This is a genomic window from Bacillus sp. FJAT-26390 (assembly GCF_001682865.1).
Classification (GTDB): domain Bacteria; phylum Bacillota; class Bacilli; order Paenibacillales; family Paenibacillaceae; genus Pristimantibacillus.
Window position 1 is genome coordinate 115,343 of the sequence record NZ_MAQX01000032.1, and the last position, 57,671, is coordinate 173,013.

General features: G+C 46.9%; 55 protein-coding genes, 2 pseudogenes and 2 riboswitches (2 of these 59 running past the window's edge). Of the genes and pseudogenes, 12 read left to right on the top strand and 45 right to left on the bottom strand.

The genetic code is table 11. The annotated features are described in order from the left end of the window. From purB to A7975_RS21440, 4 genes are all read right to left on the bottom strand, one after another. A protein-coding gene (purB, locus tag A7975_RS21425) for an adenylosuccinate lyase (protein WP_053372688.1) crosses the window boundary here: on the bottom strand, positions 1 to 1,020 show its 5' portion. 276 nt of this gene lie to the left of the window's left edge; only the first 1,020 of its 1,296 coding nucleotides appear in the window; it begins with the start codon at positions 1,018 to 1,020; its stop codon lies off the left edge, out of view. A 7-nt stretch (positions 1,021 to 1,027) separates the two neighbouring features. After that, entirely contained in the window at positions 1,028 to 2,203 is a 1,176-nt protein-coding gene (purK, locus tag A7975_RS21430; protein ID WP_065386486.1) for a 5-(carboxyamino)imidazole ribonucleotide synthase, read from the bottom strand. Beyond that, entirely contained in the window at positions 2,200 to 2,685 is a 486-nt protein-coding gene (gene purE, locus A7975_RS21435; protein ID WP_053377464.1) for a 5-(carboxyamino)imidazole ribonucleotide mutase, read from the bottom strand. The genes purK and purE overlap by 4 nt, the downstream gene beginning before the upstream one ends. A 350-nt stretch (positions 2,686 to 3,035) precedes the next feature. Further along, a riboswitch (purine riboswitch) is annotated at positions 3,036 to 3,135 on the bottom strand. Between the two features lie 119 nt (positions 3,136 to 3,254). After that, positions 3,255 to 3,506 carry a hypothetical protein gene (locus tag A7975_RS21440; RefSeq protein ID WP_065386487.1) on the bottom strand — a complete coding sequence of 84 codons (252 nt, stop codon included), beginning with the start codon at positions 3,504 to 3,506 and terminating at the stop codon, positions 3,255 to 3,257. A gap of 251 nt (positions 3,507 to 3,757) precedes the next feature. On the opposite strand from A7975_RS21440, the gene A7975_RS21445 reads away from it, so the two are divergent. Beyond that, the gene (locus tag A7975_RS21445; protein WP_065386488.1) at positions 3,758 to 5,035 is read left to right on the top strand and encodes a LysM peptidoglycan-binding domain-containing protein; all 1,278 of its coding nucleotides are present in this window, start codon (positions 3,758 to 3,760) and stop codon (positions 5,033 to 5,035) included. 71 nt (positions 5,036 to 5,106) lie between these two features. On the opposite strand, the gene A7975_RS21450 is transcribed toward A7975_RS21445, so the two are convergent. The 3 genes from A7975_RS21450 to A7975_RS21460 all read right to left on the bottom strand — a co-directional run bounded on the left by A7975_RS21450 (position 5,107) and on the right by A7975_RS21460 (position 8,581). Next, the gene (locus tag A7975_RS21450; RefSeq protein ID WP_065386489.1) at positions 5,107 to 5,676 is read right to left on the bottom strand and encodes a nitroreductase family protein; all 570 of its coding nucleotides are present in this window, start codon (positions 5,674 to 5,676) and stop codon (positions 5,107 to 5,109) included. 44 nt (positions 5,677 to 5,720) lie between these two features. Beyond that, complete coding sequence (gene msrA, locus A7975_RS21455; RefSeq protein WP_065386490.1) at positions 5,721 to 6,704, bottom strand: peptide-methionine (S)-S-oxide reductase MsrA; 984 nt, start codon at positions 6,702 to 6,704, stop codon at positions 5,721 to 5,723. A 119-nt stretch (positions 6,705 to 6,823) separates the two neighbouring features. Further along, positions 6,824 to 8,581 (bottom strand): stalk domain-containing protein, encoded by a 1,758-nt coding sequence (locus A7975_RS21460; RefSeq protein WP_082198363.1) that lies wholly within the window; start codon positions 8,579 to 8,581, stop codon positions 6,824 to 6,826. A gap of 262 nt (positions 8,582 to 8,843) precedes the next feature. Between A7975_RS21460 and A7975_RS21465 the strand changes: the two genes are divergently transcribed. From A7975_RS21465 to A7975_RS21475, 3 genes are all read left to right on the top strand, one after another. After that, positions 8,844 to 9,275, top strand: coding sequence for a hypothetical protein (locus tag A7975_RS21465; protein ID WP_053372695.1), 432 nt, complete (start codon positions 8,844 to 8,846; stop codon positions 9,273 to 9,275). Next, positions 9,272 to 10,348 carry a phosphodiester glycosidase family protein gene (locus A7975_RS21470; protein ID WP_053372696.1) on the top strand — a complete coding sequence of 359 codons (1,077 nt, stop codon included), beginning with the start codon at positions 9,272 to 9,274 and terminating at the stop codon, positions 10,346 to 10,348. The genes A7975_RS21465 and A7975_RS21470 overlap by 4 nt, the downstream gene beginning before the upstream one ends. A gap of 103 nt (positions 10,349 to 10,451) precedes the next feature. Then, positions 10,452 to 11,384 carry a proline dehydrogenase family protein gene (locus A7975_RS21475; RefSeq protein ID WP_065386492.1) on the top strand — a complete coding sequence of 311 codons (933 nt, stop codon included), beginning with the start codon at positions 10,452 to 10,454 and terminating at the stop codon, positions 11,382 to 11,384. Between the two features lie 74 nt (positions 11,385 to 11,458). Here the strand turns inward: A7975_RS21475 and A7975_RS21480 are convergent, their stop codons facing one another. From A7975_RS21480 to A7975_RS21520, 9 genes are all read right to left on the bottom strand, one after another. Continuing rightward, positions 11,459 to 12,478 (bottom strand): 5-oxoprolinase subunit C family protein, encoded by a 1,020-nt coding sequence (locus A7975_RS21480; protein WP_065386493.1) that lies wholly within the window; start codon positions 12,476 to 12,478, stop codon positions 11,459 to 11,461. Continuing rightward, a complete protein-coding gene (gene pxpB, locus A7975_RS21485; protein ID WP_053377465.1) occupies positions 12,475 to 13,191 on the bottom strand; it encodes a 5-oxoprolinase subunit PxpB in 717 nt (238 codons plus the stop codon). Before pxpB ends, A7975_RS21480 begins: the two co-directional genes overlap by 4 nt. Before the next feature lie 23 nt (positions 13,192 to 13,214). Then, a complete protein-coding gene (locus A7975_RS21490) occupies positions 13,215 to 13,976 on the bottom strand; it encodes a LamB/YcsF family protein (protein ID WP_065386851.1) in 762 nt (253 codons plus the stop codon). A 138-nt stretch (positions 13,977 to 14,114) separates the two neighbouring features. Beyond that, positions 14,115 to 15,500 (bottom strand): NCS2 family permease, encoded by a 1,386-nt coding sequence (locus tag A7975_RS21495; RefSeq protein ID WP_053372699.1) that lies wholly within the window; start codon positions 15,498 to 15,500, stop codon positions 14,115 to 14,117. A gap of 122 nt (positions 15,501 to 15,622) precedes the next feature. After that, a riboswitch (purine riboswitch) is annotated at positions 15,623 to 15,723 on the bottom strand. A gap of 111 nt (positions 15,724 to 15,834) precedes the next feature. Beyond that, positions 15,835 to 17,856, bottom strand: a complete 2,022-nt coding sequence (locus A7975_RS21500; RefSeq protein WP_255314424.1) for an iron ABC transporter permease — start codon at positions 17,854 to 17,856, stop codon at positions 15,835 to 15,837. Between the two features lie 41 nt (positions 17,857 to 17,897). Continuing rightward, positions 17,898 to 18,920, bottom strand: coding sequence for an ABC transporter substrate-binding protein (locus tag A7975_RS21505; protein ID WP_065386494.1), 1,023 nt, complete (start codon positions 18,918 to 18,920; stop codon positions 17,898 to 17,900). A 248-nt stretch (positions 18,921 to 19,168) separates the two neighbouring features. Continuing rightward, positions 19,169 to 20,479 (bottom strand): 6-phospho-beta-glucosidase, encoded by a 1,311-nt coding sequence (locus A7975_RS21510; protein ID WP_065386495.1) that lies wholly within the window; start codon positions 20,477 to 20,479, stop codon positions 19,169 to 19,171. Between the two features lie 79 nt (positions 20,480 to 20,558). Next, positions 20,559 to 21,530, bottom strand: coding sequence for an N-acetylglucosamine kinase (locus A7975_RS21515; RefSeq protein WP_231637311.1), 972 nt, complete (start codon positions 21,528 to 21,530; stop codon positions 20,559 to 20,561). A gap of 120 nt (positions 21,531 to 21,650) precedes the next feature. Continuing rightward, entirely contained in the window at positions 21,651 to 22,502 is an 852-nt protein-coding gene (locus A7975_RS21520; RefSeq protein WP_053372704.1) for an AraC family transcriptional regulator, read from the bottom strand. A 219-nt stretch (positions 22,503 to 22,721) separates the two neighbouring features. Here A7975_RS21520 and A7975_RS21525 point away from each other — a divergent pair, with 219 nt between their 5' ends. From A7975_RS21525 to A7975_RS21535, 3 genes and pseudogenes are all read left to right on the top strand, one after another. Continuing rightward, complete coding sequence (locus A7975_RS21525; protein WP_255314425.1) at positions 22,722 to 23,342, top strand: TetR/AcrR family transcriptional regulator; 621 nt, start codon at positions 22,722 to 22,724, stop codon at positions 23,340 to 23,342. An 80-nt stretch (positions 23,343 to 23,422) separates the two neighbouring features. Continuing rightward, positions 23,423 to 24,016, top strand: a complete 594-nt coding sequence (locus A7975_RS21530) for a metal-dependent hydrolase (RefSeq protein WP_065386497.1) — start codon at positions 23,423 to 23,425, stop codon at positions 24,014 to 24,016. Positions 24,017 to 24,170: 154 nt separating this feature from the next. Then, positions 24,171 to 25,617 (top strand): annotated as a pseudogene (locus A7975_RS21535) (IS1182 family transposase). A gap of 151 nt (positions 25,618 to 25,768) precedes the next feature. On the opposite strand, the pseudogene A7975_RS33250 reads toward A7975_RS21535, so the two are convergent. After that, positions 25,769 to 25,945: pseudogene (locus A7975_RS33250) on the bottom strand (GMP synthase (glutamine-hydrolyzing)); the annotation flags it as partial. Positions 25,946 to 26,192: 247 nt separating this feature from the next. On the opposite strand from A7975_RS33250, the gene A7975_RS21540 reads away from it, so the two are divergent. Together A7975_RS21540 and A7975_RS21545 are read left to right on the top strand one after the other, a co-directional pair. Further along, the gene (locus A7975_RS21540; RefSeq protein WP_065386498.1) at positions 26,193 to 26,855 is read left to right on the top strand and encodes a hypothetical protein; all 663 of its coding nucleotides are present in this window, start codon (positions 26,193 to 26,195) and stop codon (positions 26,853 to 26,855) included. Then, on the top strand, positions 26,833 to 28,005 hold the full coding sequence (locus A7975_RS21545) for a DUF262 domain-containing protein (protein ID WP_065386499.1): 1,173 nt from the start codon (positions 26,833 to 26,835) through the stop codon (positions 28,003 to 28,005). The genes A7975_RS21540 and A7975_RS21545 overlap by 23 nt, the downstream gene beginning before the upstream one ends. Positions 28,006 to 28,221: 216 nt before the next feature. On the opposite strand, the gene A7975_RS21550 is transcribed toward A7975_RS21545, so the two are convergent. The 9 genes from A7975_RS21550 to A7975_RS21580 all read right to left on the bottom strand — a co-directional run bounded on the left by A7975_RS21550 (position 28,222) and on the right by A7975_RS21580 (position 33,217). Further along, positions 28,222 to 28,638, bottom strand: a complete 417-nt coding sequence (locus A7975_RS21550) for a hypothetical protein (protein ID WP_065386500.1) — start codon at positions 28,636 to 28,638, stop codon at positions 28,222 to 28,224. Further along, a complete protein-coding gene (locus A7975_RS21555; protein WP_065386501.1) occupies positions 28,639 to 28,956 on the bottom strand; it encodes a hypothetical protein in 318 nt (105 codons plus the stop codon). A 77-nt stretch (positions 28,957 to 29,033) separates the two neighbouring features. After that, the gene (locus A7975_RS21560) at positions 29,034 to 30,473 is read right to left on the bottom strand and encodes an EVE domain-containing protein (RefSeq protein WP_065386502.1); all 1,440 of its coding nucleotides are present in this window, start codon (positions 30,471 to 30,473) and stop codon (positions 29,034 to 29,036) included. Positions 30,474 to 30,500: 27 nt separating this feature from the next. Further along, positions 30,501 to 30,752 (bottom strand): DUF7662 domain-containing protein, encoded by a 252-nt coding sequence (locus tag A7975_RS21565; RefSeq protein ID WP_065386503.1) that lies wholly within the window; start codon positions 30,750 to 30,752, stop codon positions 30,501 to 30,503. 194 nt (positions 30,753 to 30,946) lie between these two features. Continuing rightward, complete coding sequence (locus A7975_RS21570; protein WP_065386504.1) at positions 30,947 to 31,465, bottom strand: GIY-YIG nuclease family protein; 519 nt, start codon at positions 31,463 to 31,465, stop codon at positions 30,947 to 30,949. Between the two features lie 10 nt (positions 31,466 to 31,475). Continuing rightward, the gene (locus A7975_RS21575) at positions 31,476 to 31,877 is read right to left on the bottom strand and encodes a hypothetical protein (RefSeq protein ID WP_065386505.1); all 402 of its coding nucleotides are present in this window, start codon (positions 31,875 to 31,877) and stop codon (positions 31,476 to 31,478) included. Positions 31,878 to 32,065: 188 nt separating this feature from the next. Continuing rightward, positions 32,066 to 32,233: a hypothetical protein gene (locus A7975_RS34275; RefSeq protein WP_176707780.1), complete on the bottom strand. Its 168-nt coding sequence runs from the start codon at positions 32,231 to 32,233 to the stop codon at positions 32,066 to 32,068. 59 nt (positions 32,234 to 32,292) lie between these two features. Beyond that, positions 32,293 to 32,529: a tyrosine-type recombinase/integrase gene (locus tag A7975_RS35495; RefSeq protein WP_082198365.1), complete on the bottom strand. Its 237-nt coding sequence runs from the start codon at positions 32,527 to 32,529 to the stop codon at positions 32,293 to 32,295. Positions 32,530 to 32,566: 37 nt separating this feature from the next. Then, positions 32,567 to 33,217 (bottom strand): tyrosine-type recombinase/integrase, encoded by a 651-nt coding sequence (locus tag A7975_RS21580; protein ID WP_082198366.1) that lies wholly within the window; start codon positions 33,215 to 33,217, stop codon positions 32,567 to 32,569. Positions 33,218 to 33,435: 218 nt separating this feature from the next. On the opposite strand from A7975_RS21580, the gene A7975_RS35500 reads away from it, so the two are divergent. Further along, the gene (locus A7975_RS35500; protein ID WP_065386506.1) at positions 33,436 to 33,663 is read left to right on the top strand and encodes a helix-turn-helix domain-containing protein; all 228 of its coding nucleotides are present in this window, start codon (positions 33,436 to 33,438) and stop codon (positions 33,661 to 33,663) included. 13 nt (positions 33,664 to 33,676) lie between these two features. Next, positions 33,677 to 34,870 carry an MvaI/BcnI family restriction endonuclease gene (locus tag A7975_RS21590; RefSeq protein WP_065386507.1) on the top strand — a complete coding sequence of 398 codons (1,194 nt, stop codon included), beginning with the start codon at positions 33,677 to 33,679 and terminating at the stop codon, positions 34,868 to 34,870. A gap of 21 nt (positions 34,871 to 34,891) precedes the next feature. Here A7975_RS21590 and A7975_RS21595 read toward each other — a convergent pair whose 3' ends face one another. Next, positions 34,892 to 36,250 carry a DNA cytosine methyltransferase gene (locus A7975_RS21595; protein WP_082198367.1) on the bottom strand — a complete coding sequence of 453 codons (1,359 nt, stop codon included), beginning with the start codon at positions 36,248 to 36,250 and terminating at the stop codon, positions 34,892 to 34,894. Between the two features lie 873 nt (positions 36,251 to 37,123). Between A7975_RS21595 and A7975_RS35505 the strand changes: the two genes are divergently transcribed. Next, positions 37,124 to 37,234 carry a DUF2188 domain-containing protein gene (locus A7975_RS35505; protein WP_082198368.1) on the top strand — a complete coding sequence of 37 codons (111 nt, stop codon included), beginning with the start codon at positions 37,124 to 37,126 and terminating at the stop codon, positions 37,232 to 37,234. 342 nt (positions 37,235 to 37,576) lie between these two features. Here the strand turns inward: A7975_RS35505 and A7975_RS33770 are convergent, their stop codons facing one another. The 18 genes from A7975_RS33770 to A7975_RS21685 all read right to left on the bottom strand — a co-directional run. Continuing rightward, the gene (locus A7975_RS33770) at positions 37,577 to 37,783 is read right to left on the bottom strand and encodes a hypothetical protein (protein WP_141680384.1); all 207 of its coding nucleotides are present in this window, start codon (positions 37,781 to 37,783) and stop codon (positions 37,577 to 37,579) included. Between the two features lie 764 nt (positions 37,784 to 38,547). Beyond that, positions 38,548 to 39,237: a tyrosine-type recombinase/integrase gene (locus A7975_RS21610; protein ID WP_255314513.1), complete on the bottom strand. Its 690-nt coding sequence runs from the start codon at positions 39,235 to 39,237 to the stop codon at positions 38,548 to 38,550. A 20-nt stretch (positions 39,238 to 39,257) separates the two neighbouring features. Then, a complete protein-coding gene (locus A7975_RS35050) occupies positions 39,258 to 39,500 on the bottom strand; it encodes a hypothetical protein (RefSeq protein WP_255314427.1) in 243 nt (80 codons plus the stop codon). Positions 39,501 to 39,659: 159 nt separating this feature from the next. After that, positions 39,660 to 41,198: a glutamine-hydrolyzing GMP synthase gene (guaA, locus tag A7975_RS21615; RefSeq protein ID WP_053372707.1), complete on the bottom strand. Its 1,539-nt coding sequence runs from the start codon at positions 41,196 to 41,198 to the stop codon at positions 39,660 to 39,662. Positions 41,199 to 41,778: 580 nt separating this feature from the next. Next, positions 41,779 to 44,586, bottom strand: coding sequence for a transglutaminase-like domain-containing protein (locus A7975_RS21620; RefSeq protein WP_065386510.1), 2,808 nt, complete (start codon positions 44,584 to 44,586; stop codon positions 41,779 to 41,781). Next, a complete protein-coding gene (locus A7975_RS21625; protein ID WP_065386511.1) occupies positions 44,573 to 46,069 on the bottom strand; it encodes a DUF58 domain-containing protein in 1,497 nt (498 codons plus the stop codon). Before A7975_RS21625 ends, A7975_RS21620 begins: the two co-directional genes overlap by 14 nt. Then, positions 46,066 to 47,085: an AAA family ATPase gene (locus A7975_RS21630; RefSeq protein ID WP_053372710.1), complete on the bottom strand. Its 1,020-nt coding sequence runs from the start codon at positions 47,083 to 47,085 to the stop codon at positions 46,066 to 46,068. Before A7975_RS21630 ends, A7975_RS21625 begins: the two co-directional genes overlap by 4 nt. An 82-nt stretch (positions 47,086 to 47,167) precedes the next feature. Further along, on the bottom strand, positions 47,168 to 48,502 hold the full coding sequence (locus A7975_RS21635; protein WP_082198370.1) for a polysaccharide deacetylase family protein: 1,335 nt from the start codon (positions 48,500 to 48,502) through the stop codon (positions 47,168 to 47,170). 180 nt (positions 48,503 to 48,682) lie between these two features. Continuing rightward, a complete protein-coding gene (locus A7975_RS21640) occupies positions 48,683 to 49,231 on the bottom strand; it encodes an RNA 2'-phosphotransferase (RefSeq protein ID WP_065386512.1) in 549 nt (182 codons plus the stop codon). 79 nt (positions 49,232 to 49,310) lie between these two features. Next, positions 49,311 to 50,441, bottom strand: coding sequence for a copper amine oxidase N-terminal domain-containing protein (locus tag A7975_RS21645; RefSeq protein WP_065386513.1), 1,131 nt, complete (start codon positions 50,439 to 50,441; stop codon positions 49,311 to 49,313). Positions 50,442 to 51,178: 737 nt separating this feature from the next. Continuing rightward, the gene (locus A7975_RS21650) at positions 51,179 to 52,024 is read right to left on the bottom strand and encodes a MetQ/NlpA family ABC transporter substrate-binding protein (protein WP_065386514.1); all 846 of its coding nucleotides are present in this window, start codon (positions 52,022 to 52,024) and stop codon (positions 51,179 to 51,181) included. Between the two features lie 60 nt (positions 52,025 to 52,084). Then, a complete protein-coding gene (locus tag A7975_RS21655; RefSeq protein ID WP_197286038.1) occupies positions 52,085 to 52,747 on the bottom strand; it encodes a methionine ABC transporter permease in 663 nt (220 codons plus the stop codon). Then, on the bottom strand, positions 52,744 to 53,745 hold the full coding sequence (locus A7975_RS21660; protein ID WP_065386515.1) for a methionine ABC transporter ATP-binding protein: 1,002 nt from the start codon (positions 53,743 to 53,745) through the stop codon (positions 52,744 to 52,746). Before A7975_RS21660 ends, A7975_RS21655 begins: the two co-directional genes overlap by 4 nt. A 238-nt stretch (positions 53,746 to 53,983) precedes the next feature. Further along, positions 53,984 to 54,577 carry a lipoprotein BA_5634 family protein gene (locus A7975_RS21665; protein ID WP_065386516.1) on the bottom strand — a complete coding sequence of 198 codons (594 nt, stop codon included), beginning with the start codon at positions 54,575 to 54,577 and terminating at the stop codon, positions 53,984 to 53,986. A 303-nt stretch (positions 54,578 to 54,880) separates the two neighbouring features. Beyond that, complete coding sequence (gene bcp, locus A7975_RS21670) at positions 54,881 to 55,363, bottom strand: thioredoxin-dependent thiol peroxidase (protein WP_065386517.1); 483 nt, start codon at positions 55,361 to 55,363, stop codon at positions 54,881 to 54,883. Positions 55,364 to 55,423: 60 nt separating this feature from the next. Next, the gene (locus tag A7975_RS21675) at positions 55,424 to 56,215 is read right to left on the bottom strand and encodes an ABC transporter permease (protein ID WP_053372719.1); all 792 of its coding nucleotides are present in this window, start codon (positions 56,213 to 56,215) and stop codon (positions 55,424 to 55,426) included. 5 nt (positions 56,216 to 56,220) lie between these two features. Next, positions 56,221 to 57,015 carry an ABC transporter permease gene (locus A7975_RS21680; protein WP_053372720.1) on the bottom strand — a complete coding sequence of 265 codons (795 nt, stop codon included), beginning with the start codon at positions 57,013 to 57,015 and terminating at the stop codon, positions 56,221 to 56,223. Then, positions 57,012 to 57,671 carry the 3' portion of an ABC transporter ATP-binding protein gene (locus A7975_RS21685; protein WP_065386518.1) on the bottom strand. The gene runs 366 nt beyond the window's last position, so only the last 660 of its 1,026 coding nucleotides appear in the window; its start codon lies off the right edge, out of view; the stop codon is at positions 57,012 to 57,014. Before A7975_RS21685 ends, A7975_RS21680 begins: the two co-directional genes overlap by 4 nt.

Sequence of the window (57,671 nt, forward strand, 5' to 3'; positions counted from 1 at the left end):
GTTTTCCGGGAACACGGTCAGGTTGTTGATGATGTTGCCCAAACGGTTCAGCATGTAGTTAAGCAGCATCGTTGCGTCCGGCAAAATAATCCGTTCAACGGAAGAGTGGCTGATGTCGCGTTCATGCCACAATGCAATGTTCTCGTAAGCCGTAACCATATGTCCGCGAATGACGCGGGACAAGCCGGAGATGTTCTCGCAGCCGATCGGGTTGCGTTTATGCGGCATTGCCGAGGAGCCTTTTTGACCCTTAGCAAACGGCTCTTCCACTTCACGGAATTCGCTCTTCTGCAAGGCGCGGATTTCGGTTGCGAACTTGTCGAGCGATGAAGCTACGAGAGCAAGCGTCGCCATATATTCAGCGTGACGGTCACGCTGCAAGGTTTGTGTAGAGATAGGAGCAGCAGTAATGCCCAGCTTCTTGCATACAAATTCTTCCACAAAAGGATCAATGTCCGCGAACGTGCCTACAGCGCCGGACATTTTGCCGAATTGCACGTTGTTAGCCGCGTGGTGGAAACGCTCCAGGTTCCGCTTCATTTCCTCGTACCAAAGCGCCATTTTCAGGCCAAAGGTAGTAGGCTGAGCATGCACGCCGTGCGTACGGCCCATCATCGGCGTATCCTTGTATTGAATCGCTTTGTTTTTCAAAATTTCGATAAAACGTTCGATGTCTTTAACGAGAATATCGTTTGCTTGAAGCAGCAGGTAGCCGATCGCCGTATCTACAACGTCTGTTGATGTAAGGCCGTAGTGCACCCATTTGCCTTCTGGGCCTGCTTTCTCCGATACGGCGCGCGTGAACGCGATAACGTCATGGCGCGTATCCTGCTCGATTTCATAAATCCGGTCTATATCGAAGTCCGCGGAAGCGCGAAGCGCGACTACGTCTTCCTTCGGAATAACGCCTAGCTCAGACCATGCCTCGCATGCGCAAAGCTCAACCTCAAGCCATGCTCTAAATTTATTTTCCTCTGTCCAAATCGCTCTCATTTCCGGTCTGCTGTAACGCTCTAACATGATTGCTTCACACCTTCCAAATAGTTGTTTCTTCGATCCAGCTAAGCGCAGCATCTATGTTCTCTGCCAGCACATTGATATGGCCCATCTTCCGTTTAAAGACAGCTTCCTTCTTCCCGTACAAATGCAGCTTCGGCGCTACCTTGAGGCGCTTTGCAGCTTCATCCTGACGTGACGTCAGCTCAAGCAGCGGCTCGACATGCTGGCCCAGTACGTTAACCATTACGACTGGAGTCAGCAGCGCCGTATCGCCAAGCGGCAGATTGCATACCGCGCGCACATGCTGCTCGAACTGCGATGTCCGGCAAGCTTCCATCGTGTAATGGCCGCTGTTATGCGGGCGAGGCGCAAGCTCGTTCACGAACAGCTCGCCCTCCGCCGTAACAAACAGCTCCACCGCGATTAGACCCACTACGCCAAGCCCTTCGGCAATCCGCATCGCAAGCCGTTCCGCTTCGCGCTGCAGCTCCGCGCTGATCCTTGCAGGAACAATAGACAAATGCAATATATTATCGACGTGTATGTTTTCCGCAACAGGAAAAGCCTTGATCTCTCCCTGCGGACTTCTCGCCGCTATAACCGACAATTCCTTATCAAACCGTATGAACTGCTCCAGCACCAATTGCACCTTTGCGCGCGATAACGTCTCGTAAGCTTCCTCGATTTCGCCCGCGCTGCGAATGACCCATTGGCCCTTGCCATCATAACCGCCCATCGCCGTCTTCAGCACGCAAGGCGTTCCGAAAGCGGCTACCGCCTCGCGAAGCTCTTCTACGCTGCGAATTTCGCGGTAAGGCGCAACCCGCACGCCTGCCGCTTCAATCGCTTGCTTCTCGCGAAGGCGATGCTGCGTTGTATGCAGCAGCTTGCTGCCTTGCGGCACATAGGATTCCTCCATTAGCATCGCTGCCACGTCGGCATCCACATTTTCAAATTCGTAAGTAATGACATCCGAGCGCTTCGCAAGCTCGCGAGCCGCCTCGCGGTCATCATAGGCTGCAACGATTTGCTCGGCAACCTGCCCGGTCGGGCTATCGACGACCGGGTCAAGCGCGATAAACCGATAGCCCATCGCGCTCCCGGCATTCGCCATCATCCGGCCAAGCTGGCCGCCGCCAAGTATGCCGATCGTGCTGCCCGGCAGCAGCGTGTGAACCTGCTGCTTGTCCGCTTCGTTACTCATAGCGTTTCACTGCTTTCCAGCACTTCCTGCTTGATGCGCTCGCGGCGCGCTTCCACGCGCGCTTGCACCTCGGGGTCGAAAGCTCCGAGCATTTGTGCCGCCAAGAGCCCTGCATTCGTTCCGCCCGCATTGCCAATAGCTACAGTAGCTACCGGAATGCCGCCAGGCATCTGAACGATGGAGAGCAAGGAATCAAGCCCGCTCAGATTCGAGGATTTGACGGGAACGCCAATAACCGGCAAAATCGTCTTCGCAGCGACCATGCCGGGCAAATGTGCAGCTCCGCCAGCTCCGGCGATGATCACCTTAAGCCCGCGCTCAACCGCAGTTTCCGCGTATTCAAACATAAGGTCCGGCGTCCGATGCGCCGATACGACCTTTTTCTCATAAGGAATTTGCAATTCCTCCAAAACGTCGCAGGCTAGTTTCATTGTGTCCCAATCCGATTTGCTGCCCATGATGACGCCAACCTTCGCAGACATGCGTTCAAACCCACTTTCATTTATAAGTTTATAAAACGTCAAAACATTATCGCTTACCGCTGCAAAAAACAGAAAAAGCCCTTCAGCAACCATAAGAATAGGAATGCCGCAGGACTCGAGCGGAAGCAGAAAGAATGGCCGGCAATGCTATTGATTGCGGTTCTTCAGCATGCTTCTCAACAATGAGGACAAGCAAAACCTTCGCCGCTATGCCTGTGAGACAACATAAGGCTGCCCCGTAAGAGAGGCAACCTATGTCCAACTAAAGGGCATATACGTGCTGCGAATTTGCTATATGGCGTTCCAAGCCGAGATCTTGCCACGTTAGTTCGTGCAATAGGCTTGGTCGCTCGTCCATTCATCTTGCTCGTAGTCCGAAAATTAAGGTTTCCGGGTAGAAACATTCAGGCCTTATCCCAAATATATACGAGATGACGTTAAATGAATTAGGAAGAAAATAATGATAATCATCCTTCAATTCCAGTTGAAATGATTCGCGTAATGCTGCTCCCTCCATTCGAGGAAAATCGACAGTCATTTACGCATCGGCAGCACGCGCTGCCTCAAACCTATTCTAGTTTATCTAATCCCCAAACCACTGTCAATGAAATACGAACATTAAAAGAGAATGTTTTATAAAGGTTCGTTTTTTTGAAGAAAAGAGCCGGAAAATCAGAACTGTATAACCAAAAAAAGGTGTTTACCTGTTGATATTCAACTTTTTTATGGCGTAAATGCTTAACCAATTCCCTAAACGGCTGTTGCGCTGTGCCGCATTTCGGATAAATGGCGGAAATCACCGAGAGAAAAATACGCATCATTCGTCGTTTTTCTCCCTATTTGCGTATTATTCCCAATGCTCGTTATTCCTTCCGCAAATTTGCTTCGCCATTTTTTAGAGCAGCACCGCTGCGAAAGCGGAAAATTGGAAATAACCATTTTTTGTAATCATCAGACTAGAAGCTGCGCGCTTTGAATAGAGTTAGATTGGAGAGTTATTTGGCATAACCGGTACCATGCAAGGGCAGTTGCGAGTTTTTACATCACATTTGAAAAAGGAGGCTCGGCAATCGTGTTGATTCATGTCGTGCAAAAAGGAGACACGCTTTATAAACTGGCTCAAAATCATGACGTTACCGTGGATGATATTGCTGCCGCTAACGGCTTAACCAATCAAAATGTGCTCGTCATCGGACAATCGCTGATCATACCAATCGAGGCAACCAGCCACAAGGTGCGTGCTTCCGAGTCGTTATGGCAGATCGGCCAACGCTACGGCGTTACGCTGCAAGAGCTGATCGCGGCGAACCGGCTTACGAATCCCGCACTTATTTATCCAGGGCAAACGATCGTCATCCCCCAAGCAGCCCGTCCAACGATTGAGGTCAACGCCTATACAGAGAAATTCGGACCGTCCGGCGTCGAAATCGTCGAGGAAATCGGCCCCTATTTAACTTACTTAAGCCCGTTCAGCTACCGCGTGCAAACGGATGGTACATTTACGACGCTAGATGATTCAGGTGTTATCAATGCGGCATACAGCAAACAAGCGGCTCCTATGATGGTCATTTCCAATTTTGAAAATGGCACGTTCAGCCCTGATATCGCACATGCGGTTTTGGCTGATCCCTCCCTTCAACAGAAGCTTGTCGAAAACATTCTTGCTACGATGAAGCAAAAAGGCTATCAAGCCCTGAACGTGGATTTTGAGTATGTGCCTCCCGCGGACAAAGAGCTTTATAACGCTTTTCTGCAAAAACTCGTCGACGACCTTCATCCGCAAAACTATCTCGTCTCCGTCTGCCTCGCCCCCAAGCTAACCGCGAATCAAACGGGTACGCTGTATGAAGCGCATGATTATTCCGCAATCGGCGGCATCGTCGATTTTGTTATATTGATGACCTACGAATGGGGCTGGTCCGGTGGTCCGCCGCTCGCCGTCGCGCCGCTGAACGAGGTGAATAAGGTGGTAAGCTACGCGCTTAGCGTCATTCCATCGCAAAAAATCGTAATGGGCATGCCGTTATACGGCTATGACTGGACGCTTCCTTACGTCAAAGGAGGGAAATGGGCGCCTACCGTCAGCCCAAAGGAGGCGGTAAATCGAGCGAACAAATACGGCGCGGAGATCAAATACAATGAGGAGAGCCAGTCGCCCTACTACAACTATTACGATGAGGAAGGCCTTGAGCATATCGTATGGTATGAGGACGCGCGCAGCGTACAGGCCAAGTTCAATCTTGTAAAAGCATACAAGCTTCGTGGTGTCAGCTACTGGGTGCTCGGCGTTCCTTTTCCGCAAAATTGGTATGTGCTGCAAGCGAATTTTACGATTAAAAAGCTTGTATAGCGGCTCGCTAACAAAAAAAAAGAAACCGCAGTACTCGCCCATGACGAGCGCTGCGGTTTCTATCGTAGATGCTACTCAAGCCAAACTGTTTTTGCTGTAGCCGGAATACGCTTTGGCTCAGGTGCAGCCATATCCGGATAACCCAAGTAAATAATGCCGACGATTTGGTCTTGCTCAGCAAGCCCGAACGTTTCTTTCATAAGCGGGTGGTACATCGGATCGCCCGAACGCCAAATCGCTCCAAGACCGTTTGCATGTGCAGCCAACAGCAGGTTTTGCACCGCAGCATGAGCTGCCGCAATCTCCTCAGCCAGCACCGCACGCGGATCATCTGAAGGCGAGCATACTGCCGCTATTACAACAGGAGAACGGTATGCTTTCGTACGTTCCTTCGCCAATCGATCCTCAAGCTCCTGTCCGCTTAGCTCAGGAACGGCAGCGGCAGATACGCGTGCGTAGCCTTCGGCCAGCCGCTCTCTTCCTTCACCCGTCATTACAATAAACGACCAAGGCTGTGTATTAAAATGGCTAGGCGCCCAAACCGCCGCATCCAGCACACGTTCAATGACCGCTCGATCTACAGGGTCCTTCTTCACTCGCCCAATCGTTCTCCGCGTACGAATCGCTTCCTCAATATTCATCTTCGGCTTCTCCTCCATTTAGATCATTTATCGAATCTTCTTTTTTACGCAAACAGATGCAGGTATTCCCCATACCCTTCTTGCTCCAGCTTATCCTTGCCAATGAAACGCAGCGATGCAGAGTTAATGCAGTAGCGTAGTCCCGTTGGTTGCGGTCCATCATCGAACACATGACCAAGATGGGAATCGCCCTCTTTGCTGCGAACCTCGATCCTCACCATATGATGCGTGGTGTCGGTATGCTCAGAGACAGCTGCAGCCTGCAGCGGCTTCGTGAAGCTCGGCCAGCCGCAGCCAGCATCATATTTGTCACGGGAGCTGAACAGCGGTTCACCCGATACGATGTCCACATAGATGCCATCCTCGGTATGATCCCAATATTCGCCTGTGAAAGGGCGCTCCGTTCCGCTGTTCTGCGTCACTTCATACTGGATTGGCGTCAAGCGCTGCTTAAGCTCCGCTTGATCCTTCCTTGTTGTCCAGTTCTGCGAAATAAACGCGTCGCGCCCGGAGCCTTTGCGGTACATTTTGTAACGGTAAGGATTTGTTTTGTGGTAGCCCTGATGATAGTCCTCTGCCGGATAAAAAGCTTGCGCAGGCTCGATCTCTGTTACGATTGGACGGTCGAAGCGGCCGCTTGCCTCAAGCTCCTGCTTGGAGGCTTCAGCAAGCGCATGCTGCTCCTCATCATAATAATAAATGCCGGTTCTGTACGATTCGCCGCGATCATGGAACTGTCCGCCCGCATCGGTCGGATCGATTTGTCTCCAGAAAATATCAAGCAGCTTCTCATACGGGAAAATCTGCGGATCATACGTAATTTGTACCGCTTCCGCATGTCCGGTCGTCTCCGAGCAAACCTCCTGGTAAGTTGGGTTTACGGTATGCCCGCCCGTGTAGCCGGATTCGACTTTTATAATGCCGGGCATTTCCTCAAATGGTGAAACCATGCACCAGAAGCAGCCCCCTGCGAACATGGCTTTCGCCTGAACTCGGCTTGCGCCGTTATTTGTGATTGGTTGATCCATGCTGATCACCCTCCTAATTGGTTCAATACGTAACTAACACCTCTATTATACATGACCGGTACCGCTAATCACAGAAAAAAGGAGGACAACCGCGTAGCGGCATATCCTCCTTCAATCAGTTATTCAAAATCGGAGCCCGGAAAAAATACGAATAATATCGGCAACGAACTTGCTCCAGGTGATGAATAAGTAATCGTAACTTCCGGCGGCTTAGCAGTAGCTTTCCCGTCCTCCGGTTTCTTTTGCGTATAAATCAAAACGCCCTCGCCCAAGTTCACATGTCCGCCTGTCGGCACCGATACCACGTTGCCATTGACAGAGACTGCTCCTTGGAATATTCCTGCACGCGGATTGAGAATAATGCGGGTTCCATAGGCGACATCCTTAAGCTTGATTGTCGTCACTGCCCCATATTCCCCTCCGTTGTAAGTCATTTCGCCAGTTAGCGCATCAACACCAACCATGCTCGTGCCGCGGCTGCCCAGACGAAGCTTGCCTTCTGTAAGCCCAATCTTCTCATTTACTTCAATAAACTGATCCGTGTCCAAAAATCTTCCTCGATTGCCCACCTTCTCAAGCTGCTCCAGGTTGAAGACAGAGCTAAGCGCATCCGTCGTTTCTCTCAAAGACATCGTCGAGAAAGTTAGTGGGCCATCCATATTTACATCCAGCAGGCCGGAAAAGCCTTCGTCAGGATTCATGATGATTTTCTCAAGCTCAGGCAGCAGCACTGCGGATGTACCCGGCTCTACGATTAACTCACGCGGCTGGCTGCCGATTAAGTATCTTGTTATGGCTGCAGAACCGAATTGCATGGCGCTCACGCTTGGACCCGCCAGTCCTCGATTGCCTAATGTCAATTTAATCGGATAGCCCTGCTTGTTCGTTACTACGACAGCTAACTTCATTCTCTCTTGCGCGCCATTCCGATGATGAATGAACAATCGGCTAGGACCGTCCAATTCATCCTCATACAGCAACCCTTCGCCAAAAAACCGTTCAGGCGCATTGGACATGTACAATGTCGTATAACCTTTTGTCTCATAAGTAGGAACATCGTCAAACGTATTCATAAGCTTCGCATCAACGGCGAATTTATCGCCGGGATTACCGTAGCGCATGTAGTATTCATAAGGGGTATACATGACTTCGTCAGTAACCGTAATATCTTTGGCGATTTTAGGGCTCCAAGTGCCATCGTTATCATATACGGATTGTGTAACCGTATAGACGCCCGGCTCAAAGTACGCGCTTTTGCGTCCTGTCCATTCCGTCTTTATGATCTTGCCGTCAGGATCATAGCTAAGATCCTCAAATTGTACCGGCTCGCCTAGCTTTACCTGCACAGGCGCATTAAATTTCGCTACCGGAGGAACGTTCGGATCTGGCTGGATCGTTATCGTAATTTGTTTGAGCTGCGCATTGTACACATACCCTGCATTCCAAAGGAGCTTAACCGCAGACAAGGGTACATGCATTGTTCCATTAATGGTTAGAGCCTCATTCGGCATAACCAAATAGCTGCCATTGCGGTTTGCGCCGCGCATCTTGGCGTTTAACGTCACTTTGTTGAAATAAGTATCGATATGAGTGCCCTTGCTATCGTTATATACGCTTGCTCCAACAGAATTCGCTAGCGTACGAACTGGAATCATCGTGACCCCTTTTACTACCGGCAGCGGCGTCGTCATTTGCTGCGTCTTGCCATTTAACGTCATTTGCTTCGACCCGTGCACGAACACCAGCTTGATCGGCTGACGCTCTGCTGCATTTGCTTGTTCCTTGACTCCAAAACCCGTGCCTACAAGCGCAACTAGCAAGCTGGCTACGATTGCTCGCTTCGCTAATCGCTTGAACCAATTCTCTCTATTCATCATAATCTCCTTCCGTTTTGCGGCATCGGCTGCCGCATCCCGTATGGTTAGACGCAGGTAGGAGGGAGAATGTTCCGCTAAGAAATCAAATTTACATAAAATTCCCACTCAGCGCAGACGACATCTCCCCCTCTCTTTGTTACAATAAGATGACATCCGCAACTATTTAGCGGCAATTGCTGTCTAAAACTAAGAGTCCCAATGCTTGCAGTTCGTTCATCCGATCTTTCGTGCAAGTGACTATCAAGAGAGGTGAATGAATAGAATGAGTGATTTGATTTTGGAACAACGTACTGCCAGCCAATATGACAAAAAGACGCGCAGAAAGAAAGGAAATCGTACCTTCCTCCTTTTTGTATGCGTATGGCTCATTATTATATGCTCCGGCATACTCGGTGCCAAATGGTATACCGAACGGATTCAGCAGACGCTCTCCGCTGATCTCGAGCGTCAAACCGCCAGTCAAATTTCGGCGATGCAGCAAGCCTACGAGGCTCGCATGCTACAGCTCGAAACAAACTATACGGCAGATCTATCCGAGCTTAAGGCGAAGGTCGACGCGCTTAATGAGCTGCTTACGTTTACGAAGGATAACGCCGATTCCAAGACCGACAACAGCAACAAGCTGTATACGCAATTGAATGAAGTGAAGAAGCAGCTGAACGAGCTGCAGAAGAGCTTGGATGTGCTCAAATGAACCTGACCGTCAAAGCGCTGAACCGCACAGCCCTGCTCGCATGCGCGCCTTTTCTAGGCATTATGATTTGGCTGCTCTTATCCGATATTGTCATTCAATTGCCTACTGACGCGTTTCCGAAGCCCGTTACGGAGCTTACAAGGCCTCCTGAAACCAATATTGAGCCTGCCTCAACAGGGCTTGATCTCGCGCAGCAAACCGCGTCGCAAACCCGTGAGTCGATTCAAAAACAAATTAAGCTGTATACGCAAACCAATGCCGATATGGCGAAAATATCGTCCATGGCCGCCTCGCAAGCGATGAGGCCGCTGATCATTTACGATCGCAATATTACGAGTAAGCTGGGCAAGGCAGCCGGTACAATCGAGTCGGACAAGCTAAGAGCTCAGCTATTCTACATAAAGGCAGAAAACTTTACCGCTTATGCGCTTAAAGTAAAGCTGAAAAGCAAAGACGCGATGACCATGACGCTTGGCGGAGATGAGCTCGGCAAAGCAGAGACTACGCTAGCTGCCGTTAACCGTCACCAGGCAGCAGCCGGCATTAATGCAGGCGGCTTTGCGGATGGACGAGGCAAAAGATATCCGTTAAGCACAACCATCGTTGACGGCGATTATGCTACCGGCTTTGAGGCTCCTCATGCCGATCTATTTTTTGTCGGACTAAACGATAAGAACGAGCTGATCGGCGGAAAGTTCGCGACCAAGCAGCATTTGGACGCGCAAAAGCCGAAGTTCGGCGCGTCCTTCGTGCCCGTCCTGCTCCGGGGCGGTGCGCCGCAGCCGATTCCGGCCAAATGGCAAACGAGTCCGAAGCGCGCTCCGCGAACCGTTATAGCCAACTACAAAGATGACCAGCTGTTGTTTCTCGTCGCTGACGGGTACAACGAATCCGGCAGTTCTGGCGCTACGCTCGGCGAAATGCAGCTGTTGCTCCAGCGCTACGGCGCCGTAGACGGCTACAACCTGGATGGCGGCGGCTCTTCCTCGCTCATTTTTAACGGGCGCGTCATCAATAAGCCTTCCGACGGTCAGCTTCGGAAGCTGCCGACACATTTTCTGTTTTTTAAATAATTAGGCGCACATAGCGCGATGTCGGTGATTTGTGAATATACTAATACCGAACTCTCCTGTTTCTAACTCCTACTAACGCATTTTCGGGAAAGGAGCAGCAATGATGGGCATCGGTGCAAAATGGTATCGCAAGTCATTATTGACGATCACAGGCTTACCGCTTGTCGAGAAGCTCTCAACGACCTATGGCAAAAAACTCGCGAGCAAATTCATTGCGGGGGAAACGCTTGAGGAAGCTTTGAAGGAAATCGACGCGCTCGGCAAGCTTGGCATTATGGCTACGCTCGATCATTTAGGTGAGGGCATTCGGGATATAAGCGAGGCTTCCGTATATAAGGAGCAATATTTAAAGCTTATTGAAGGCATAGCTGCCTGCAAGGCAAACTCCAACGTATCGTTAAAGCCAACCCAAATGGGACTCGCTCTGGACCCAGCAGCTTGTTACGCCAACATTCGTGATGTGGTGAAGCATGCAAGGCGCCATCGGAACTTTGTTCGGATCGATATGGAGAATACCCCTTTTACGCAGGCGACGATCGATATCGTGAAGAGGCTGCATGCCGAAGGTTTAAAGAATGTAGGAACCGTGCTGCAGGCTTACTTGTTCCGATCGGAGCAGGATACTAAGGATATGCTGCAAGCACGTATCAATCTCCGCCTCGTGAAGGGAGCCTATAAGGAATCGGATGAAGTCGCTTTTCAGAAACCTGACGAGGTGCTTGCAAGCTTCAAAAGCATGATCAAGCTTCATTTGGACAAAGGCGTCTATACAGCAATCGCCTCCCATGATGATGCGATTATCAGCTGGGTGAAGGCATACGTGCGCACGCATCGGATATCTAAACAGGCTTTTGAATTTCAAATGCTTTACGGCCTGCGTATGAACGAGCAAGCCAAGCTTGCTAAGGAAGGTTATCGCATCCGCTGTTATGTCCCATACGGTGTCATGTGGTACCCCTACTTCACCCGCCGACTTGCCGAGAAGCCAGCAAACCTTATGATGGTCCTCAAAAACATGTCCGTGTTCAAGCGCTGATCCGCCACTTTTGGCGGCATCGGCGCTTTTTCTTTTTGGAGTAACCTGCATTCGCTGCCTACACCAATACAATTTCAATTAGCGGAGTTAAACTTTAACGCTACAGCTGCCTTCAGCATCCTTAAATCGCGTTCGCTGTCCAAATAAAGCTCCTCTGCCTCCTGCTGGGTAATCCATTCGAAGCGAAAGCGGTCGCCGGGCTTAAGCTGGGCGAAAACAGCAATATCGACCGTTGCGACCTGCCCGATTCGCGGGTAACCGCCCGTTGTCTGCCTGTCGGCAAGCAGCACGATCGGATTTCCATCAGCCGGCACTTGGATCGTTCCACTCGCGACTGCTTCCGATAACAGCTCTAACGGCGCAGCGAGCTCCAGCTTGTGATTCCCTTCGAGGCGATATCCCATACGGTCAGATTGCACGGATATTTGAAAGCTTTGGCTAAATAACCTCGACTTGCTCTCGGCTGTAAATCGCTCATAATGCGTACCCGGCAGCGCGCGAATGATCGGGTCCGCTAGATTGTCCGCTATGGCAAAATGGCTCGCATGCCACAGCGGGACTGCAAAGCTGCCATACCCGCGCCAACCTTTCTGCAGCGATTCCTTCATTCGCTCTGACAGCAAGCTCGGAGCACCGGCCGCCAGCACATCTCCTGCCTTTAGCGCTCTCCCTTTATAACCGCCGATAGCGCCGCGCAGATAAGTACTTTTGCTGCCCATCACTTCCGGAACATCCCATCCGCCCGCAACTGCAAAGTAGGATCGGCAGCCAGACTCGCAGGCTCCAAACTTGATGACGGTCCCCGCGCGAACGAGCGCCGGCCTCCATAGCGGCAGCTCCTCGCCATCGGCAGTGACGAGCATTCGTGCGCCGCAAATCGCGAGCAGCGTATCCTGCTCCAAAACGAGCTCCGTCCCAGTAAGCGTAATTTCCAGCACAGCTTCATGCCCCTCGTTGCCTACCAGCAGATTAGCCGCTCGCGATGCTCCCGTATCCATAGCGCCGCCGGCAACTACGCCGTATTTTTGATACCGAAACCTCCCGAGATCCTGAACGGTAACAAGCAAGCCGGGGCGAACCACCTTTATACTCATAACTCACCTTCTATATAGAACTTAAATTGTTCGTCTGTTATTGGCTTGAATTTAACCGAGTCACCTGGTCTAAGCAAGCTAGGAATTTCATCCTGCGGGCAAAATAGAGCAAGCGGCGTTCTCCCGATCAACTGCCAACCGCCCGGTGTTGCTACCGAATAAACGCCTGTCTGCTTGCCGGCTATGCCGACGCTGCCCTGCGGTATAATCGTTCTCGGGGTCTGATGTCTTGGCGCGGCAATTTTCTCAGACATCCCGCCCAGATAAGGAAATCCCGGCGCAAAACCAAGCATATGCACCAAGTAGAGCCCCTCCGTATGAATAGTGATCACCTCTTCCTCCGTAAGCCCGTTAAGCTTAGCTACTTGGCTTAGATCTGGACCATACTCCCCGCCGTAGCAAACCGGAATTTCAATCGTTCTAGCCTCTTGATTGGAAGCGAATAACTGCTCTTTCGTTAGATAGGTTTGCACTCTCGCACATACGGTTTCAAAAATCGTAGCATGCTGATGCTCTGCCCCTGCTCGGCTTTTCTTCACGAGCAGCGGATCGTAGTGAACGGCAACGGCTACGAATGAGGGAACACATTCGATTAATCCCGCAAAAGGCCGCTCCTCTAAAGCTCGGCTTACATTCATGACAATGCGATTGACTCGCTCGTCGATGCTATTGCCCAGACGAATAATTATGGCAGTGTCGCCTAACGGCAGCATTTCATAAGTCGCTTTGTCCACACTCACCCACCTGCCTTTTTAACGGCAATGCCCACAGCCTCTAACGCCGCCCGCAGCTGCTTAACATGCTCCACCGCTCCCGGAGTATCTCCATGCACACATACCGTATCCGCCCGCAAAATAAAGCTGCTCCTCTTCCGCGTGATCACCTCGCCGTCCCTTACCATCCTTATCGCTTGCTCTGCCGCGCGGGCAGCATCAGTTATGACCGCTCCTTCTGCTCCTCGCGGCGTAAGCGAGCCGTCCGCTTCATAGGTTCGGTCTGCAAACACTTCACTCACCGTACGCAGGCCAATTGCCTCGCCAGCACGGATAAGCTCACTGCCCGCCAAACCGAATAACAGCAGATTCGGCTCAACCTTATAGACCGCTTCCGCAATCGCATCGGCGAGCGGCCTGCTTTTTGCAGCCATATTATACAAAGCGCCATGCGGCTTCACATGCGCAACGACCCCGCCCTCGGATTTGGCAAATGCGTAGACTGCTCCTAGTTGATACACGGTCAGTTCATACGCCTCATCGGGCGTTATATCCATCGCACGCCTGCCAAAGCCAGCCAAATCGGGCAGGCCCGGATGCGCGCCGATCGCTACGTCATGGGCAATCGCCAGCTTTACCGTACGGCGGATAGTCGCTGCATCTCCCGCATGAAATCCGCACGCGATATTCGCTGAAGTAATCGATTTCATCAGCTCGCTGTCAGCGTTCGTTTGATAGACGCCAAAGCTCTCCCCCATATCGCAATTCAAATCAACACGTAACATCTTGCTCATCCTTCCGCCTGCCGCAGCATCCTTTTTTCAAAAGTATACCAAATGATAACCGTAAAATACCCTTCCAACCGTTTCAATTGCACAAAAAAAAGAAGCGGCGCCGGTCCAGCGCTGCTTCTTTCACCATAACTATTCCCCGCCCATGAATACGTAACGGCCAATGATCAGCACCGCTAGAATCCACATGAGCCAGTGTACCTTGTACTTGCCTTTGCCAGTCAAGTTAGCAACCGTTGCAAGAAGCACGTACGATACGATACCGAACGAAATACCGTTCGCGATGTTGTACGTAAGCGGCATAAATGCCAGCGTCAAGAAGGAAGGAATCGCGTAAACCATATCCGAGAAATCGATATCTTTTACCGACTGCATCATAAGTACGCCTACGATAATAAGTGCAGCAGCTGTAGCCGCACCCGGAACAAGCGCAACGATCGGCGACAAGAAGATCGCAAGCAGGAAGCAAATGCCTGTCGTTACTGCCGTTAGACCCGTACGACCGCCTTGCGCAATACCTGCGGAGCTCTCTACGAATGCAGTCACTGTGCTCGTACCTAGAACCGCGCCGCCGCTAACGCCGATGGCATCGACGAACATGGCCTTACCTACACGTTTTTTGCCCTTCTCCGCGTCCTTCATGTAACCGGCACGGTTTGCCGTACCGACAAGCGTTCCGAACGTATCGAACATCTCAACGAATGTGAACGTTAGAATGACCGTTACGAGACCAACCTCGAACAAGCCCGCAAAGTCAAAATGCCAGAAGTTCATCTTCGTGAAATCAGGCACCCATGTTTGATTCGTGAAAGCTGCTTTCACGTCAACATGGCCAATTAGAATCGCAATGACTGTCGTTCCCAAAATACCGAACAAAATGGCGCCTGGTACACGAAGCACCATCAGCACGCCGATGAGCAGCAGGGCAATGACTGTGAGCACAACCGTTTCATTATGGAAGCTTCCCAGCTGGATAACGGTTTCGGAGCCGCTAACCGGCGTGAATACGCCTTGCTTGATATCTGTAAAGCTCGATACAGCAATCGTCATAATACCGCTGTTTTTCAAGCCGATGATCGTAATGAACAAGCCGATACCGACCGTAATCGCATGCTTCAAGCTGTCAGGAACAGCCGTTATAAGCATTTGGCGAATTTGCGTCAGCGTTAAAATGATAAAGATAATGCCTGAGATAAAAACAGCCGTCAGACCCATCGCAGGCGAGATCGGGGTGTCTGTTGACGCTGATGCTATGACAACAGATGCAAAGTACGCATTCAAGCCCATTCCCGGAGCAAGCGCGACAGGGAAGTTAACGAATAAGCCCATCGCAATGGTGAAGATGCCGGCAGCAAGTGCCGTAGCTAGAAATACTGCTGTCCAGTCAAGACCGGCCGGTGTGAGTATGATTGGATTGACGGCTAATATGTACGCCATCGTCATGAAAGTCGTCAGCCCCGCCATAATCTCTGTTCTGACATTTGTTCCGTGTTCCTTTAATCGAAAGAAACGTTCCATTTTGATTACTAACCTCCCAAAAATGTGGTGGAACAAACAAAGAAGCCTAGAAAAAAATGCAAAAATACGCATTTCTCCTAGGCTCTGCAAAAAGGGGAAAAGTATACACGCCGGACCGCTGCGCGCTTTTCCACCATTTTCGTAGCCTGATCATTTACGGTGACCGAGTAGAGACTCTCAAGCCGATTCTTGAGATTATACGAAAAAATATGCTGTTGTTGTTTTCCGTTTTCAATTTTAAAGAGAAATTGTCCTCTTTGTCAACAACTTTTAACGAACATTAATGGCAATAAATAACTTCATTATTCGTATCTATCCATAATTTCCGATCAAATTACCCCTTTTTGACCATTGAACGATACATCAGAAATAAAAAGTAAGGCGCTCCAATTAGCATAATGATTAGTCCGGAGGGAATTTCCTTCGGCGCCATCACCGTTCTACCAAGCGTATCCGCTGCTACAAGCAAAATCCCGCCTAGCAATCCTGATAATACAATGGACCGTCTTGTATGATGTCCGATCATCATGCGTACCGCATGCGGCGCCATTAAACCAAGAAACCCAATCGTTCCTACGCTCGCAACCGCGCCGGCAGCCAGCAGCACGCCGATAATCATCGACCACAGCCTCGTTCCCCGGACCGGTAAGCCGAAGCCCGTTGAACTCTCGTCGCCAAACGCCAACAGATCAAATTTTCTTCCTAGATAATAAGCAGTTGGCACAAGAATAAGCAGAAAAATAAATATGCTGTTAAATTGGGGCCAGCCCCGTCCGTAAGTTGTTCCTGTTAACCAGACAAAAGCCGTGCTGCTCCAAAGGCTAGCCTTTACGATCATCGCCTGGATCCCGGCTGAGCCGACTGCCGAGACAGCAATGCCCAGCAAAATAAGAACAGATGGATTCAGCGCTTTGCGCCACGCTAGGAAAAAGACAAAAGCGGCGGCGATGACTCCGCCAGCTATCGCTGCAATCGGGAGCGCAAAAATCGGCAGTGTCGGCCAAGCGACAAGCACAACAAGCGCGCCAAAGCCCGCACCCGAGGTTACCCCGATAATAGAAGCGTCCGCAAGCGGATTACGAACAGCGCTTTGAATGAGAACGCCGCTGATCGCTAAAGCAATGCCTCCTCCTGCTGCAACGAGCGTGCGGGGAAGTCGTAGATTTAAAAGAACGGAATAAGACGAATCCCCAGCACCTACGAGACTGCCAAGGAGCTCGGCAATCGGAATTTTAGTGCCGCCAAGCGAGAGGCTGACTAGGATAATCACGATTAACAATACCGTCATGAAAATTGCAGCCGGACCAAAGCGCAATCGCAGCGCTGCTCCGCCGATGCTCATCGAGGACTGTCCCGTGCCTGAACCTGAGATATGCTTCATTTTGCTTAGCACCAGCCAAATAAGCCAAGGTGCGCCGATGATCGCCATGACCGCGCCAACCGGCATCTCTCCAAGGCTGCTGCGTATCATGCGCGCGAGCAAATCCGCCGCTGTAATCAGCAGCGCGCCCCAAAGCGCGCTTGCTGGAATGAGCAAACGGTGCTTGCGAATGCCGCTAAGCCTTACGAGATGCGGCGCTACGAGCCCGACAAAGCCGATTGGCCCAACTACACTGACGACGATAGCTGCCAGAAACACAGACAGCCCGAGTCCCGCTGCGCGAGTTAAGCCGACGCGTTGCCCTAGCGAGCGAGCAGTCGATTCATCAAGCTCAAGCGCATCGAATTGCCGACCGGCAGCTATCGCAATAACTAGCAAAGCCGCAATAAAAGGCCAAGCATACTCGACACCGCTCCAATCGAGCTGTATCAAGGTGCCAGAACCCCATAAAAACAAAGATTGCGTTTCGGTTTGCTTGAAAATATGAATGGCCGATGTGAAGGCGCCGAGCACCATAGAGACAATCATACCGGATAAGGCTAGCCGGACAGGGGTAGCCGTTCGGCCGCCTCCAAGGAAATAGGCGGCGAGAGCCGCGAGGAAGCCGCCAACTGCCGCTAGTACAAAGGGAAATTCATTTTGCAGCGCAGGAAAAGCAACCGTGCCCAGCACAACCATAAAATATGCGCCCGCATTAATGCCAAGCGTGTCGGATGCAGCGAGCGGATTTCTCGTTATCGTCTGCAGCAAAGCGCCTGCCGCCGCAAGGGCAGCGCCGGCAATAATGCCAATTACGGTGCGCGGCATCCGAATATCCCACAGCAGATTATGCTCCATCACATCTTGCCTATGCAGTAAACCGTCAAACACGGTTGCTGCCGGAATCTTTGCTTCGCCGAAGCATAGGCTTAGCAAGGATAGAACGAAAAGGGCGGCAAGGCCGCCCCCAAAAATACCAATCAATCGCCAAAACATACCCGCGTTAGCCTCTTTGTTTTGAACCTTCGTCATGGCGCTCATTTTGTTAATGCATTAACGACTTGATCCACGATCACTTTAGAGGAGATCGGGCCGCCGAACACCCAAGTAGAGCCGTCCAGCGCATAAGTGCGTTTTTCCTTGACGAAATTCAGGCCGTTCCATATCGAATTATCTTTTAATCCATTCGAAAAAATATCGTCATCTTTCTGAACGATATAAATGAGGTTGGTATCCTTTACCGCAGGCAATGCTTCAACTGTTGATGTGGTAAAGCCGTATAGCTCAAAAGGCTCCGGTTTCCAATCGTTTTTGAGACCGATGCGATCAAGCGTCTGAACCGCCAAGGAGTTATCCATGAACAAGCGCATCGTCGCCGCGTTTTGATAGCTGAATGCTTGGGTCAGCACATAGTTCAAGCCTTCCTTGCCTGCTGCTGCCAGCTTAGCTTTTGCATCTGTATAATGCTGGTCCAAATCGGAGAGAACTTTGTCTCCTTCAGTCGTCTTGCCAACCGCTGCAGCGATTGTTTTGAAAATATCGATCATCTGCGTATATTGGTCGCCTCCGCCCTCAACCGGGTATAGGCTGAATATCAGCGTTGGCGCGATTCCTTTCAGCTGATCGTAAATCGCCTCATGGCTATCCGTATTCGCAATAATCAAATCGGGCTTCAGGGAAGCGATCGTCTCTAAATTCGGCTCATGCCGGAAGCCGACATCCGTCACAGACGCATCCAAAGGGGCTTTAGAAGTGACCCACTGCTTATAGCCTTCATTGTCAGCGTTACCGATCGGCTGCATGCCAAGCGCGACCATGTCTTCTGTAAACGTCCATTCCAATACGACTACCTTTAGAGCCGGTTTATCCAGCTTGAATTCACCTTTCGCATCCTTAAGGATCATCGGGCCGTTAGCCGTTTCAGCGCTCGCGTTAGTCTCGCCTGCATTTCCGCTTGTCTCGCCGGCTGCTGCTTTATTGCTCGTGTTGTTCGCTCCGCAGCCTGCTGCGACTAGCATGACTGCAATGACCATGATCAAACCCATTAAACGTTTACTCATTTCCTATTACCCCCTATTTATCAAAACCAATGCTTGCCTTCATTTTGTGAAAACCATTATCAGTCTATTGATAATAATTATCATAATCATTAACATCAGTTATCTTATAATCGTTTCACGCCGTTGTCAATGAAAAATATTGTATGTACGCTCTTCTGTGAAACAAACTGAAAAAAAGCAAATAGGAAGGACAGGATCATTAATCCCGGCCTTCCTATTTGCTTCGCTTCGCCTATTCGCAGCAGCTTTTATTCTTGTTTGAAAAAGTTTGGCAGATACGCTTTGTTCGCTTCAAGCATCTCCTCAAGCAGCGCCTTCGCCACTGAGACGCTTGGAACGAGCGGATGATGCACCAACGCTTGCAGCGCGATGCCTCTATCTCCGCTAATTGCCGCTTCGATCGTCAATGCCTCGTACGTTTTAACTGCATGCATGAGTCCTTTAATTTGTTCCGGAACACGCTGCAACGGCATTGGGATCGGACCTTGCGCCGTTACGACACAGTTGACCTCGATGCTGGCATCCTCTGGCAAGAAATCGATAATGTTGCCGTTTCTTACGTTAAGCGTCTGAATATCCCGCTTGTCCGTATACAAAGCGTGCATCAAGTTAACAGCCGCCTCGGAGTAATAAGCTCCGCCGCGCTGCTCAAGCTGCTTCGGCTTCTCATTTAGGTTAACGTCCTTGTACAGCTCAAACAATTCCGCTTCAACCCGGCTAACCACTTCTGCACGCGTGCCGTTTTTCTCCATTGACTGCTTCATATCCGCAAGCATAGCATCCGTCATGTAGAAATAACGGAGGTAATACGTTGGCAGTGCGCCAAGCGAGCTTAGGAAATCCGCATCCCAGTCAAAAGCCGTCACGTTCGTAGCGGAATAATCACGACCGCCGCCGATCATCTCCTGCAGCTTATCCTCGCCGTTTACGTAAGCAGCCGTCACCCAGTGAAGATGGTTGATGCCCACAAATTCCGGCAATACGTCGCTCTCGCTTACGCCGTACTCTTTAGCAAGAAACTTTTGGAAGTTGATAGGCGAATTACATAGGCCAACTGTTTTTACTTTGCTGTATTTCTGTACCGCTTCCGTCACGATACCAGCAGGATTCGTAAAGTTAAGCATCCAAGCATTTGGCGCCAGCTCTTCGATATCTTTACAGATGTCCAGAATAACCGGCACAGTGCGAAGCGCTTTGAACATACCGCCAGGACCTGTCGTTTCTTGTCCGATCACACCATGGGAGATCGGAATATGCTCATCACGTTTTCTTGCTTCAAGCAAACCAACCCGCATTTGAGTCGTAACAAAGTCTGCTCCGGCAATTGCTTCGCGGCGGTCAAGCGTCAATTTCACTTCGATCGGCAGACCCGCCTTCTCCACCATCCGTTTTGCAAGCTCGCCTACGATCGCCAGCTTATGTCGGCCTTCTTCGATATCAACGAGCCATAACTCGCGAATAGGCATCTCGTCGTACTTTTTGATGAAACCTTCTACGATTTCAGGGGTGTAAGAGGAACCGCCGCCGATGACAGCAACTTTAAGTGGTTTTTTGGACATTTTGAATGAGCCTCCCTCAATGTTTTAAAAATGATGATTGCATGCACGGTGTTCATTTTGGAGTGAGTGTTCTATTGGTTTAAAGAGTAATTTTTCTAAGTGCTGCGTCAACTTCTTCGCTGATGACCATACCGCTGCTATCCATCGCGCTCATGACTGCACCTACTACCGGGTCAACCGTAAGCTTGACTGTTTTGGCATGAGGGGCAACCGCAACGACGGCCTCGTTAATGGCGTTAACCATATGTGGAGAGCTTCCGCGCGACAGCACGCTGCCGGTTAGTACGACATCAAACTTTTCTTGCTCCATGCCAAGGCGCTTGATGAGCGCATTGACCGCATTCGCATGCTCACGACCCGCCTCTTCCAAAATGCGGATAGCTACTGCATCGCCCTGCTCTGCTGCCTCAAACATAACCTTAGCAAGCGAATGGGGAGGACGCTTGCCGTTTTCCAAGGCGTCGTCGTACATGTGTTGAATGGTTTCATACCCAAGCCGCTGCGGAACCAGCTCAGTAAGCAGAGTCGCTTGCTCTCTGCCCTCCCAAGCACGGATCGCACTGCGGAAAGCATGGATGGCTAGATCGGTACCCGAGCCGAGTCCATCTCCGAACATATATCCAAAGCCGCCATATTGAAGCTCTTCGCCTTGCTTGTTGCGGGCTGCAGCGTTAAAGCCGGTGCCGCTGATAATAACCGCGCCATACGATTGATGGGTACCCGCGCGCATACCGATCATCGTATCGCATGCGATATCATGTTTTTCAAAGCCTAGCGAAGCAATCATCGGTCGTAAAATAACGTAGTCAGGCTCGCGATCCGCTCCGGCTAGTCCGAAATAAGCGAAGGTCACTTGATCCTTTGATACGCCAGCTTCTTGAAGAGCCTGATTGCAAGCCGTATCAATGCTCGTCTTTGCTCCTTCATACGCCGTTTGGTGGTTGCCATTCCCACCATGCCCTCTGCCTAGTACCTGACCATTCTCGTCAACAAGCAGGGCATGCGTCTTGGTGCCTCCTGCATCTACCCCAAGGAAAATCAATTCGGTCACGCTCCTAGTTTTTTACTTTCGTATGTTAACTATCATTTATACTTTCTTCTATTTTAAAATAAAAAACATCGCTCTTCTAATGAAAAAGAACGATGTTATGATACTATCTTACTATTCTATCTACTCACGTAGCTCGGAAGGCAGCTTGCCTACATGCTGCTTAAACAGCCGATTAAAGTTAGACAAATTACGAAATCCACATTCTGCTGCCACTTCTATAATCTTCTTGTCCGAAGACTCCAGCAGGTGAGCCGCATGCGACAGCCGCAATTGAATTAAATAATCCATAGGCGAGGTTCCGACAACCTGAACAAACAGCGTGCTAAAACGCGAGGGACTGAGATGCGCTGCCTCTGCCAGCTCCTTAAGCGTCCAAGGATAAGAAATGTCAGCCTCGATATCATGCAGTACCCCTCGAATCGTTTCCATCCCTCGTGCATAGGGTGTTCCGGTTTCATTGTTTTTCGAAAAATAACGATTAACAAACGCAAGAAACTGCATGAGCCTTGCCCGAACGACCACCTCAAAATGCGGTTCCTTACGCTCGAATTCGGCTGCCATATCCGAAATGATATCGCCCAGTAGCCCAAGCATCGGATGGGTCCGATCAAGCACCTTATCAAACCGCATGCCTGTATCGCGAAAAGGGATAAGCAGCTCCGCGTCATAACGCTGCTCTAGGGCAAGGTAGGCGGAGTCAAACATAATCACATTCATCACCAGCTCCTCTGATTCGAATGCACGGTGCAGGTCATTGGAACGAATGAGAACGATATCGCCTTGCTGAAAGTCATAACGGCTCCCGTTAATTAAATAATAGCCTCTGCCCTTTTTTATGTAGTTTATTTCAAGCGCCATATGCCAGTGCAGCCTTTGAAAGGTAGGATTAACCCCCTCGGATTGCGAGATGATAATCGGAAAAGCCTGCGGCAGCTCGATAAGGTCTTTGCTGATGGAAGGGAATAGCTTCATTATATTTCTCCTTAAAGGTTTGCTGAAGCAAACCTACTTCGTAAGCGTGTGCTTAGTTTTGCGAATGCAAACCTACTTCGTAAACGTGTGCTTAATTTGAATTATAGCAGATGTTGATTATTGACAACATATGTAAGTGGTGATATTGTATAACCGATGGTTACTAACCATTGGTTATACAACGAAAAGGAGGGTTAACCCATCGCCTCAAAAAAAGAATTGCGATCAGAAGAAACCAAACGCTCTATCATCGCGGCGGCCGAGAAGCTGTTCGGAGAACGCGGCTACGAGTCCGTTACGATAAGGGAAATCGCCAAAGAGGCAGGTTGTTCCCATACGACGATCTATATTTATTTTCAGGATAAGGAAGCTCTCCTTCACGCTCTCTCGATGCAGCCCTTGCAGCAGCTTAAGGTTAAGCTGGACGCTCTAGTTGTCGATGGTTTTTTGACCTCCGACGAGAAGCTGCAGCGGTTAAGCGAGCAGTTTATTCGATTTTGCCTCGAAAACCGCAGCATGTATGCTATTTTTTTCGAAGTAAAATCCGTACGGGTGGACGAAGCAGAGCCTGAGCTTGAGATTAATCGCATGCGCAATCAAATGTTCAATATTATTGTGCAGGTTTTAAAAACCAACCTTAATTTGACAGAAGGCGAGCAGCTCCTTAGCTTCTCACGCATTTATTTCTATATGCTGCGCGGCATCGTCGGCACCTATACATTGTCGGAGGAGACTGTCGATTCGATAATGACCCGACTATCAAACACCTTTCACGTTGCCTTTGAGTCATTGCTGCTTGGCTTTAATGCTCAGCTTCAGGAAAGCAGGAAAAAACATTGACCTTTTTATTGTTTATTTTCTTGTTCGCTGCTTTGTGCGGCTGGCTTGATGCGCGAATAATACCGAAGGGGGAACAATAGATGTTTGCTGGACATTTTGGACTTGCAGCTGCTGTAAAAGCGATGGAACCGCAGGTTCCCTTATGGGCGCTAATGGCGAGCACGCAGCTAATGGATATTGTCTTTATCCCGCTGCTGCTCTCCGGCGTAGAATCACTCGAGCCGATTGGCGATGGCGGATACGGCAAAACCATTATCCATGCCGACTATACGCACTCCCTCGTCGGTGCGCTGCTTATATCGGCTATCGCCTGCTTCATCGCATGGCGCATTTGGAATATGCGAAGCGCAATTGTCATCGGATCGCTTACCTTTAGCCACTGGCTTATCGATTTGGTTGTGCATCGAAGCGATATGCCGTTTTTTCCTGGAAACTGGGGAGACCTGCCGCTGCTTGGATTCCGGCTATGGCAATTTCCGGTCATAAGCGCCGCTGCGGAGATTGTACTGGTTCTGATAGGAGCTATTTTGTACTTTCGATCCGTCATTGCAAGAGCAAAGAAGACTGAGAAAACAGAGAAGAAATCAAAAGCAATAAAGCAGGCCTATGGGATCGGCTCGTTGATGGCATTTTTTCTTGTTTTATCGTTCGTTACTGATTATTTGGGGTTATGATCTAACTCCTGTTGCCAAAAAAAAACCGCTGAGACATGTCCGAGGCCACTGAAAAAGTCAAACTGAACAAAGGTGTAGTTTTCTCACAAAAATGTGAGGAGACTGCACTTTTTTCTTGTATACTTTTAGTATCATTGGAATAAGGGTGAGTCGAATGATTCAAAAACAACAAGCTTTGGTGTTAAGTCCTATGTTGAACTCTATAATTTGATTGTACCTATAGATAATTTGCTTCGACAAATTAATGAACTCGTGGATTTTTCATTCATATACGAAGAACTTCAAGTCAATTACTGCCTCGATAACGGTCGTAATGCCATTGATCCGATCCGAATGTTTAAATACTTATTGCTGAAGGCTATTTTCGATATGTCCGATGTCGACATAGTTGAGCGATCTCGGTACGATATGTCCTTCAAATATTTTCTGGGAATGGCCCCAGAAGACCCCGTTATGGATCCTAGTTCCTTAACCAAATTTCGAAAACTTCGTTTAAAAGATTTGAATTTGCTGGATTTGCTCATTGAGAAAACCGTGTCACTTGCCATTGAGAAGGAAATCCTCAAGAGTACGTCTATTATTGTCGATGCTACCCACATGAGAGCACGCTACAACCAGAAGTCTCCTCAAGAAATTCTACAGGATCGTGCACGCAAGGTGCGCAATACTCTCTACACCCTAGACGAAAACCTAAAGGGCAAGCTTCCTGCTAAAAATACCAGCACCACTTTAGAAGATGAGCTCAGCTATTGCCAAAAACTCATCCACACCATAGAAAATGAGTTAAGAGTTCCGCTAGTTTCCAAACTTCTGGAACCGCTTAACCTGTTGAAGGAGACCGTTCAAGATGATGTAGAGCAGCTTCGAATTTCGGAGGATGTTGATGCGCGGGTTGGGCACAAGAGTGCGGACTCCTCTTTCTTTGACTACAAGAAACATCTAGCTATGACAGAAGAACGTATTATTACAGCAGCCATCGTCACAACAGGTGAAAAGAACGACGTTAAGCAGTTGCAAACACTCATTGAAAAAAGTATAGCCGTAGGCATGGATGTCCGAACGGTGATTGGCGATATGGCGTACTCAGAAAAGGACAATCTCATCTACAGCAAGACAAACGATATTGAACTATATCCAAACTAAACCCCGTGGTTATCCAAGGGAACCGAAAGAAAGAAGAAGAGTTTGAGTTCAACAAAGACGCAGGTATGTATGTGTGTAAAGCCGGTCATTTGGCGATGCGGAAAGCTCGGCAAGGGAAAAAGGGCGTCGGCAAAACCAGGTGACAACCTTCTATTTTGATGTGTCCAAGTGCGAGCGCTGTCCTCTTCGGGAAGGGTGCTACAAGGAAGGGGGGGACGAAAAGCTATTCCGTCAGCATAAAGTCCGACGAACATTCCGAGCAAATAACCTTTCAAGAGAGTGAAGATTTCAAAGCGAAGTCGAAGGAACGTTACAAGATTGAAGCTAAAAACAGTGAACTGAAGCACAGACACGGGTACGATGTAGCCACATCCTCGGGTCTATTAGGAATGGAACTTCAAGGAGCGATGGCGATTTTTGCAGTGAATCTAAAGCGAATTTTGAAGCTCAACGATTGAAACTGGACGTCCCTAAATACCAAATACAGCAAAAGAAGACATCTTCCCGAGTGGGCGATGTCTTCTTTTTGTAAATGAACAACCATCTAAACTGAATGCGCGAGTTCTTCAGTGGCCTCAGACATGTCTCAGCGGCTTTTTCTCGTTAATGCTATTCCCACTCGATCGTAGCAGGCGGTTTCGACGTAACGTCATAGACGATACGGTTAACGTTGTCTACTTCGTTTACGATACGTACGGAGATTTTCTCAAGCACATCCCAAGGAATACGTGCCCAGTCAGCGGTCATTCCGCCAATGGATGTAACTGCGCGGATACCTACTGTGTATTTCAATAGAGTTAATTACTATTCAGTTATTGCGTTATTTTATATATCAATTGTAGCGGGCAAAACGGACTATTTCAATTAAAATCTCAAAGCAGATCACATAAGTTAATATTTAAGATAAGGTTTGGAAACCTGATTAATCTAATGACTGAAAGCATTTAATAATGTTGTAGTTTATGTTAAGTTATAATATAGAATTTCCAGTGATTAGCAGCTAAACTACGAATTAAGGGGTTGGAGATAAAGCATGAGTTTGGAAGAAGAAATAGCATCAAAACCTTCTTACGTTGGTAAAACTATCGAATATTTCAAATTAAACCAGACAAACAACCTAGATGATTATTTAAAAAGACTATATTTTATCTATCCCACACTACATGTCGACCATGATCAACTTGGGAATATAATTAAAGAAGCCCAGAGGAGGTTTGGGACTTCCTTCCATTATATAAAGGTGATTGGTTCTAAACATCAAGGGTTTAGCTTTATTGATAAAAATAATAATGGACAGATCAAATATGTAGAAGATACCTCTGATATTGATCTAGCAATTATTGACTCTGATCTATTTAACAAACTCTCTACGAACACACTTATTGAAACTGAAAACTTTGCGTTAAGAAATAAGTTCAAGTCGCCTTTTGTCGACAGAGCTGGTAGGCAGTTTAATTACTTTGAATATTATAAAAAAAATATAATGTCAGGATTTATTAGGCCAGATAGCCTTGGATGCTATAAAGATAGAAAGATATTCGATGATTTTTCAAAAGATATGAAGGCTGATTATGGTATTAAAATTTCTGCTGCAATTTATTTGAATGAAATAAGTTTTATTTTACGTTTAAGCAAACAAATTCGTGAATTTTATGATATGGAGGAAGTTAGAGATGGACTTAAACGAGAAGTTTGAGATTAAATCAGAGTCGTTAGGTGAATTATTTGTAAAAATGAACAATAAAACTCTTATTTACGACCCATACTATCAGCGTAATTTTGTGTGGGACACAGAACACCAAAAGGAATTTATAAGAACAATACTACTTGGTTTACCTTGTCCAATGATTTTTGTTGCCGAAGGCGATATAGATTTGGACACACACGTCAAATACTTACATATAATTGATGGACAGCAACGAATGAGGACTGTAGAGAAATTTCTAAATAATGACTTAGAAGTCGACGGAAAGCAATATAAGGGACTAGAGCAAGACGAGAAATTAAATTTCTCAAAGTATCAAATCGGCACCGTTAGATTAAAGTATAATCCTGAACAAGATATAGCCGAGATAACAAAGATTTTCCAACGGTTAAATATTGGCAACTATGAATTAACAAGCACCGAAAAGACTCTTTCTAAGTTTTCTGACAACGAATTTGTTTTTCTTGCACGCCTAATTAGCAACGATAAAGTGTTAACCTCTTCTGCCCAAAATGGAGAAGAAGCAGACGATGAGATAAGTGATGATACTGACGAAAATGAAGTAGTTGTCGAAAGCCTAGTAAATTTCAGAGAAAATCCCTTTATTACAAAAGAATTTAAGGATTGGGCAGAAAAGAAAGACTTCTCTAAATTTAAATCATTCTTTTTAAACGAGGAAATCTATAGCATTCAACAAATTAAACGAAACATAAATACCAAGGATGTAATTGATTTAATAGGTATAGTGATGAACAAAGAGTTTCACGGAAGAGTTCTTGATGATGAAGAAATTGAAGGACTTACCTCTGATGTATTGAATCAAAAAAGTGTAATTTTCATCAAATTCGATAAAGCCATTGAGATATTCAATAAAATAACGATCCCAGAGGTTCCCGGTTTTCGAAAGAAAAAATATTTCTTGCTAAGAAGCAACGCTTTTACATTATTATTAGCCCTGCTTCTTAATTACGAATATCTTGATCATATCGATATTGGCAAACTTAACACAGAACTCGAGCAATTCTGTGTTTCTTTACCGGGGGATTATGTAGCAGCTGCGAAAAATAGCAACATGGATAAGAAACAGAGGGCGATCAGACATGAATACGTTGAATTAATGATTAAACGATGTATTGAATAAATATAAGCCGATTTGTTACTGAACATCAGTAATTAAATCGGCTTATTAGTTTTCTTTAAGATATAGTTGCACTCTTGCCTGCGGATCTGCCTCTCTTAGCTAAAACATTCGTTTTATTCAAAAGAAAGAAAAAAACACTGCATTGAGTAGCGGCCAGAACATTCGCATTGTCGGTTATTAAATCGAGTTATCTTTGCGGCATAAAACTAAAATAGATCAGATACAGTTTTTCGTAATATATTGCCAAACCTTTAGCCCAAAAGGATAAGCAACCAAGATCATTGTTTGGTTCCATTGAATTTTATAATCATTCCCTGCAACACTTCTTATTACAGAAGTTAGTTCATCCGCTCTTAAAGGCGTAGCCAACCTTTCAAAACGATTGAGATTCATATAGTGCTCCTCGTTTACATCTCCATTGTAATCTGCCGTTTCGACAATACCTGTGGCTATCCCTCTTGCAATAATTCCTGTGTCGTTGCTGTATAAATATACAATATCGTTTGCTTCTATTGTATCTATGTAGTATTTCCAAGGTGTATAGTAAGCCGCGCATTTTTCGTTTTGAAGCATTAGTGGTTCATCATTAGGATTATGGGTCTTATTTGTGTTTATGATATAAACCTTTGGCATTTAAAGTCCTCCGTTATTTTTATTTTCTTCAGGAAAGCAATCTGAACCTAGACAATGCCGCCATCTTTCAATTCCTCTATACTCGTCTGCAAAGCCATCTAATGCTTGTAGGTTATTTGAACACACTTTTTCATACCTCGCCTTCGTTCCTCTGGCGTGTAGTCTTGAACATGTTACTCGGTGTATGATATTCATTTCATTCTGTTTATCTGTACCCTTGAAGAAATTAAAGACGTAGCCATTAGGATTTTCATTGCACCAAGTAGTAAACTTTCCGTTCGCATCTGCATCATTTCTTGTCCAGAAGCGCTCAAACATATTTTCCTCTCCTTAAGTCTTTAGATCAGCAATAAATTAATATTTATATACGTTACTTATTGCTGCCAATAAAACCTTTACACAGAAGTCTTTGTTTTTCCATTCACAATTTCCGCGAGTTGTTCTACAGTAGCAAGTGGTTTCTTATGTATCATGCGGTGACAATTAGCGCACAGCAGCGCTAAGTCCTCTACCTTGGTTGTTTCTCCTGCTTTCATTTCGGAAACCATCTTCTTGTGGTGACCTTCTATGAAATCTTTACCCCGATCTCCATAAACAGCAGTAAAATCAAACTCACAAACTTCACAATATAAGCGTCCATGCTTCTTCAAAAATAGAGCCTTTGCTTGTTTCACTACTCTCGGTTTACGCTCTCTCATGCGATGAAGTCGATAATATACTTTGCCCTCTGGATACTCTTCACCTTCTTCATCTGTTGAGAAGTCAGTATCTTCTTGATACAGATTTTCAGAATATCGCAATAAAGAAGCAATTATAACAATATGTATTGATCTTCCTGTTCCTGTCGAAAGATGATCTACCGCTGAAGAAATATCCGTTTCGCTGAAGAAACCTTTGTGAGCATCAACTAACCCAAGATGATGGAGAATGCCCATTGAGAACCAACCTTTTGAATAATCTGCATTTTCACCCAATATGCTTTTATCTAGCCATCGGTGAGAATTGCCGCCAATTATATATTCGTAAACAACCCGATCTCTTAACTGTTCTGGATACTTCTTATATTCACGATCTCTGTCTTTTGGTTCTAGTGGCGGAAATATTGTCAATTTTTTTTTGTTAAACCATATTTGACGTAATAATTCCGCATGACGCTTATCTAATAGATAGTTTGTTTCATTCGCCATTTTCAAAATACGTAAATTGCAAAGTTCATCATGTTCAAGCAAAACGGTTCGTTGGATAAAGCCTTGATAAATCTTGGTTTCATGAACTTCCAACGGAATATGTATAAACATTTGAAGCCCTTCCTCCGCATATTGCATATCAGTAAGATCATCTTCGTATTCCTCTGGGGAACCTATTACGATTGTTCTTGCAATGATGCCGCCTGTTCCTTTTTTACCTCCGTCGGCTCGCCAGATAAATACCTCATCACCAATCTGAAGTTTGTCAATGAAGTGCTTCTGATTAACTGGTAAGAATATATTCTTTCTATCTGAAAGATAAGCGTCAATATTGAACTTTTTGGGATTTACTTGAAATATCCATGTATTTAATACGTTTGTCTGTTTCTTTAAGTCAGCAATAAATTCGTAATAAGAGTCTTCATCTTTTAACACATACTCAATATCATGATTTACATAAATGGATAACTTGCTTTCATTAAAGAAAAAATATCTATACAAGCGGTAATCGCATCCGTTTATTTCGATTTCATTTAACAACTCCCAGTCGGATGTATTTTCTAAGTAATCCTTCTTGGAGAACGATTTATCGTACAATTCATATTTTAATTGTTCTATTTCTTGTTCAATAGTTTTCGTATATACCAATCCCTATACATAAATTACATTGCTGAATTACTCTTTAATGAAAGTCACTCTTTTGCCAAGCACCACATCTGCTGTTTTCCAGCCAGCAGATCGCCATGAGCGAGCGTGAGAATGGTTTCCATCCTCTTCATTTGCCCACCATGCGCTGTATTTGTATGCTGATGTTGGGAGTTTGAAGCGCAATATATCTTCGATTTCTGCTAAGGTTAGTGATTTGTTTTTCGCTGCAATTTGCCGCGTTAGGTAATCAGTTAAAGTTGAATACTTGCCGTTATACATGCCTATCACTCCGAATTAATGGATTAGTTCTTTAATCCTAATTTTACCATGCAATTTGATAGTTGTAATTCAAATCTTCTTACTTGGCTTGATCTTCGGAAGCGCCTATCCCATTCTGGAAACCAACTTCCCAACAAACGGTAAAAAGGCACGCCCCCCTTAGCTAAAACAATCGTTTTATAAAAAAACCATCCTTAATTGGATGGTTTAACTTTCTTCCCTCTGGTATTCCAAACTAATATATTACTATGTTTTTCAATTAGGATAGCTTCAACAGCCAATCTTAAATAATCTGGTTTTGTCTTGACAAATGATATTCCAATCTCCTGACCTTCAAGAACAGCTTCCTTTACTAAATCTAGTTTCGCACCAGTGCCTTTGTTTTTCTTGACAAGATGGTTCCTTATTCTTTGGCGAGAACTACTCCCTCCCTTGGTATGTCCAATATATCTTAATATCCATTTCTCATTTACTGTTCTACGAGTAAACAACGCATAAACCCCACTACTTCCAGCAACCGAATTTAATATTACTTCATTTATTGAGTCAATATCTTTTTCAGACCCTTCCCATTTTTTTATACCTTTTGCACTATATAGCTTTTTCGGATACGTAAAAACATTTACATTCATTGAATCAAGAAGAGAAGCTTCGCAGTCATTTACAAAACTTTCTATTTGTGAAACGTCATTCATATTATGTTCTGCAAACATATTATCCTCCTTATTTTAGTTGGAAGCGTCCTCTACCAATTTTTATTACCAATTCACTCTTGTTAAGGTGATTCCAAACTGAATCTGCTTTACTTTTGTCATTAATACCGCTAATAACTTGACGCTTTTCAATCTCTTCTTTGATCTCTTGATAATGTGCTTGACCGCCCAATATCTTTAATGCTTTGATAGCCGCATCACCAATTTCTGAACCCCTTAAAAGTGTTTGAGTTACAGCAGCTTTTTCACCTGTTAATTTTTCCAACTCATTTTGAAATGTACTGATAGCCGTATCATTTTGCCTTATTTCGACTTGAATTTGTTCCATCTTACTTCGTAATGAGTTTCTTTCATTAACCTTTTCTTCAATCATCTGACGTAGCAATTCGACCCTTTGGGGCAGATTGTTCATTAGCTAATCACCCACCATAATTTTATTACTTTAACAATAGCACTATTTAAATAACACTTCAATATTTACTTATTAAGTATCTTTTTAAGTTAATATATAAAAAAGAAAAAGCGCCTTCTTTATTGGCGCTCGTCAGTTAAATTTATATCAAGTTTATTTCTTCCGTAAATTCTAACTCTAAATACCTGTTACAATACGTGCTGAATGTCCGCAATCTTGCTATCTAGTGCGTTTTGAATTGCTTCTTCGATTTCATCTTTAGTCAATCCTTCGGACGTGAGCAATTTTCTTATTTTGCTTTCAATCTCATTTTGTTCTGTTTCGGACAATTCGACTACATAGATTTTTCTAGTCATTTTTAACACTCTCCAATTTTTAATAGGCGGATTGTCGTCAGTTGATCGTTTTTGTTTTACTATATCGAATTGATAGCTTTCCTTAAATCCTGCCGCGATGGCTCTACATACCTTAATGTTGTCTGAATTGAATCATGTCCAGCAAGTTTAGCTACGTTCTGAATTGGTACCCCTGCATTGACAAGGCTCTTACAAAATAGGTGTCTTAACGAATAGCATGAGTGCTGCCCTTCCAATTTCACTCCCTTTTCTGATCTCTCCAACAGCCCACAGCGCTCAAAATAACTGTCAACCATAAAAGCAATGGCTCTAGTTGTTATTTGCCCCGATCGCTCAGACGAACATATATGGACTTCTCCTATGTATTTCTTTTTGGCTTTCCAAGCGATATGAAATCCAAATTTTTAGCGCCTTCTTCAAATCATTATGTAAGGGCAGCGACCTGTACTTCCCACCTTTACCATCAACAACTGTTATGTAACCCTGTTTGAAATCAACATGGTCAATTTTCAGATCGCTGACTTCTTCAACCCTTAAACCTGCCAATCGCATCGTTTCAACAATGGCTTTATCCCTCGCCTGCTTGATCTCGTTCTTTTCGATTTCCAGCGCATACAACAATCTGTTCTGTTCTTGTTCAGTTAGCCATTTTGGGGCATTAATTTGCTGGATACGTTTCATTTTTACTTTGATCGCTGGATTTATATCTACATGCCCGACTTCAACAGCCCAACTAAAGAACGTCTTTAGTACGGCGATAGCTTTATTAAAGGTCGCAGGCTTCTGCTCCAAAGTATTCATTAGATATGACCGATAATCCATTATTAAGATCGGTGTAACTTCGTTCGTGTTAAAAACCTTTCCTTCCGTCTGTTCATACCAAGTTATGAATTTCTTTAATTCACTACCATATGAGCGTACTGTTTTTTCACCCTTGTCCTCGTATTGTAACCACGTCTGAAAGTCGGCATGATAGTCTATCACTCATACACCCACTTTGTTATGTATTATCAGATTAATTTATATGTTTAGAATCACGTATTATCAGATGAATTGTCAAATATTTCTCATTATTTCATCTGATAATATTATTTAGAAGATGAGTATTAAAGCCCTGTTCTCCAAAAAAATTCAACCTATAGGTAGTTTTATACTGGAACTTAACCGGGTATTCTAAAGGCACAAGCAAGGAGTGATGGAAAATGTATACACTACACAATGTGAAATATCAGTTAGGCTTGAATGTCTATAACTTGCGGAAGGCAAAAGGATTGACACAAAGTGCATTAGCTGAAATGGCCCAGCTTTCCTCGAAATACATTAGCCGCCTTGAGAATGGAGAGGAAAATACATGCTTGGATACATTGGTTAAGTTATCCAACGTGTTCGAGGTAGAATTATCAATCTTGCTTACCTTTGACGAAGATTAGGAGGGGCTGACAAGTGAACTTATTTAGATCAGAATCACAGATTGAGGATGTTTTTTGCAAAGTATTAACCCCGAATGACGATAGTGGCCGACATGGTGTGCTTATCCCTGTATTTGCATACTGGATGTTTCCTAACTTCCCTTCTTTTGTTCCCGGCGCTCCAATTAACTATGAAGAACCTATAGTGACCTATTGGAAGGAAGCAGCTGGCTGGGACAGAAAGGAAAGCAAATGGAAGCATTATCATCGTTACCCCGAAAGAAGAATGACTTCACTCTCTCCTGAATTATTAAACAACAAAGTACCCGGTTCGCTTGTTGTTGTCGCAAAATTAAAAGGAGGGTATGAGTACGAATGTTTAGTCATTTCTCCGCAGGATAGCAATTACCGGGACATAGGTAAGCTATTCAAATTAAGTGAGAGTGATGGAATTTTTGCAGGGGCATCTATCCTACCGTTCTCCAGCTTATTTGTTCAGACACAATCTGCTCTTGATGAACTGGTTGACAAAATAAAAGTCATTAGTCAAATGAATTACGTGACAAGTTTAAGAACAGGAGATACCGGTATTGGCTTCACATTCGAAACGCTACTCGGAATAGATGCCAATTCGGACAGAGCCCCTGATTACAAAGGGATCGAAATTAAAACATCTCGCTCAAAACAAGTTAAAGCTAGAAGAAAATCGCAAACCGGGAAACAAACCCTCTTTTCCCTAATCCCCAATTGGGGTAAAGCCAGAGATCGAAGAGGGTTAATCCAACAATACGGTATAGACGACCCATCAAGAAACCGGATCGGTTTGTATTGTACCATCAAAGTCGTTCCCAACCCATATGGATGGAATCTTGAAATAGATGAATCCGAAGGTATTATTTACGGTTGTAGAAATGGTGAGCGAATAGTTTACTACAACATAAATGACCTGAAAGAAGCGCTCGAGAGCAAACACAAGGAAAGCGTCTTTGTAACTGCACATTCAAGGGTTAGAGATGGCAATGAGGAATTTCATTATGATTCCATTGTTCATTGCCAAGATGTTCAATTCACTGAATTTATTGACATGATAAAGGAAAACATAATTGGGCTTGATTTTGCTATTAATCAAAAGCCAGATGGAAAAGTCAAGGATCATGGTTTTTTATGGCGCTTGGACAATAAAAAATACCTTCTACGACTTTTCAAGTACGTACAAGAAGTGTTGTAAAAAAAGAAGAAGTACACTTAGTTAAGTTACTAGGTGTACTTCTTTTTGCACAAGCACCTTTTTGATTTCGCTTGCGATTGCTTTAGCCAATAAAGGTGGAACAGCATTACCTACTTGGGTATATTGTGGAACCTCTTCTCTTCTTCTTTGACCACCTGTTGTCCTTTTGCCGAGAAATTCAAAGTTATCATCAAAAGACTGTAACCTTGCAAGTTCTCTAACTGTAGGTATCCTGTTTTCGAGTGGAACAAGGAAATCATCTGGCAAAGTAACTACTGTTGGGGCCACACTATCGCTTAAATAACGATAACGATTACTTTTCTTTGTTATCAATGCTTCAAGTAAAACTTGATCTACGTCCCCCTGACTGAACTTCATAACAAGTTCTTCTTTAGATACTAAATCCTGCACCTTCTGCAAACAGTCCTGCAATAAAAGTGGATATTCATTAAGGTTGACACCTTGAGCCTTGATTCTTTTTATTAAGTTTGAAGTTGTTTCGCCTTCTTGGTATAAGGAAAACCGCTGTTTTATTAAGTCATTATGATTAGCTAGATCGTGATTACGAATTATACGATCATAATTAACTCTCTCCCCTGTAATTGTACGTGTTCTTCCTTTAATTGAATCATTTTGATATTGGCTGACCTTTAAGTTCAAACTTGTTTTTAATTTTTCATCTTTTATTAAATCTCCAATAGCATCTAATACTGACACTTTTGATTCTTCGCTTAGAGTAGTCGGTTCAGGATATACTGGGGCTCTCTGCCCGGTACGATATGCAAGAAATATTACTCTTCTGCGTCTTTGTGGTACTCCAAAATCAGACGCATCAAGACTTTCTGGTTCTAAATATGAATAGTCTATTTCTTTGAGTTCACTCTTTAATAAATCAGGGACTAGACTGTTGTCAGGATAAACTTTGCCTGTAACACCAATAAATCCATCCAATCGAGTATCTCGGAATCCTTCAACATTCTCCATCACAACATATTTCGGTTGAATCTCGCTTATAACTCTTATATATTCCTTAAAGAGCATGTTTCTCGGATCATCTTTTTTTCTTAGTCCTGCCCTGCTGAATCCTTGACAAGGTGGGCCACCAAAAATTGCATCAATTTCCGGCAAAGGTTGGTTTTTGTAAATCTTTAATTGTGAAATTGAATCGAAAATAACGTCTTTCGACAACTCCCTAATATCGGCTCTCTTAAAAAAGGTATTCTCACCCTGTATTAGACCTAACTGTTCATGTCTATGAGTATATGTTTTTTCAACAAATTCATTTATATCACTTGAAAAAACTATATGAAATCCAGCTTGAAGAATACCCTCGCTCATGCCACCGGCACCACAAAAAAGATCAATAGCAATAGGCTTCAAGTCTATTCCTCCTTACATTCCTCTATTGCATATTTATCAGAATATCAGAAATCCCCCTGAATGTCCAGGGCTATCCTTAATTTAGTAGTTGCTGATCTGACGTGATAATTATTCCTGACATTTACCTCACCACCTAATAAAAATAAAAAAGCACATCGTAATAAAGCGGATTGCCGCTAATTACGAGTGCTTCTCGTTATTGCATATTATATACTTTTACCAAGAAACTGTAAATAGGGTTAAATTATTTGAAATAAAAGGAAGGTTACATAGAGCGTTCCAAATGTTTGAATGTATCAACAAACAGCATAAAGTGATGATTAGGCTCTTTGGAGAGTTCGGAGGTCTTGCAAAATAACAAATTACACTTCCGACTTAATTAAAGTTGATAACAGCGCTAGGTACGTAAGAGAGCATTGAAAAATTTATGCGTAAAGTTCGTCTGGAGCAGGGCTTACTACCTGCTTTTCTTTTCTTCTATCTTTAATGCAAGTATCGCTGGAAAAATTGTTATCGTGTTTCACTATCGCAAAATCCTTGATATATCAACGTTCTTGCCAGCTTTTTTGCTCAATAACAAGTGTTTTTTATCGCGATAACTATAACATTGTTTGCGCGGCATAACTATTAAGAACGGTTGTTGCATAGAAAAAAATGGGTTATAATAAACACAACATATAGTGTCTACTTTAATTTTCGATCTATATGTTGAATTTCAATAAAGGAGGACAAGCCAAGAATATTTTAAGTTGTTACGGCAAAGAGCGATTCGATGGTTTTATTCTTGGAATCGTCACCAGCATGGCCATTATTTCCGCAATCGCATTAAAGAAGCCAGCTTTCCAACAATAATTTGAAGGGAGTTCGTAGAATATGACAAGAAAAAGCATTCACACAGTTCCTCGCGGTGACAAATGGGCAAATGTTGTTGCTGGTAATCAACGTGCAAGCGGTACTTACAACACTCAAAGGGAAGCAATGTAATATCCAATCCTTCCAATTATCCGATTTGATGCCCAATATTCTTCGACTATCAATATCTGTGTGACTACCGAGTTGAAGCACATCTCGGCGAAAGCGCTTTACTACAAGAAAATTTCGTTGATCTCGATTGGTGAAGCCAGCCAAATTCGACCTAATTATTCTTTCAGTTTCAACTGACTTACCCAAAGCTGCTTCAAAATCAAGTATACTAAGTTGCCCACTTCCAGTTTCATCTATGAGTACAGCTTTTTCAAGTTTTTTTACAAGTTTTGAATAGACGAAAACATATACATTCTTTATTTCTTTTGTGTCAGTGGGCAATGTAAATTCGTCCTCCTTTTCTTATAATTGTAATCTCATATCCAATTCTGCTACCAAGCAATCGGAATGATTATCCAGAATCCTTCCAATTTCTGCAAACCACTGCTCATCTGCTGTTTCTTGCAAAATAAAACCTTCATCTTTTTCATTTGTTAAGAAATCTTGAAAATCATCAGCCGATCGCCATAAACCATCAGGTGTAACAACTGCATCTGGTATAAAATACATTGATTTGATTGCTTAACATCCTCTACTTTCCACAAATCAATTTCCATATTTGCAAAACTCCATTTAGGTTCATTATCTTTGAATGGATTAAACTGCACATTTTCTTTCGTACGGTAAGGTGTAATCAGTTTAACTACATACGAGTACACGTTCTTTTTGTGTTGTTTCGGTATCAATACGAGCGCTTCAAAATAGTAATCCATTACATCTCCACTCCTTAATAAGATGTGTAAGAAATCAATGTGTTCTTTTCGTGCTTTATTACAACCCTATGATGAGTCGATAAGACATTGGCTAAACATGGTAGATTTTGGGCTTGATGATTAACTCCTTAGTATGTGCAATTTCACTATCTTTTAATTCAGTTCGGAGTAATTATAAGTAATAATAAAAAAAAACGAGTGCCGAATGACACTCGCCTTACGTTTATTAAGCTGTTTATTCTGCAATGTAAGAAGCACATTGTAATCAAAATAACAATCGATTGCCCTCATTAATAATTCTTGCGAAGTACGACCGCTTAATCAGGCTATGCTATTCATGAATATCAGTCATGACGCAGTACCTACTTTTGAAGATTGCGGATTCAGGATTGCATCCCTCTCCGTCCTTAAACACACTATTTCGGCTCTAATGGCTCGCGGCGGTCGGGAAGGATGGTTTAAAGCGTCCACACTCTAAAGCGAGCCTACAATGCCTTCTGGTGATCTGTAGAAGGTGTTGGGTTGTGGCACCGTCAAGATATATGTTATAAAGATTTGCCATTATAACCTCTCCATTGAACCTTGTTTAATTTTTAATCCATTCAGAGGGCTGTGCAATCGACCTATCTGTAAAATATCCTCTTGCTCTAATCCCCTTAAATACTTGGAAGTTATTTGAGTATCAAAATGTCCCATTAATCTGCTCAAACTATAAATATCAATTCCATTTCTTAACTGCTTCAGTGCGAAATAATGACGGCAATCATGTGGTGAACACCTGACTTCTTTTCTGACTCCAGCATTATTACAATGTTCCTTCAAAATCTTATTGATGCGTGACCGAGATAGTTTTACAGCGGATTGATCTAGGAAATAATAAACTTTGATTTCATCCTGTGATCTTTTCTTGAATCGTTCCTGTTTTAATCCTTCATACCTTCTCATGTATTTCCGCATGATATTGCTAATGTACACCAGACGCTGTTTAGAACCTTTCCCATGCATCAGAATGTATCTCCTTGCTTTGTCGCTGTTTTTGATATTGCACAGTTCAGACACTCTAATTCCTGTATCGAATAGCATGATTAGAATCAGCTTGTCGCGTACATTGGAATAAATTTCTTCTTTAAGGTCATTAATTATCCGCGACACTTCATCATCATTGAACGTGACAATGACTGTTTTCTCTTCCTTGAGATTTTTAATCCTCCGCATGGGATTTGCTTGTTCATCAATAAGTTCTTCGTTCACCAAATACTGAAAGAACACTTTTAACTGGCAATATTATTATTCAACGTCCTGTTTACTTCACTTCCTTCACGTTGTCGCTCCTGTATAAACTTCTTGATATGAAGCTGTGTAACATCCTCCGTTTCAGTAACACCTAATTCGTTATCCGTAAACTTTTCCCATCTATACAATCGAAACACACAAAGATCAACATATCTCTTTTCCCTGCCTAAGATTTCTTGGTTTAGTCTAAAATCCTCAATTAATTCTTTGATTTTGGTCATAAAAAAAACTCCCTTCTATTTGCGAAACAACGCAGATAAAAGAGAGTAATTTTTTGCACTCTATTGTTGCAGGTGTACGTCAATTATCAATGCCATCAATTTCATAAAGCCTTATAAATCATGGCTTCCGAGCGATTGACGACATTAATTATTTCCAGCCTATTCCCACTCAATTGTAGCAGGCGGTTTCGACGTAACGTCATAGACGATACGGTTAACGTTGTCTACTTCGTTTACGATACGAACGGAGATTTTTTCGAGCACATCCCAAGGAATACGTGCCCAGTCTGCAGTCATGCCGTCGATGGAAGTAACCGCGCGGATGCCCACAGTGTACGAATACGTACGCGCATCGCCCATAACGCCTACGCTCTTCATGTTTGGAAGCGCAGTGAAGTATTGCCAAATTTCACGGTCAAGGCCTGCTTTCGCAATTTCATCACGCAAAATCGCATCGGATTCGCGGACAATCAGAAGCTTGTCCTCCGTTACTTCACCAAGGACACGAATGGCAAGACCTGGACCTGGGAATGGTTGACGCCATACGATTGCTTCTGGCAGTCCGCATTCTTCGCCGACTTTACGAACCTCATCCTTGAACAGCGCTTTAAGTGGCTCAACAAGCTTAAACTTGATATCCTCTGGCAAGCCGCCAACGTTGTGGTGAGATTTGATCGTTTGCGCCGTAGCCGTACCGCTCTCAACGATATCCGTGTAAAGCGTACCTTGTGCCAAAAATTCAAAGTCATCCAATTTATCCGACTCTTCTTGGAACACATAAATAAATTCGTTACCGATAATTTTACGTTTTTGCTCAGGGTCTTCTACGCCTTTAAGCTTGCCTAGGAAACGCTCCTGCGCATCGATTTTGAGAACCTTCATATCGAATTTGCCCACGAAAGTATCCATTACGCCCTCGGCTTCGCCTTTGCGCAGCATGCCGTGGTCGATAAACATACAAGTAAGCTGATCGCCGATCGCTTTGTGAAGCAGAATCGCTACAACGGAAGAATCTACGCCGCCGGAAAGCGCACATAGCACCTTTTTGTCGCCAACTTCGTTACGGATGTCGCGAATGGCATCCTCAATAAACGATTCCATCGTCCAAGTGCCGTCGCAATCGCAAATATTGTAGAGGAAGTTGCGAATCATTTCATTACCGAATTCAGAGTGACGAACCTCCGGATGGAATTGAACCGCATAGAACTCGCGATCCGGGTTGCTCATTGCCGCAACAGGAGCATGCTCCGTGCTTGCATCCACTTGGAAGCCAGCAGGCAGCTCAACAACATGGTCGCCGTGGCTCATCCAAACGGATTGGACTTTGTCCAAGCCAAAGCCGATGCGGGAGCCTTCCACAAATTCAACCTCGGCTTTGCCGTACTCACGTTTGCCTGCGCGCTCAACTTTACCATTAAGCTGATGCGACATAAGCTGCATGCCGTAGCAAATACCGAAAATTGGAATGTTCAGATCATAAATAGCCGGGTCTACCATTGGTGAATTTTCTTCATAAACGCTGGCCGGTCCTCCCGAGAATACAATGCCCTTCGGCTGCAATTCGCGGATCCGTTCTACCGACGTGTTGTAAGGCAACAGCTCGCTGTATACGCCCAAATCACGAATACGGCGCGCTATCAGTTGGTTGTATTGTCCTCCAAAATCCAGAACAACGATGATTTCATTTTGCTTAGTCATTACCGAGCCTCCCTCAAATTATGTAGTAATTATATATAAGGCGGTTTGAACGAGTCAAGGCGATCAGCGTGACAATTAGTAGAAGATTCGACATCTTCCCTTCTGCACGGCGATAAATTCGCGGGAATAATGTTTATTATGACAAAAATAACGGGATGTTACGCATCTTTGGGGTTCACGAAAAACCTAAGCGATAAAACATGATATGTAAAATGTTTTAATTGTGTAGTTCGGGGTTGGGTGGTTTCCTTGTTGGTGATTCGGGAGCTGAGATTAGATAGATGGATTACCGTTCGAGGGGTATTAGTGACGAGTGAAGGGTGATGTTAGAAGTAAGATGAAATATGATTTAACAATTAACAGAAAAAGCTCCTGCTAATTTTACGGATTTAGCGACTTTTTCAGTTTAACTGGAATATCTCCCGTTAATTTATCGTCTCTTGCCTAAAATGGCATGAATGCTGAAAATTAACGGGAGAAATTCCTTTTAATGCGATTCAACTGCCATTCATTTTGCAAATTAGCGGGAGTTTTTCCTGCTAATTTGCAATCGTTCTCGATCGGTTATTTCGGCGCATAGTTATTTATGCGCTTTGACATCGATGGCTGACTTCTTCCGCTCTTTCTTCTGCTCTGCGGAAGAACGCTTCGTTCGTTGAGCGGGCTGCTTGTCCAGCACGCGCAATACGGTTCGCAGAGCAGCAGGCATCGGCGCTCCCGGCCACGGGCCGGGGGCAGCGAACTGCGCTTCCTCGATCCAGCTCGTAAGCTGGCGGAGCGCGTCCTGCTGCTCTGCCGCGAGCGCCGGTTGTGCGGCGATCGCGTATTCACGCGCGGTCTGGCCCCGCGCGTGCTCGCCGAAGCGGCGATGAAGCAGCGGCGCCAGCGCATTGGCGACGCCGATAAAGCTCTCGCGCAGCCGCTCGTCCGTGACTCGCTGCGCGGCACTTTCACCGCGTCCGCGCGCACCCTTGCGGCGGCGCGATGGCGCTATATCCGTCACATACACTTGTGACGGATCAGGCGCGGCTGCGCCGGCGAGCTTCGCGATGCCGGCGTGAGCCGCGCTGTAACGGCGCAGCGCCAGCGAAACGCGAAGCCGCTGGTGCTGCGCCGCAGCAATGGCCGCGGCCGCGAGCGCTAGCGCGGCCGCGCCTGCGGCAGCTACAGCGGCGGGCGATGCCGCCGCTGCGCCCTTGGCGGCGCCCCGCGCCGCCTGCGCGAGGGCGTCTGCCCCTCGCGCCACCGCAGAGGCGGCTTGCTCCGCCGCCGCCTCAGCCCAAGCAGCGAGGCCGGCAAAGCTCGCCTCGCTAAGCCCTAGGGGCTCGCTGCCGGCGCCGCTCGCCATCGCTGCTCCCATTGCGGGAGCAGCGAGCGCGCCGCCCGCAGAACCGGCTGACGCGACATTAATGACGCCGCTGAACCCCGGCGTCGGGTCAAAAGGCACCCAGCCTGCGCCTGGGAAATACACTTCGACCCATGCATGCGCATCAGAGCCTTTAACCTCGTAATTCACCAGCTTGGAGCCATCCATGCTTTCGCTCTCATGACTAGATCCTCCCGCGCTTGACGCAGCGCTGCCCGAGCTCTGTTCATCCCCATCTAACTTCCTCAATGTCTCTCCGTTTCCGCTGACGGGGGTTCCTGAAGTAAAGCCCTTCACCCACCTAGCAGGAATGCCCTGCGAGCGAAGCAGCACGACCATTGCCGTCGAGAAATGGACGCAGTAGCCTTCGCGCTGCTCAAACAGAAAGTGATCAACGAAATCGCTGCCCGCAGGCGGCGTTGTACTGCTCTCAAGCGTATAGGTGTAGCTCGCTTTCAAAAAATCCTCAATCGCCTTTACCTGATCGTAACGGCTCGTAACACCGCCGCCCGCTACTTCCGCAGCCAATGCCGTTACTCGGCTTGGAAGCGACGAGGGAAGCTGCAAATAAGGCTCAAGCTCCGCTTCCGTTAGGCTAGCAGCACCCGTATGCTTATCTCCTTCACTTAAAGCCATTTCGCTGTCCGTACGACTTAATGCACGCAGTTGCTCCCCGTCTGTAATCGACAGCACGCTCTCCACCGTGTAACGCTCCACCTTTGCCGTATCCGACTGCGGATATAAGGCGCTTTTCTCGGCATTGTATACATAGCTTCCCAGCTTGCGGCGCGGATCGGCAGCAACAAGCTCCGTCACGCGGCCGAACAAGCCGGACGAAAAGATCGGCATCCCCGCTGTCGGCTTAGTCCACACGACCGACTGCTGGATAACCGGGCCAAGCTGCTTGCTTCCCGCTTCCATCGCCGCCTGGGTCGAAGCCGCAACGTCCGTGCCTCGTATAGGCATTAGCACGGAGCTGCTTTCAGTATTTTGCCAGCCGCGTCCGTCATATAAAATCTTTGATTCTCCCCGCCAATAAGCTTTGACGGCCGAGCTTCCCACAAATATAACGCTGTCGTCCTTCCGCACAGGCGCTCCCAGCTCGCTATCGTCAAATCCATAACCCGTAAATGCGCCGCCGAGCTGGTCGAAGCCGGTCTGCCCCATCGTAGTGATCGAGCCGTTTTGCTGACTGAGCGAATGTACAGCTTGCTCGATTCGATCGTTGAAGGTGGTCGTCCAGTTCACGGGCGGCATCGCAGCTTCGCGGCCGCTGGCGAACAGCAAGCCGCAGCCAAGTATCGTCAGCACGACAAAGGCCGAGCCCGTCAGCCAGCGCATATCAAGCGCTTTTAGCTTCCCAACACCTGAATCAATGATACGTTGAACACGCGGAACGGAAACTACCGCACCAAGCAGCAGCCCTTCTGTTACGGTCCGCATCAATCCGCCCATTACATCAATGCCAAGCCATATATGCAGCAAAATCAAATAAACTAACGTAATGCACGCAATGCCAAGCGCCGTCTGGCGCATCCACAAAAGCGCCTGTAAAGCCGGAGCCAGCATAGCCCAGCCAATAAAGAGCAGCAGCGTCCGAAGCTCTCCCGACATCGCCCATAATCCGCTTTCCATAAGGAGCATGACATGCTCCTTCATCATCGCCGGAAAGCTAAGCAGCCATTGCAGTCCGCTCTGATCGGCACCCTTATACAGCCACATAAGACTTAGCACGCACAATATCACATTCATCGGAAGCGTAGCGGCAAACGGCAGGCGAAACAAACCCGCCAGCATTACGAAGCCGATGATTAGAAGAAGCGGTCCCGGGTTATAAATATTCGACCATAGTCCGGCATTCATCCATGGCAGCAGCCATTCCGCAAGCAAGCCGAACAGGAGCAGGCTCGTGATCAACCGATAACCAAACGACTCTTCTTCCGCCTCGCGGCGCGTCAGCTTGCCGCCATCCTGCAATCCTTTATCCGAACGTCCCGCAACGAAGCTTTTATGCAAGCTCATGAGCAGCCCCTCCTTCCTCGGCATAAGGAAGTGCGTCCATGCTCGCGGGAACATGCAGCCACGTCACCTTGACGCCGCCGCTTTCCAGCCACCTCTGCTGCTCACGCATTGCGAAGGTAGGCACGCTGGCACGCGTAACGACAAACAACTCCAGCCTGCAGCCTTGCTCCGCAGCATATCCGGCAAGCTCGCCCCAGCTCCGACCGCCTCTCCAGTCGGCGGTGAACACGAGTATCGTGCCTCCGCGATTAAGCGAATTGGCCCCGCTTGCAAGACTTCCAGCGAGTGAGCCTCTTCCGTCCGCACGCAGCAAAGCCATCGCATGCAGGATGCCAGACAAGCCATCCTGGGTATTCCCATCTGGTGAGGTATGTATTGCCGCCTGACCTTGTCCAAGTAGCAATGAAATGGCACTGCCAAACGAGGCTGCTTTTGAAACGGCAAGCGCCGCCCATCCCACGCAAGCATCAAACAGGCGATCATCACGGTCATATGCAGAGGCAAGCGTGTCGACAGCGATAATCGTTTTGACAGGCTGCTCCAGCGGGTGGATTTTAGTCTGAAGGCCGCGCCCTTTGGCGGCGCTGCGCCAGTCCAAATGACGCAAGGAATCTCCTTCGCGGTATGGTCGGCTATCCGGACCGATCCCTGCTGCTCTTACAGCCGCTTCGATTTCCTCTCGCCCTGCTTCTCCGCGAGAGTCCACCGCTCTGCCTGCAAGCAATGAGGGCACTGCCTGAACTGCAGCACCGCCGGCGCGTTCCGGTTTATACGTGTTTTGTTCAATAGGCAAACCCGGCAAAATCACAAACTCTGCTTTCGCTTCAATTCTTCTATGGATAGCCGTTAATCCCAGCCAATCGCCAACCGTAACCGTTACATGCTCGAAAGGATGCCTCCCGCGCCGCAAATTGTGCAGCGTGTACAAGAAAGTCGTTTCCTTGCGCAGCACAGGGGTAAACACCGAGCGAACGCTGATTTCACGATTTGAAGCCGAGCTTTCATTGATCGTTTGCTCTCGTACCGCTAACCAGACGAAGGGAACGAGATAGGACCGCCTGATCGTCAAATGAATCGTCAGCTGTCCGCCATCCCGCATTTCTTCACGCGGCATTACCCGAGTGGCACGGAGTCCGGCAGCGCCCATCATTGGCGCGATTCCGCTAATGACGATAATCATGCTCAGCACGGATGCCATAAACCATTCCACCGCGCCGCCCCGCAGCACAACGGCTGCTAGGCTTCCTGCCCAGCCCGCTCCGATGATCGCCCATGCGATCCATCTAGTCCGGTACGTGCCCGCAAGCTCCTCATGCTCCAGACTTGCTCGCTCAGCCTTTTTCACTTGTTCCGATGCTGCCTTCTGCCCGCCGCCGGCCTGCTCAGCGTTGATATGCTCTTGTGACTGTGAATATAAGCCCTCGGTCACCTCTGTATCCTGCAACCCTTCCGTTAGTCTTCCATCCTGAAAATTCGCATTCATCTTCGTTTCCCGCTTCCTGCGGCAGCTGGCATCGGACAATCGCGAATCGTGCGGCTGATGACAGCAGCAGCATCGCTGCCATTGGCATGGGCATTAAAACGAAGCGACAATCGATGCGGCAGCACGGCATCAGCCGTCGCCAGCAAATCATCAGGAACCGCGTAGCCGCGTCCTTCCATATAGGCATTAGCCTGCGATGCCCGCAGCCAGTCACGAAGCGCGCGTGGGCTCAGCCCCAGCACAACCTCTGGCGCGCGGCGCGTTGCGTCTGCCACCTGTACCATATATTCAAGCAATGCCGGATGCATATGCGTCTGACGCGCCTCCGCCTGCATTTGCAGCCATTCCTCCGTTGCAATAACAGGGCGGAGCCGCTCCGGCTCGATCCGATTGCCGTCTGCATACTGCTCCAGCATCCGTTTCTCTTCAGCGGAGCCAGGATAACCAATCGTCAAGCGCATCATAAACCGATCCAGCTGCGCCTCCGGCAGCGTATTGGTTCCCTCGAAGCTAAGCGGGTTTTGGGTTGCGATCAGCATGAAAGGAACAGGCAGTTTGCGCGTTTTCCCTTCGACCGTAACACGTCTTTCCTCCATCGCCTCGAGCAGCGCGGACTGCGTGCGCGGCGACGTCCGGTTAATCTCATCGGCAAGCACCACATTGCCCATAATCGGGCCAGGGCGATAGACAAGCTCGCTTGTCCTCGCATCCAGCACGACACCGCCAACGATGTCAGCCGGCAGCATGTCGGACGTAAACTGAATTCTTTTAAAATCGCCGCCTACCGCTCTTGCAAATGCCTGCGCAAGCAATGTCTTGCCAACTCCTGGTACGTCCTCTAACAGTACATGACCGCCTGCCAGCAGCGCGGTTAACGTATTTCGAATGACCTGCTGCTTGCCTAGCAGAACGCTCTCTACCTTCACTAGCAATCGATGCAGCAGCACCTGCGGCGCTTCGGGCCAATGGCTATAACGATCCTCTTTCGCTTCATCTGAGAACTGTGGAGAAATCATCGTATAAATCGCCTCCTGAAAAATAAATCTATCTATTTTTCAGTTTCCCCAGCTTTCTCTCTCTTTAGACCTGCTAGAGGTGCTATGTTTGTTCTGTCATCCAAATTTCACGCTGCCGATCGTTATAAATATATTTTGTAATCTCCATTCCGAATTTTTGCAGCGTCGATCGCACCGGGACAACAATTTCGTCCGCTTGTCGGGCAGTTGATTGGTTAGCCGGGCTCGGCAGCGCCAATACCCGATTGCCATCTATGTAGCCTTCAATTGCGCCGTGGTCCATATCGAATTCAACGCTGCCGTAAATCCATTTCGTGAGCTTAAGCAGGGATACTTCAATGGAGCCGTCTCGCAGAATGTAGTCCTTCGCACCAAGCGTCAAGCTTTCTTGACCGCGGTGCAAAATAAGGCTCGGCGCATTTTTTTCTGCTTGCGCAAGCTTGCTGCTTTGACCCAGCTTCTCCGAAAACTGAACCAGCTTCGCTTTCTCCGGCTGCGTCGCCAGAGCCCTGCTCCATTTCAATTGCTTGGCCACCCTGAATTGAATGGGCTCGATTTGATCCGTTATTTTCGCAAAAGAGTAACCTTTGCTCTTGTAATATTTTATAATCTCGGGCAGCGCCTTTACCGACTCTGCATGCCCCGCGCTGTCATGGAGCAGCACATTCAGCGTGTTAGCCAGCTTTGAGCTTTTAATCGCGGATAAAATCTCCGAGGCAGGCACGCCTACCCTTTTTGAATCTCCGCTGTCCACATTCCAGTCATGCACCTGATAGCCAGCTGCGGCCATCGCGTCAAAGTAGCTCTGGTCAAAATTGGTGTACGTCCCGCCCGGCGCCCGGAACAGCGTCGTTCTTACGCCGGTCGTGCGGTAGATGGCTTCGTCCGTTTTCATGACCTGATCGGCAAACTCAGCAAAGCTTCCGTACAGCTTCTCGTATTTATGATTAAACGAATGATTGCCTATTGAATGGCCTTCTTCGATGATTCGCTTCGCGATTTTCGGCTGCTGAAGCACATGCTCGCCCAGCACAAAAAACGTCGCCGTAATCCCTTCCTTTTTCAAAATATCAAGAACTTGCACCGTGTTTTTACTCGGGCCGTCATCAAACGTCAGATACAAAATCTTTTGATTGGGATCTATTGGAGCTGCCCCTTTGCCTTTGCTATCAGGATTAGGCGCTGCTGCAGCAGGGTCAGCTTTGCCTCTCTCTTGAATGACTTTATTTTCATAGGATGTCTGCTTAGCAAGCAGCGGCTTTGCCTCATAAAAAACAGCGGATGAACCAGCCGCGCTTGCTTGTACAATATCCTGTTCTCTCGCAACCTCGCCTTTGTACGCCAAAAAACCTCCAAGCTCAAACAAGCCAAACCATACGACCATTACACAAATCGTCGCCTGCAACACACGCCGCATTCCATCTGCCACCCTTCTCTACCTATGAATAGGAACTCTCGTTCATTCTGATAGATTATATGAGCAGCCTCTCTAGTAAATGACTAAGCCAATAGCTTTCTTATACAAAAAAGCCAACAACAGCTGCTTCCAGCCGTCATTAGCTTTATCTGTTCCATCTATTCCCGGTCCCAACCGGCGCTACTTTTCTTCTTCGATCAAAACATAAGCTGCAGGGATAAAGTCAGCCAACCACACAACCTCATCTCCCTCATAAAAAGCAACGCCATCTCGCCAAGCCCGCTCTGAGTCAATGCGAAGCAGCACCGGCTTTTTGTCCTTGCGTCTGCCCACATTCCATGCCGTAGCCGCCTCGATAGAGAGATGGACATTTTGCCTTGCCATCGGCTTTAAGCCTTGCTCCATGATGAGCGTGAGCAAGCCCGGCGAAGTTCCATGATAAAGAACGGAAGGCGGCTTTTTTGGCTCCCTCGCAATTTGGTCAGGCACCGAGTGACCGTATATGGCTCTTATTTTGCCTGCGGCAAGCTCATGCCTTTTCTTCGGAATGGCATCAATCATCGCCTGCAAATCACCTTCCTGAAGCTGTACCCATTCCTTGCGCTCTCGCAGCGACTCTATTAAATGATCTGTCCGCACCCAGCCCTCTTCATCCAGCTCCAAGCCGGCACTCCATGGCGCATGGCGCAGCACGTAGGATAGCTCCTTGCTTAGCTTGTGATAGTCCATAACAATCCCCTTTGGTTCATTGATAAAATTTATGGATTCCAAAACCCGCGTGTCTTAGACGGTGGGGGAGTTTGGATCCTTATTCAGAAATGGCAAAACGGTAAGTATTATTATCCTTATCATACGGAAACTCATTTTTGAAAACGAGCGTATCACCGTCTCTTTTGATGATTTTCAAGAAATCTCCCACATAGGGCATATCGTTTGTTTCCACATATTCCTGGTGCTTCGCATCAAGCAGCTCCTTGTATAGAACGCTGATTCTCCCTGTATCCCTGTCCACTAGCTTCAAGATCCCGCTCTTGTTGGCACGAAGGAGGAATACGTCGTTATCAAAATACTCCACAAAGTAATTGTCATCTTCTCCGCCCAGCTTCACTAAGTCGATCGTTTCAACGACCTTCCCGGTGCCGTCCTCGATCAGCCGCAGCGTTTTCCCATCGATCAAAATGAGCCGTTCGTTAAACTTAGTTGCATTCAGCTCAAGCCGATTCCAATAATGGACGCTGGATTGCTGAATGACTTTCCCCTCTTTTATTATAAGCGTAAATTGTTGATTGTTCAGATGAGGTTCTCCGTAGTTGTCCGCTAAGTTTACCACCAGCAAGCCGCCCTGCGTTTTTTGGAAGCCAATGTTCAAATACTCCCAAATAGGTGCTCCAAGCTTTGTAAGCAAACGCTGCGTACCCTTGCTGTCTGTCACATAGATATCGCCGCTTTTGCCCTCTATCGCATATTTTAATCCTTCAATGACAAATTCGTATTTTTTGAATGTTTGCAGATGGTCGGCTTTGAATGTCTTGCTGCCGGCGTCCCAAGTTATGTTTTTGCCGTTAAGGGCATTTACGACAAAACGGGCTGGCAGATAAAGCTCTTTATTATAAAGGAATGGAGCACCATCCAGCTTAATCATTTTTCCATCCACCATGCCAGTAAGATTGCCAATCCGTACGGCAAAAGATTTCCTCCAGCCATTGAATTGTGCCCGTTTGCCGGTAGAGTCCCAGCTCAGCTCCAGCCGCGACTGATTGATTAAGCCAGTCATCGGAACGAATGTGACCCCGTTTTTCACAAGAGCTGTCCCCGAAATGCTCCCCGTACGGCCGTCATCCCAGCTGAACTGATATTTAGCCTGCGCCGCAGCACCCGCTGTAGTCGGAAGGATGAGCAATAATGCCAGAATAAAGGCGGTTATCCCCCTTTTCATCATCAAACATCTCCTCTTCTTCAATTAAATGGATTTTACATCTCTTAATAACGCGCATTCTAAGGTAAAAGTTGCGATGGAATTAAACGGCCTGCCGGCTCGGGGAGACTGAAAAACACTATTTTTCTGGACTGAAAAATACATCAACGGTAATTCGTCTTAAATTCACACATTTGCACATTCTCGCATGTCCATAGCCGCATCCGACTCCTCACAGGAGCAAATTCCCTCAAACCATAACCGTTTAACCGAGTTAACAGGAAAAGCTCCATCTAATTGTCCGTTGCAGCAGCGAATAAAACCACTTAACCGGAAAATCTCCCGCTAAATGGATAATCTTCACCCCAATTGGCTAAAAAACAGAAAATTAACGGGAGAAAATCCATCTAAACTTGATTTGAGCCTGAAATTTCCAGAATTAGCGGGAGCTTTTCCCGTTAATCGCTCAGCCAGAGCTAATTCGGTAGCAAGTTAAGCTGACAGATGGTTAAGTAAGCTGCGGTTTGGCGTTGGAATTGATGGATTCGTGATGGGTGGATGTGTTACTGGCAGGTAGCCGTTGGATGGATGATCGCTGTTTCACTGACGTTTGTTGGCTAATTGATGGTTTTGTGTGTTGGGGTTGGGGTTGCTTGCTGCTCGTTTGCACTTTTGAATCCCTGCCTAATCCTCTAATCCTCGCATTTAGCAAAAAAGCGCCCCTGCCAGCTTGGCAGGGGCGCTCCTCGTGCTAATGGCGCTTAAAATGCTGCTACAATCGCGCCTTTATATTTTTCCTCGATGAATTTCTTTACTTCTGGCGAACGAAGCGCTGCTGCCAGCTTTTGGATCGCATCGGAATCTTTGTTGTCCGGACGCGCAACCAGGATGTTCACGTACGGTGAATCATTTCCTTCGATAAACAGCGCATCCTTTGTTGGAACAAGATCGGCTTCAAGCGCATAGTTCGTGTTGATTAGCGCAAGATCTACCTCGCCAAGCACGCGCGGCAGCGTCGCTGCTTCCACTTCCGTGATCGCAAGCTTTTTCGGATTTTCAGTAATGTCGGACACCGTACCGTTAACGCCTACGCCATCTTTAAGCTTCAACAGCCCGTGCTCTGCCATAAGCGCAAGCGCACGTCCGCCATTCGATGGATCGTTAGGAATGACAACCTTCGCGCCATCCTTTAATTCTTCGATTTTTTTGATTTTTTTCGAGTAAGCGCCAAAAGGCTCGATGTGAACGCCGGCAACGTTAACAAGGTCATAACCTTTGTCCTTGTTGAATTGCTCTAGATAAGGCGTGTGCTGAAAGAAGTTAGCATCGATATTTTTCTCAAAAAGCTGTGTGTTCGGTTGAACATAGTCGTTAAATTCCATAACTTCAAGGTTTATGCCTTGCTCTTTCAGCATCGGTTTTACAAACTCAAGCAGCTCCGCATGCGGTACAGGGGATGCTCCAACCTTCAATGTAACCTCGGACGGTTTACCTGTCTCCGCTCCATTAGTGCCGCTTGTATTGCCCTCGGCGTTTTTGTCTTGCCCGCATGCTGTTAATGCGAACATTAGCATCAGGGTAATAATCATATAACTTGTCTTTTTCATCTTCATTCCTCCATGTTGTTAGATCAGTCTAAGCTGACTATTTTTCAAAAAATACTTACCCTATTTTCTGCTATAACGACGCACCAGCGCATCGCCGATCGTTTGCAGCACTTGAACGAGCACGATCAGCAGGGCAACGGTAACGAGCATAACATCGGTTTGGAACCGCTGATAGCCGTAACGCAGCGCGAGATCGCCAAGTCCGCCGCCCCCGATAACGCCCGACATCGCCGTGTAGGAGACGAGCGTAACCGCCGTTATCGTCACCGCAGCCAGCAAGCTGGGGCTGGATTCACGGAGCAGCACGCGGCGCACGATATCCCATTTTGACGCGCCCATCGCCTGGGCAGCCTCGATGACTCCACGATCCACCTCGCGCAGCGACGTTTCCACCAGCCTCGCAAAGAACGGCGTTGCTGCTACGACGAGCGGTGGAATCGAGCCCTCAACGCCAAGCGTCGTCCCTGTAATCAGCTTGGTAAGCGGCATAATCAAAATCATGAGAATGACGAACGGTACGGACCGTAGCACATTGACGATAAAGGATAATACGCCATATACAAGAGGCTGCTGCAGCAGCTGCCTGCGAGAGGTTAGAAATAGGATGATGCCGATGATTAGTCCCAAAATAATCGTAAATACGAGCGATGCTGTCAACATATAAAGCGTATCTTTGGACGCATCCCATATTTCCGGCCACCGAACGTTTTCGAAGCTCATCATATCGCCTCCACCTCCAGCCCATCCTTGCGCAGCACGGCAATAACATGTTCAATTTCCTCATTGCTGCCGATCAGCTCCACGATAAGCTGGCCATATGGCGTTTGCTTCATTCGTGACACGGTACCCTGCAAAATCGCAAACTGCACCGAAGTAGGCTTCACTGCATTGTACAAAATCGGCTCATAGGTCAAATCGCCGATATACGTCATGCGCAGAAGACGCCCCGAGCGTCCGCGCAGCAGCTGGCCGTTCGCCCCGCTGTCAGCCACTTGATCAACAAAATCGCGAGTAACGGGATGCTCCGGCCTTAGAAAGACATGCAGCACATCGCCCATTTCAACGATTTCACCTCCATCAATGACAGCCACGCGATCGCAAATCGAACGAATAACGTTCATCTCGTGAGTAATAAGCAAGATCGTTATGCCAAGCTTCTCATTAATGTCGAGCAATAAGGACAAGATCGAATTGGTCGTTTGCGGGTCTAGCGCCGAAGTCGCTTCATCACAAAGCAGTACATCCGGATTGTTCGCCAGTGCCCTTGCAATGCCGACGCGCTGTTTCTGGCCGCCAGACAGCTGCGCAGGAAATTTATCCGCATGCCCCTCAAGCTGAACGAGCTTAAGCAACTCGTCTACACGCTTGTTCACTTCGGCCTTCGAAAGCTTAGCCAGCACAAGCGGAAAAGCAATATTATCTCTAACCGTGGACATCGACAGCAGGTTGAAATGTTGGAAAATCATTCCGATACGACGCCGCTGCGTTTGCAGCTGCCGCTCGGATAAGCCAGTCAATTCCACGTCACCTACGGTCACAGAACCCGACGTTGGTTTCTCGAGCAGGTTGACACAGCGCAGAAGCGTGCTTTTTCCCGCCCCGGAATGGCCGATGATCCCAAATATTTCACCTTTTTTGACTGTCAAACTAACGTCCCGAACCGCTTCTACCGAAGCAGCTCCTACTCGGTACGATTTTTTTATGTTACTGAGCCTGATCAGTTGAATAACCCCCTATCGGACAAGCAAGACCATATTGTATAAATGAGTCAGCATACTGTCAATGTCAAAAATATCCATTTAATGTCATTATATCATTCGATTATTTCTGCACGCCTCTGAGCGAGCTTTCCCTATTGTTTCCTTACCCCATTTTTTTACTCTACTAAACGCCGTAAAACACAGCAAAAAGGCGACCAGCAAGCAAAAAATCTACTTACGGGACGCCAAGCTATAACCATTATTTTATGTTGACCAACTGCTGCGTCTCCACCTCGAATGTGCCCATTAATTTTTCAGGGTTTTTGTTGAATTTCAAAACCGCCATCGTTTTCTCCGTCTCTTGCAGCGAGGACCAATGTGCGTTCTCCAACACAACAAACTCATCTGCGTAAGCCCGGCCATCTCCAATGATAAGATTTCCCTCATATTTGACTGCAAGCGTGCCACTGTTTCCATTGATCTTGTCAGACTCTTTTTTGGCGAACAATAAGCCCTCTCCTTTGGAAACGGGCGGCAAGGAAACAACAGCCTCCGTCGAACCATCTTCTTTCACTTTCATAAGCAGCTTTTTCTGGATCAAGCCATCAATCGTCGCTTGCGATACATACATCACTTTTTGCACACCGGCTTCAGAGATTTTGATCGTGTATACATCGCTTGCTTTTAACTGCTTCGCTTGCTTATCCAAAACATCTTTGACCTGCTGCTTCTCACCGTATACGATCATCCCATTTGCTTGAGGAAAAATCTTATCCATAAGTTTTTTCCCGCCAAACCCCGCGATAACAATGACAACGACAACGACCAGCACAATCGATACTATTTTTTTCATTTTCCGTCTCCTTTATATTTTAGTTTGGTCTGCCTTATATTTTAAAGGAATCTTTCCCTGTAAAAATAACGACAATAATGACGGCAGCGACAGTCGTTATGGTTCGTATCCAATCACTCATTCGTTGTTGCCTCCTTTTTGAATCGTTTATCTAATACCTATCCTATAGAAATGACCGACTATCAGCCATCGATTAGAGTGACAATATAAGTGACAAATTTGTAAGATACACTGAGCTAAAAACAGAAACAGGGCGATGCAGATTTTATCATCTGCACCGCCCTGTATTTAAGCTTCCATCTATTAGCGTGCCGCTTCCTGGAGCTGCTGCACCGCTTCAAATACCTGCTCGGCATGGCCCTTGACCCTTACCTTGCGCCATTCCTGAACCAGCTTGCCATCTGCATCTATCAGGAACGTCGATCTTACAAGTCCCATGTACTCTCTGCCGTAAAGCTTCTTTAACTGCCACACGCCGTAAAGCTCGCACACCGCGTGCTCCGTATCCGCAAGCAGCAGGAAAGGCAGCTCCTTCTTCTCGATAAAACGCTGATGCGATTTTACCGTATCGAGGCTGATGCCCAAAATAACGGTATTACGCTTCAGCATCTCCGCGTTAGCGTCACGAAAGTCGCAGGATTCCTGGATGCAAGCTGTCGTCATATCCTTCGGATAAAAGTAGAGGACCACATTTTGACCACGGTAATCGCTAAGCGATACATTCTCTCCATTTGACGCCGGCAATACAAAATCCGGTGCTGTATCTCCTATTTGAAGCTGTGTCATCTAAAATCCTCCATCGCTGTCTCATTAACGAATCGTATGAAATCAATCGGAAAGCTCCGTTTATGAGCCCGCTCCGCGATAACGCTTTACCCCGTGGTTCCACAGCCAGAGCCCCAAAGAAAATACGATAATGCCCATAACTGGCGTCATAAGCGCGAGCCGTGACAGGTCATCCGCCTTTTTCTCAAGGAAATAAGACGCTGGAATAACGCCAACGAAAGCAAACGGCAGCAGCCATGTCAGCACGAACCGAATCATTTTGTTATAAATATTAACCGGATAACGGCCGTAGTTTTGAATGTTGTACATAAGCGGCACGATGCCGGTCGGCGCGTCAGAATAAAAGGATATAGCGCTGAGCGCCGTATATAGTCCCGCGTAAATAAGAACCGCGCCCAGTACGAGCAGCATAAGCATCAATAAATCGAGCAGTTGGAACGGCAGATCGAGCTGCGCCCAGCATAGAGCCATAATGATCGCCCCGACGAAGGAGCCAATCAGGGACGGCGGATCTACATTTTCGAGCAGAACCTGATATAAGCTGTGAGCCGGCCTTGTAAGGACGCGGTCCATCTCGCCTTTGACAATGTAGCGCTCGCTGAAATTCCAAATGCTGAAGAAGGTGCTGAACACGCCGTAAGGAATCATGAAGAATCCATAGACGAACACAACCTCGGCCTCCGACCAGCCGCCAAGCGACGGCGTATGCTGGAACACAATCAATATGAAGATGAGGTTCATCCCTTGGAACAATAAATCCGACAGCACCTCAACCCAGAAATCGGCACGGTAGGTCAGCCTTGTTTTTGCGTAGTTTTTAATGTACTCCCAGAACAATGAAGCGTATCTCATGTCTATTAACCCCCTTGCACGAACAGCCGCTTGCGAGCAGCGCGCCACGTCAGCCAGATTGGCACCAGCAAGCCTGCAAACCATAACACTTGAATGCCGAATACAGGCAGCACTTCGCTGCTCGGCGTCCGTCCTGTAAATACGGAGCTAGGCAAATAGGTGATAGCCTGGAACGGCAGCCACTGCATGATTGCGGAGAGCCACCCTGGGAAGAAGGCAATCGGCACGACCACGCCGGAAAACAAATCGACCATAACCCGCTTCATCCGCATCATGCCTTCGTTATTTTCAACGAAAAACGCAAACAAGCCGGTCAAAATATTAATTTGCGAATTGATAAGAAAGCTAAAGAACAGCATGACTAAGTAAATAAGCCATGTCATTGGATCTGTAGGCAGCGTAACCGGAAAAATGAGACAAACGATAATCATCCCCGGCACCATGAACAGCAGCATTCGGAATAACCCCTCGCCGAAGCCTTGCATCATTTTGACGAGCAAATAGGAATAAGGCCTGATCAGCTGAACCGCGACGCTGCCGTCCCGAATCTCATTCGCAATCTCGCGGTCAAGGTTGTTGAAATAAAAGGCGCGAGCCATCCATGATACCGCAACGTATGTTGTCATTTGGGTCACGGTAAAGCCGGCAAGCGTCTCCTGATCGCCGTAAATCGCCTGCCACAGAAAGTAATAAGCGCCTATGTTAATGGCATAAATGATAATGCCGCTATAATAATTAACGCGGTAAGCCAGCATCATAATAAACCGAATACGAATAAAATCGATATAAGCGCTCATCATGACTGGGCTGTCTCCTTCGTGGTTGAAGCGGAGCCTGAGGAGTAAATGCTGCGGACGATATCGTCCGTATTGGTTTCAATGATTTTGATGTCGCGAATCTCAACGCCGCCAACAACGCATGACAGCGCATCGGATACGTTAACGGTATGCGGCAGCCACATTTTCGCGCTCACGTCGCTCTCCATCGTCCATGTTACGTCAAGCGCAGCCGTCAAGTGCTGCAGGACTGAAAGCGGCGTATGCCCCGCAAACTGGAACTGGATTTCGCGGCCCTTGCTCCAGCGGTTTTTCAAATCATCAAGCCCGCCATCATAAATGATACGGCCGTCATCAAGCATAATGACGCGTGAGCATAGCGCTTCAATATCCTGCAAATCATGTGTCGTCAGCAAAATAGTCGTTCCCTGCTCCTTGTTCATTTGAAGAAGGAAGTCTCGGATTTCTGTTTTCACGACGATATCGAGGCCGATGGTCGGCTCATCTAGAAAAAGTATCGACGGATTGTGCAGCAGCGAAGCGACAAGCTCGCAGCGCATCCGCTGTCCGAGGCTCAGCTTGCGAACGGGACGGTTGAGCAGATCGCCAAGCTGGAGCCGCTCTACAAGCTCGTTCAGCCTTTTGCGGAAATCCGCCTCTGAAACCCGGTATACTTTGCG

Excerpts from the sequence above, each read along its gene's own strand:
- purK (WP_065386486.1), bottom strand. The coding sequence starts at position 2,203 with ATGAGTAACGAAGCGGACAAGCAGCAGGTTCACACGCTGCTGCCGGGC.
- purE (WP_053377464.1), bottom strand. The coding sequence starts at position 2,685 with ATGTCTGCGAAGGTTGGCGTCATCATGGGCAGCAAATCGGATTGGGAC.
- A7975_RS21440 (WP_065386487.1), bottom strand. The coding sequence starts at position 3,506 with ATGATGCGTATTTTTCTCTCGGTGATTTCCGCCATTTATCCGAAATGC.
- A7975_RS21450 (WP_065386489.1), bottom strand. The coding sequence starts at position 5,676 with ATGAATATTGAGGAAGCGATTCGTACGCGGAGAACGATTGGGCGAGTG.
- msrA (WP_065386490.1), bottom strand. The coding sequence starts at position 6,704 with ATGGATCAACCAATCACAAATAACGGCGCAAGCCGAGTTCAGGCGAAA.
- A7975_RS21460 (WP_082198363.1), bottom strand. The coding sequence starts at position 8,581 with ATGATGAATAGAGAGAATTGGTTCAAGCGATTAGCGAAGCGAGCAATC.
- A7975_RS21465 (WP_053372695.1), top strand. The coding sequence starts at position 8,844 with ATGAGTGATTTGATTTTGGAACAACGTACTGCCAGCCAATATGACAAA.
- A7975_RS21470 (WP_053372696.1), top strand. The coding sequence starts at position 9,272 with ATGAACCTGACCGTCAAAGCGCTGAACCGCACAGCCCTGCTCGCATGC.
- A7975_RS21475 (WP_065386492.1), top strand. The coding sequence starts at position 10,452 with ATGGGCATCGGTGCAAAATGGTATCGCAAGTCATTATTGACGATCACA.
- A7975_RS21480 (WP_065386493.1), bottom strand. The coding sequence starts at position 12,478 with ATGAGTATAAAGGTGGTTCGCCCCGGCTTGCTTGTTACCGTTCAGGAT.
- pxpB (WP_053377465.1), bottom strand. The coding sequence starts at position 13,191 with ATGCTGCCGTTAGGCGACACTGCCATAATTATTCGTCTGGGCAATAGC.
- A7975_RS21490 (WP_065386851.1), bottom strand. The coding sequence starts at position 13,976 with ATGTTACGTGTTGATTTGAATTGCGATATGGGGGAGAGCTTTGGCGTC.
- A7975_RS21495 (WP_053372699.1), bottom strand. The coding sequence starts at position 15,500 with ATGGAACGTTTCTTTCGATTAAAGGAACACGGAACAAATGTCAGAACA.
- A7975_RS21500 (WP_255314424.1), bottom strand. The coding sequence starts at position 17,856 with ATGTTTTGGCGATTGATTGGTATTTTTGGGGGCGGCCTTGCCGCCCTT.
- A7975_RS21505 (WP_065386494.1), bottom strand. The coding sequence starts at position 18,920 with ATGAGTAAACGTTTAATGGGTTTGATCATGGTCATTGCAGTCATGCTA.
- A7975_RS21510 (WP_065386495.1), bottom strand. The coding sequence starts at position 20,479 with ATGTCCAAAAAACCACTTAAAGTTGCTGTCATCGGCGGCGGTTCCTCT.
- A7975_RS21520 (WP_053372704.1), bottom strand. The coding sequence starts at position 22,502 with ATGAAGCTATTCCCTTCCATCAGCAAAGACCTTATCGAGCTGCCGCAG.
- A7975_RS21530 (WP_065386497.1), top strand. The coding sequence starts at position 23,423 with ATGTTTGCTGGACATTTTGGACTTGCAGCTGCTGTAAAAGCGATGGAA.
- A7975_RS21540 (WP_065386498.1), top strand. The coding sequence starts at position 26,193 with ATGAGTTTGGAAGAAGAAATAGCATCAAAACCTTCTTACGTTGGTAAA.
- A7975_RS21545 (WP_065386499.1), top strand. The coding sequence starts at position 26,833 with ATGGACTTAAACGAGAAGTTTGAGATTAAATCAGAGTCGTTAGGTGAA.
- A7975_RS21550 (WP_065386500.1), bottom strand. The coding sequence starts at position 28,638 with ATGCCAAAGGTTTATATCATAAACACAAATAAGACCCATAATCCTAAT.
- A7975_RS21555 (WP_065386501.1), bottom strand. The coding sequence starts at position 28,956 with ATGTTTGAGCGCTTCTGGACAAGAAATGATGCAGATGCGAACGGAAAG.
- A7975_RS21565 (WP_065386503.1), bottom strand. The coding sequence starts at position 30,752 with ATGTATAACGGCAAGTATTCAACTTTAACTGATTACCTAACGCGGCAA.
- A7975_RS21570 (WP_065386504.1), bottom strand. The coding sequence starts at position 31,465 with ATGTTTGCAGAACATAATATGAATGACGTTTCACAAATAGAAAGTTTT.
- A7975_RS21575 (WP_065386505.1), bottom strand. The coding sequence starts at position 31,877 with ATGAACAATCTGCCCCAAAGGGTCGAATTGCTACGTCAGATGATTGAA.
- A7975_RS34275 (WP_176707780.1), bottom strand. The coding sequence starts at position 32,233 with ATGACTAGAAAAATCTATGTAGTCGAATTGTCCGAAACAGAACAAAAT.
- A7975_RS35495 (WP_082198365.1), bottom strand. The coding sequence starts at position 32,529 with ATGGTTGACAGTTATTTTGAGCGCTGTGGGCTGTTGGAGAGATCAGAA.
- A7975_RS35500 (WP_065386506.1), top strand. The coding sequence starts at position 33,436 with ATGTATACACTACACAATGTGAAATATCAGTTAGGCTTGAATGTCTAT.
- A7975_RS35505 (WP_082198368.1), top strand. The coding sequence starts at position 37,124 with ATGACAAGAAAAAGCATTCACACAGTTCCTCGCGGTGACAAATGGGCA.
- A7975_RS33770 (WP_141680384.1), bottom strand. The coding sequence starts at position 37,783 with ATGTATTTTATACCAGATGCAGTTGTTACACCTGATGGTTTATGGCGA.
- A7975_RS35050 (WP_255314427.1), bottom strand. The coding sequence starts at position 39,500 with ATGACCAAAATCAAAGAATTAATTGAGGATTTTAGACTAAACCAAGAA.
- guaA (WP_053372707.1), bottom strand. The coding sequence starts at position 41,198 with ATGACTAAGCAAAATGAAATCATCGTTGTTCTGGATTTTGGAGGACAA.
- A7975_RS21620 (WP_065386510.1), bottom strand. The coding sequence starts at position 44,586 with ATGAGCTTGCATAAAAGCTTCGTTGCGGGACGTTCGGATAAAGGATTG.
- A7975_RS21625 (WP_065386511.1), bottom strand. The coding sequence starts at position 46,069 with ATGAATGCGAATTTTCAGGATGGAAGACTAACGGAAGGGTTGCAGGAT.
- A7975_RS21630 (WP_053372710.1), bottom strand. The coding sequence starts at position 47,085 with ATGATTTCTCCACAGTTCTCAGATGAAGCGAAAGAGGATCGTTATAGC.
- A7975_RS21635 (WP_082198370.1), bottom strand. The coding sequence starts at position 48,502 with ATGCGGCGTGTGTTGCAGGCGACGATTTGTGTAATGGTCGTATGGTTT.
- A7975_RS21640 (WP_065386512.1), bottom strand. The coding sequence starts at position 49,231 with ATGGACTATCACAAGCTAAGCAAGGAGCTATCCTACGTGCTGCGCCAT.
- A7975_RS21645 (WP_065386513.1), bottom strand. The coding sequence starts at position 50,441 with ATGATGAAAAGGGGGATAACCGCCTTTATTCTGGCATTATTGCTCATC.
- A7975_RS21650 (WP_065386514.1), bottom strand. The coding sequence starts at position 52,024 with ATGAAAAAGACAAGTTATATGATTATTACCCTGATGCTAATGTTCGCA.
- A7975_RS21655 (WP_197286038.1), bottom strand. The coding sequence starts at position 52,747 with ATGATGAGCTTCGAAAACGTTCGGTGGCCGGAAATATGGGATGCGTCC.
- A7975_RS21665 (WP_065386516.1), bottom strand. The coding sequence starts at position 54,577 with ATGAAAAAAATAGTATCGATTGTGCTGGTCGTTGTCGTTGTCATTGTT.
- bcp (WP_065386517.1), bottom strand. The coding sequence starts at position 55,363 with ATGACACAGCTTCAAATAGGAGATACAGCACCGGATTTTGTATTGCCG.
- A7975_RS21675 (WP_053372719.1), bottom strand. The coding sequence starts at position 56,215 with ATGAGATACGCTTCATTGTTCTGGGAGTACATTAAAAACTACGCAAAA.
- A7975_RS21680 (WP_053372720.1), bottom strand. The coding sequence starts at position 57,015 with ATGATGAGCGCTTATATCGATTTTATTCGTATTCGGTTTATTATGATG.